Origin of the sequence: Kineococcus halophytocola (assembly GCF_041276425.1) — a bacterium.
Lineage (GTDB): Bacteria > Actinomycetota > Actinomycetes > Actinomycetales > Kineococcaceae > Kineococcus > Kineococcus halophytocola.
On record NZ_JBGFTU010000008.1, the window covers coordinates 114256 to 170383 of the forward strand.

Sequence of the window (56128 nt, forward strand, 5' to 3'; positions counted from 1 at the left end):
CCACGAACCCCAGGTCGGGCTTGTCGAACCCCATGCCCAGCGCGCTCGTCGCGACCAGCACCTTGACCCGGTCGTGGACGAGGTCGTCCTCGGCCTGCAACCGCTCGCCCGCCTCCGTCTGCCCCGTGTAGGGCACGGCCTCGATGCCGTGCGCGCGCAGGTGCGCGGCGACGTCGGTGGCCGCCGAGACCGTCAGGACGTAGACGATCCCCGACCCGGGCAGTTCCGGCAGGTGCTGCACCAGCCACGCGAGCCGGTGGGCGTGCGAGGGCATCCGCACGACGGCCAGCCGCAGCGACTCCCGGTCCAGGGAGCCCCGCAGCACCAGGACGTCCTCCAGCGTGCGCCGGCCCGTCACCGACAACTGCTCGGCGACGTCGGCCGTCACCCGCTCGTTCGCCGTCGCCGTCGTGGCCAGGACGGGGATGCCGTCGGGCAGGTCGGCCAGCAGCGTCCGGATGCGGCGGTAGTCCGGGCGGAAGTCGTGGCCCCAGTCCGAGACGCAGTGCGCCTCGTCCACCACGAGCAGCCCCGTCGTGGCGGCCAGCGGGGGCAGCACCTCGTCGCGGAACCCGGGGTTGTTGAGCCGTTCGGGGGAGACGAGCAGGACGTCGACCGCGCCCGCGCGCACCTCCTCGTACACCCGGCCCCAGTCGTCGGCGTTCGTCGAGTTCACCGTCACGGCCCGCACCCCGGCCCGCTCGGCTGCGGCGATCTGGTTGCGCATCAACGCCAGCAGCGGGGAGACGATCACCGTCGGCCCCGATCCCCGCGCGCGCAGCAGCGCCGTCGCCACGAAGTACACCGCCGACTTGCCCCACCCCGTCCGCTGCACGACCAGGGCCCGTCGCCGGTCGGCCACCAGCGCCTCGATCGCCGTCCACTGGTCCTCGCGCAGCGCGGCGGCCGGGTCCCCGACCAGACGGCGCAGGACCTCCTCGGCCTCGGCGCGCAGCTCGGCGCGGACGTCGCGGCCGGTGTCGGGGCCGGTGTCGAGGCCGGTGTCGGGGCCAGGAGCGGTGGTGGGTGCTTCGGCGGGCATGCCCCGGATGCTGCCACCGCCCTCGGACACGGCGGGACGGCAGACTCCCCGCTGTGGACGAGACGATCGCGGCCCGCCTGCGCACCGAGCGCACCCTCTGGTGCTGCACCCTGCGCCCCGACGGCTCCCCGCACCTGACCCCGGTCTGGTTCGTGCACGACGCCGGGACGTTCTGGATCGGGACGGCGGCGCACAGCGTCAAGGTGCGCAACGTCCGGGCCGACCCGCGCGTGAGCCTGGCCCTGCCCGACGGCGAGGCCCCCGTCGTGGCGGAGGGGGTCGCGCGCCTGCGCACGACCGGGTACCCCGACCCCGTCGTCGCCGCCTTCGCCGCGGGGTACGGCGGGTGGGACGTGCGGGACCCGCTCGGCGACGGCACCCCGGGGGCGCTGCTGGAGGTCGAGGTCCGGCGCTGGCTGATGGCCGGGGCAGCGCGCTGACCCGGCCGGCCCCGGCGTCCTCGGCGGGTTCGCGCCCGGGAGTGGTGCTTGACTGCCTCGGTGCGCTACGTCGTCATCGGAGCAGGAGCCATCGGCGGGACCCTGGGGGGCCGGCTGGGGCAGCACGGGCACGAGGTCGTCCTCGTGGCCCGCGGGGCGCACGCCGACCGGCTGCGGGACCGGGGGCTGCAGCTGCTGACCCCGGACGGGCCGGTCGAGCTGCACGCCCCGGTCGCCAACTCGCCCGCCGACGTGGAGCTGTCCGCCGACGACGTGCTCGTGCTGGCCGTGAAGGTGCAGGACGCGGCGGGTCTGCTGGCCGACTGGGCCGCCGCCCCCGTCGGGGACTCCACCGCCGGGCTGACCCTGCCCGTGGTCTGCGCGCAGAACGGCGTGGAGGGGGAGCGGCTGGCGCTGCGGTGGTTCCGCCGCGTGGTCGGGGCCTGCGTCTTCCTGCCGGCCAGCCACCTCGAACCCGGGGTGGTCGTCTCCGAGGGCACGCCCGTGTCCGGGGGGCTGGTCCTGGGCCGCTACCCGCACGGACGCGACGAGCTCGTGGAGCGCATCGCCGCCGACCTGGCCGCCTCCGGGTTCGCCACCGCCGTCAGCGACGACGTCATGGCGGCCAAGCGCGGCAAGCTGCTCGACAACAGCGGCAACGCCCTCGACGCGGTCTGCCGCCCGGGACCGGGGTGGGAGGAGCTGCGCGCGCGGGCCCGCGCCGAGGGCGAGGCCGTCCTGGCCGCGGCCGGGACGCCGGCGCTGGACCGGGAGCAGGCCCTCCCGCAGCTCGCCGAGCTCGGGTTCGGGACCGCCCCCGTCGCCGGGACCGAGCGCCCGGGGTCCTCCAGCTGGCAGAGCCTGCACCGCGGCGGGTCCATCGAGACCGACTGGCTCAACGGCGAGGTCGTCCACCTGGGCCGCCGGCACGGCGTCCCCACCCCGGTCAACGAGGTGCTGCAGCTGCTGGCCGCGACGTCGGTGCGCGAGGGGCTGGGACCGCGCGCGTTCGACGTGGCCGACGTCGGGGCGCACGTCGGGGCGCACGTTCGGGCGCACGTCGAGGGGCCCGCGGCGGTGGGCGCCGAGCGGGCCTGAGAAGCTGACCGCCATGCGCGTGGACCACGTCGGCTTCGCCGCGGGGCCGGAGGGCCTGGCCGAGACCGCCCGGTCCCTGGCGGCCCGCCTCGGCGTGCGGGTCGCCGAGGGCGGCCCGCACCCCCGTTTCGGCACGCGCAACGTCGTCCTGCCGCTGTCGGAGGGCACCTACGTCGAGGTCGTCGAGGTGCTCGACCACCCCGTCGCCGACAAGGCCCTGTTCGGCCGGGCCGTGCGCGAGCGCAGCCAGGCCGGTGGCGGGTGGTTCACCTGGAGCGTCCTCGTGGACGACCTGGAGAGCTACCGCGACCGGCTGGGCGAGCAGATCGAGGAGGGCGTGCGCCGCCGCCCCGACGGGGTGGAGCTGCGCTGGCGGCAGATCGGCGCCCCGGCCCTGAACACCGAACCGCAGCTGCCGCTGCTCATCGAGTGGGACGGGCCCGCCACGCAGCACCCCTCGGCGCTGTCGCTGGCCGGCGGCACCCGCCTCGCCGGGCTGACCATCGCCGGGCAGCACTCGCGCGTGCGCGACTGGCTGGGGTTGCCGCCGGAGTTCTGCTCCGACCGCGTCGAGTTCACTTGGCTCGACGTCGTGGGCGCCCGGCGGGCCACTGGTCTGCGCTCGGTGACGTTCGAGACCACGCGCGGCACCGTCGAGATCTGAGCGCACCCGCGGATGGACTGGCCCGACTGGCTCCCCTCGGTGACGGCCTCGGCCATCGCCCTGCTCGTCGTCGACCTCGTCGTGCGCGTGACGGCCGTCGCCGTCGTCCCCGTCAACCGGCGTCCGAGCTCGGCGCTGGCGTGGCTGCTGACCATCTTCTTCATCCCCTACGTCGGCGTCGTCGCCTTCCTGCTCATCGGCAACCCGAAGCTGCCGCGGGCCCGCCGGCGCAAACAGCGGGAGATCAACCGGCTCATCCTCGACTCCACCAAGGGCATGGACCTCGTCTCCAACGACCACCCCTGGCCGCCGTGGCTGGCCGGTGTCGTGGAGCTGAACCGCAACCTGGGGTCGATGCCGCTGGTCGGGGGGAACTCCGCGGTGCTGTGCGGGGAGTACGACGAGGCGATCCAGGCGATGGCCCGCAGCATCGACGGCGCCCGCGACTACGTGCACGTCGAGTTCTACATCATGACCAAGGACGCGACGAGCGAGCCGTTCTTCACCGCCCTCGAGCGCGCGGTCCAGCGCGGGGTGAAGGTCCGGCTCCTGCTGGACCACATCGGGTCCCTGCGCTACCCGGGGTACCGGCGGACCATCCGCTTCCTCGACGACATCGGCGTGGAGTGGCACCCGATGCTGCCCGTGCAGCTGCACAAGCTGAAGTACCAGCGCCCGGACCTGCGCAACCACCGCAAGCTGCTCGTGATCGACGGGGAGCTCGCGTGGCTGGGGTCGCAGAACGTGCTGGACCGCAGCTACAACAAGCGGGGGAACCTCAAGCGCGGCCTGCAGTGGCAGGACCTCATGGTCCGCCTGGAGGGGCCGGTCGTCTCCGGGGTCGAGGCCATGTTCATCACCGACTGGTACTCCGAGACCGACGAACTGCTGCAGGCCGAACGGCCCGAGGTGTCCCCGGTGGGGTCCCCGGGCCGGCTGGAGTGCCAGGTCGTGCCGAGCGGGCCGGGGTTCGACGGGGAGAACAACCTCAAGCTGTTCAACGCGCTGCTCTACTCCGCCCAGCGCCGCATCTCGATCACGAGCCCCTACTTCGTGCCGGACGAGTCCATGCTGTCGGCGATCACGACGGCCGCCGAGCGCGGGGTGGACGTCGAGCTGTTCGTCTCCGAGCTGGGCGACCAGGCCCTCGTGCACTACGCCGAGTGCTCCTACTACGAGAACCTGCTGCGGGCCGGGGTGCGCATCTTCCGCTACCCGGCGCCGTACGTCCTGCACGCCAAGCACATGACGGTCGACGAGGAGGTCGCCGTCATCGGTTCCTCCAACATGGACATGCGCTCGTTCATGCTCGACCTCGAACTCACCCTCATGGTGTGCGGGCGGGAGTTCTCCGACGACCTGCGCCGCGTCGAGGACACCTACCGCGCCAAGTGCACGGAACTGACGTTGCAGGAGTGGCTGGGCCGCTCCCGGTGGGACGTCATCAAGGAGAACGTCTCGCGGCTCACCTCCGCGCTGCAGTGACCCGGCGGACCCCCAGCGCGGCCAGCTCCAGGTCGGCCAGGGACCGCACGACCGCCGGTTCCCCCGCGAGCCAGGCGGTCGCCGGGTCGGGGGCCAGGTCCAGCAGGACCCGCCCGGGACGGCGCTGCAGGGCCCGCAGCGCCAGCACCCGCTCCCCGGCCGCGGTCTGCGCCAGGCGGTGCGCGTCCCGGGTCCGCGCCGCCCACCGCGACCGCTGCACGACCCGGACCCCCACGACGAGCACGACCGGCAGCAGCGCCGTCAGCAGGCCCAGGACGGTGGCCAGGTGCAGCACGGCGTCGCGCTGCTCCCCGGCGGCCCGGGCCAGGGAGGCGGCGCTGTCGGCCGAGCGGCCCAGCAACCCCGCCACCTCGTCCCCGACCAGCGGGGCCCGGCCCAGCGACCCGCCGGTCGAGCGCAGCCCCTCGGCCAGGTCCGTCGACCCGTCCGCGAACCGGCGCGCCGGTTCGGCCACCCCCGCCACCGCCGCGTGCACGACCCGCCCCGCCGCCACTGCGGCGACGACGACGAGGAGGCACCCGGCGTCGGCGAGGACCTGCCGGGTCCGGCGGGCGGGCAGGTCGGCGTAGAGGGGCACCGGACCAGTCTGGGCCAGCGGGGCCGGTGCGCGCGGCTCAGAAGGGGTAGGACCCCGGCCGGCGGCGCACCGTGATCCACCGGGTCTCGGTGAACGCCTCGACGTTGGCCTCCACCCCGCCGTGCCGCGAGCCCGTCCCGGACGACCCGACCCCGCCGAACGGGGCGTTCGCCTCGTCGTTCACGGTCTGGTCGTTGACGTGCACGATGCCCGTCGGGATGCGCTGGGCCAGCTCGTACCCGGCCATCGCGTCGGCCGTGACGATGCCCAGCGACAGGCCGTACTCGGTGTCGGTCGCGAGCTCCACGGCCTCGTCGTCGTCGCGGAACGGCACGACCGAGGCGACCGGGCCGAAGACCTCGTCGCAGTACGCGGCGGCGTCGCGCGGGGGGTTCGCCAGCACCGTCGGGCGGTAGAACAGCCCCTCGTACGTGCCACCCGCGCGCAGGTCGGCGCCCTTCGCGACGGCATCGGTGACGAGCCCGTGGACGCGGTCGCGCTGCGTCTCGTCGATGAGCGGGCCGAGGTGCACCTGCCCGGCCGCCGGGTCGCCCACGTGCATCGACTCGGCCTTGGCCGCGAGCTTGTCGACGTAGGACTCGTACAGCGACTCGTGCACGAGGTGGCGGCCCACGGTCATGCAGATCTGCCCCTGGTGCAGGAACGCGCCCCACGTCGCGAGGTTCACGGCCTCGTCCACGTCGGCGTCGTGCCGGACGAGGAACGCGGAGTTCCCGCCCAGTTCCAGGTGGGCGCGCTTGAGGTGCCGGCCGGCCAGCTCACCGACGCTGCGACCGGCGCGGGTGGAGCCGGTGAAGGCGATGACGCGCACGCGCGGGTCGGTGACCAGGGCCTGCCCGACGTCCCCGCCGCCGGGGACGAGCTGCAGCAGCCCCGGGGGCAGCCCGGCCTCCTCGAAGACGCGGACCATGCTCACGCCGCCGGTGACGACCGTGCGGGGGTCGGGCTTGAGCAGGACGGCGTTGCCGAGGGCCAGCGCGGGGGCGACGGCGCGGATGCCCAGGATGAGCGGCACGTTGAAGGGGGAGATGACGCCGACGACCCCGGCCGGGACGCGCTGGGCCAGCGACAACCGCGGTTCCTCGCTGGACAGGATCGACCCCGACGCCGCCGACGGCAGCGCCGACGCCTCGTAGCACTCCGCGGCCGTCACGTGCAGGGCGAACCCGGCCAGCGGCGGGACGGCGCCGACCTCGCGCACGTTCCAGCCGGAGATCTCCTCGGCGTGCTCCTCCCACAGCTGACCGGCGCGGCGCAGGACGGCGGCGCGGGCGGGGTGCGGGGTCGCGGCCCAGGCGCGCTGGGCCTTCGCGGCGCCCTCGGCGGCGCGGGCGACGTCGTCGGCGTCGGCCATCCCGACGTCGACGAGGGTCGTGCCGGTGGCGGGTTCGACGCTGGGGGTGCTGCCGCCGCCCCCGGGCACCCAGGCGCCGTCGACGTGGATGCGGCCGGCGAAGTCCTGCGGGTCCAGCAGTGTCACGAGTCCTCCTCGACAGGTGTGGACCCCCATCGTGCCCGACGGTCAGGGCCGCAGGACCGTGATCCCCGCGGTCGTCGCGGCACCCACCTCGGCCAGGGCGCGGGGCCCGGCCTCCAGCGGCAGGTCCCGCGTCACGAGCTGCGCCAGCGGGAAGCGGCCGGCCGCGACGAGCGCCAGCAGCCGCGGGTAGTCGTGGGCGGCCATGCCGTGGCTGCCGAGGACCTGCAGCTCGTGCGCGATGACGAGGTCCATCGGCACCGACGGCTTCCCCGCGGCGGCGGGCAGCAGCCCGACCTGCACGTGCCGCCCGCGCCGGCGCAGCGAGCGGACCGACCCCTCGCACGTCGCGGGCAGCCCGACGGCGTCGAGGGAGACGTGGGCGCCACCGTCGGTGAGTTCCCGGACCGCCTCGACGGCCCCGTCGGCGGCGACGGCGTGCTCGGCGCCGAACGCCAGCGCCAGGTCGCGGGCGGCGGGGGAGGGGTCGACGGCGACGACGCGCGCCCCGGCCGCCGCGGCGACGGCGACCGCCGACAGGCCCACCCCGCCCGCGCCGTGGACGGCGACGAACTCCCCGGCGCGCACGGCCCCCACGTCGGTGACGGCGCGGAACGCCGTCGCCACCCGGCAGCCCAGCGCGGCCGCGGAGGCGGCGGGGAAACCTTCGGGCAGCGCCACGAGGTTCACGTCGGCGTGGTCGAGCGCGACGAGGTCGGCGAAGGACCCCCAGCCGGTGAACCCCGGCTGGGTCTGGGACCGGCACACCTGCTGGGCGCCGGCGGCGCACTCCGGGCACGTCCCGCAGGCGGTGACGAACGGCGTCGTGACGCGGTCCCCGACGTGCCAGTTCCGCACGTCGTCCCCGACCGCGGCGACCGTCCCGGCCAGTTCGTGCCCGGGCACGTGCGGCAGGACGACGTCGTCGTCGTGGCCCTGCCAGGCGTGCCAGTCGCTGCGGCACACGCCCGTGGCCTCGACGGCGACGACGACCCCGTGCGGGGCCGGGGTCGGGTCGGGGACCTCGGCCAGGTGCGCGGGCGCGCCGAACTCGGTGACCAGGACGGCGCGCACGGCTCAGCCCTCGTCGAGGACAGACACCAGCGCGGACGCGTCACCCGTGTAGTCGGCCGGGGTCAGCAGCGACAACCGCGCCGCCTCGCCCTCGGGCAGCCCGAGACCGGCGACGAACTCCTGCAGCTTGGCCCGGTCGACCTTGCGGCCGCGGGTGAGTTCCTTGAGGCGCTCGTAGGGTTCGGGCAGCCCGTGCACGCGCATGACCGACTGCACGGCCTCGCCGAGGACCTCCCAGTTCTGGTCCAGGTCGGCCGCCAGGGCCGCGGGGACGGCGTCGAGACCGGCCAGCCCGCGCCGGGCGTTCTCGATCGCCAGCAGCGAGTGCCCGAACGCGACCCCGATGTTGCGCTGCATGGAGGAGTCGGTGAGGTCGCGCTGCATCCGCGACGTCGTCAGCGTCTCCTCCAGGACCCGGAACAACCCGCCGGAGACCTCCAGGTTCGCCTCGGCGTTCTCGAACCGGATGGGGTTCACCTTGTGCGGCATGGTGGAGGACCCCACCGTGCCCTGGCCGCGGACCTGGGCGAAGAACCCGTAGGAGATGTACGTCCACACGTCGGTGCAGAGGTTGTGCAGCACCCGGCCGAACCGGGAGACGTCGGCGTACAGCTCGGCCTGCCAGTCGTGGGACTCGATCTGCGTCGTCAGCGGGTTCCACGTCAGGCCCAGGCCGGTGACGAACTCGCGGGAGACCGCCGGCCAGTCGGTCGTGGGGACGGCCGCCCGGTGCGCGGCGTAGGTGCCGGTGGCACCGTTGAACTTGCCGAGGAACTCCGCCCCGGCGACGCGGGCGAGCTGGCGGCGCATCCGGTGGGCCAGGACGGCGAGTTCCTTGCCGAGCGTCGTCGGCGTCGCGGGCTGACCGTGGGTGCGCGAGAGCATCGGCACGTCGCGCAGGTCGTGGGCCATGCCGACGACGTCGTCGACCAGGCCGGTCGCGGCGGGCAGCCAGACCTGCTGCACGGCGTCGCGGACCATGAGCGCGTAGGACAGGTTGTTGATGTCCTCGCTGGTGCAGAACAGGTGGGTGAGTTCGGCGACGTCGGCCAGCGACGTGCCCTCCAGGCGGCGCTTGATCCAGTACTCGACGGCCTTGACGTCGTGGACGGTGACGCGCTCGATCTCACCGAGTTCGGCGACGGCCGCGGCGTCGAAGCGCAGGGGGAGTTCGCGCAGGAACGCGGTCTCCTCGTCCGTGAGCCGGCGGACGCCGGGGACGACGTCGTGGGTGCCGAGGAACACGAGCCACTCGACCTCGACGTGGACGCGCCGGCGGTTCAGCGCGGCCTCGGACAGGTGCGCGGCCAGCGGCGCGACGGAGCGGCGGTAGCGCCCGTCGAGGGGGCCCAGCGCGGGCTCGCCCAGGTCGGCGGCGGTGAGGGTGGTGGCGGCGTCCGGCTCGTTCGTCACGGGCCACATGGTCCCACGCCGCCACCACCGCTCCCGCTCCCGCGGTGCCTCAGGCCTCCTCGACCGAGGACTCCTTGTGCGCGGCCTCCTTGCCGGACTTCTCGCTCTCGACGATGACCTGCGGGTCGTCCTCGGAGGCCTTGCGGTGCTGGCCGTACAGCTCGAAGTCGTCGGTCTTCTTCTCCTTGACCTCCCCCTCGGTCGTGCCCTGGGGGGTGTTCCACTCGACGTGATCGCCCTTCTTCACCATGCGCTCAGCGTCGGGGTGGTTCCGGGGCCTCGCACGTCAAGGCGGCACGTCAGGGGAGGGGGTGGCGGCGCAGGACGGGTTCGCCCGCCCGCGCGGGATCGAGCGGGACCGGCGAGCGCAGGACCCCGGCGCCGAGGGCGATCCGGCCGCCCGTCGTCGGGGTGCAGCGCAGACCGCCGCGCCCGCGCAGTGCCCGGTGGGCCCCGGGCGCGGCGACGCGGTCCATCCACGCGCACGGGTTCGCCGGCCGGCCCCCGTGGAACGTCACGGACCCGGCGGCCGTCACCACCTCGAAGTCGTGGCCCCGCAACGGGTCCAGCTCGACCCCGCGGACGACGACGTTGCGCCGCGCCAGCAGCGGGTCGGGGACGGCGGCCAGCTCCAGGTCGCGGGCGACGGCCTCCCAGGCCTCCAGCGCCAGGAACGTCACCGCCGCGTCCATGTGCGCGGCCTTGCCGAAGAACCGGTCGCCGCGGATCCCCTGGCCCGCCACCACCTCGACCACGTCGGGGGTGTGGGTGGGCACGTCCGCCGCCCCCTCGCGGGGACGTCCGAAGTAGGCGTGCTCGGGGGAGACGAGCAGGTGCACCACCTCCAGCGGGTACTCGTGGGTCACAGGGCCAGCGTCTCGCGCGCGGCGCGGACCGCCTGCCCGCCGTACCCGCCGCCGAACAGGACGGTGTGCACCAGCAGGGGGTGCAACTGGTGCAGCGGGACGCGCCGGCGCCAGCCGGGCGGGGTCGCGGCGGCCTCGGTGTACGCGGCGAGCACCCGGTCCAGGTGCGGCAGCCCGAACAGCGCCAGCATCGCCAGGTCGGTCTCGGGGTGCCCGCCGTGCGCGGCGGGGTCGATGAGCACCGCCCCCTCGCGCGACCACAGGACGTTGCCCGACCACAGGTCACCGTGCAGCCGGGCCGGCGCGGCCGGTTCCCCGGGCAGGTCCCCGGCGACCAGGCGCTCGCAGACCGTCTCCAGGACCCCGGCGTCGGCCGCGGACAGGGCACCGGCGTCCCGGGCCGCGCGCAGGTAGGGGCGCAACCGCTGCTCGGCGTAGAAGGAACCCCACGACGGCGGTTCCGACGTCGTCATGGGCAGGGGCAGCGCGGCGATCCAGCCGTCCCCCTCCAGACCCGGCGGCGGCGCGCCGAACCGGTCCGCCCCCGCGGCGTGGGTCCGGGCCAGGGACCGGCCGAACTCCTCGGCGGCCTCGGCGCCGGGCCGCACCTCCTCCACGCGCTGCAGGACCAGCCCGTCGTCGCGGACCGCCAGGACCGGGCACACGGCCACCGCGTCCGCGGCGGCCAGCCACGCCAGGCCCGCCGCCTCGGCGTCCCGGGGCCCGGGCCGGTCGTGGCGCTTGAGGAAGGTCTCGCTCACCCTGCTCACACGGCCATCCTCGCCCCGGGGACGGGGGCCCGCAGCGGGCGCCCCGGTCTCCACAGGCTCCCGGGGCGCCCGCCCGTCCACACCCGGCCCCGCCGTCGCCGCGGCCGGCGGCCCGCCCGGCCTACGGTCACCCGGCGCCGATCACGACGCGCCCCCCACGGCAGGAGCAGAACATGGATCCCGGTCAGGCCCACGTCGACACCCTGGCCCGCCGCCTCGCCGCCGAGGCCGACGACGTCCGGGCCGGGCGGCGGCGGTTGCTCGCCTGCGGCGACGTCGCGTGGTCCGGTGCGGCCGCCGCGGGCTTCCGGACCCAGCTCGAGCACACCGGGGAGCGCGTCGACCGGCTGGCCCGGACCGTCGAGGACGCGGCGGGCAGCCTGCGGGCGCACTCCGCTGCGATGGCGGCGATGGCGGCGGCGGCGATGGCGGCGCCGGCGGGGGGCCCGGCGTGAGCGGCGGCATCACCGTCGACGCCGGGGTATCCGTCGACCCCGACCAGCTCGACGCGCTCGCCGCCCAGCTCGCCGGCGTGGCCGCCACCGTCGCCGCGGCCGGCGCCGTCGCCGTGCACACGGCCGCCGACCCCGTGCTCGCGCTGTCCGTCCCCCTCGCGCCGGTGACGGCCGCGCGGGCGGCCGGTGACCTCGCCCGGGTCGTCGCCGGTGGGGCGTCGGCCACCGCCGTCGCCGCGCAGGTCCTGGACCTGGCCGCCCGCCTGGAGGTGGTCTCGCTGCGCTACCGCGTCGGGGACGAGACCGCCGAGGCCGTCGTGGCGCTGGCCCGGCGGGCGGTGGCCGGCGCCGTCGTCGAGGCGGCCCCCGAACTGGCCGGGGTGGCCGGGGCCCTCGTGGCCGCCGACGTCCTGTTCCGGGTGCGCGAGGCCGGGTACCGCGTCCTCGTCGCGGCCGTCGCCCAGGCTGTGGAGGGCGACGTCGACCTGCCCGGGCTCGCCGGCACCGCGGCCGAGGAGGCGGGCAGGGTCGACGACCGCGTGCTGGGCGACCTGCGCGGGGCGGGCACGATGCTCGCCGCGCACCCCGAGGTCGTCCGCGAGCTGGCCGCCCTGACGCCGTACCTGGCGACGGCCGCCGGGGTGCCCGGGGTCGAGGACGTGCAGGACGTCGCCGCGCTCCTGACCTCCGCCGGTGCGGTGACCCCGCTGTTCCGCGAGACCGCCGTGCGGGTCACCCCGCAGACCGCCCCGCGCGCCGTCCCCTCCCGCCCCCCGCGCGGGCTGGCGGAGGTCCTGGACGGGGTGGCCCACCAGTCCACCGGGTACCGCCCGGCGGCCGGGTCGGTGGGCGGTCGCCTGGGCTCGGCCGGGAAGCCCTCACCCGGTGGCCTCCGGCTGGAGCGCGTCACCCACGCCGACGGGACGGTCGCGTGGATCGTCGAGATCCCCGGCACCCAGGACTGGACCCCGCTGCCCGGCAGCACCGGCACCCCGATGGACCTGACGACGAACCTGCGCGCCGTCGCCGGGCAGCCGACCGCGACCGGGACCGCCGTCGTGGCCGCCCTGCGGCAGGCGGGGGTCGGCCCGGACGAGCCGGTGCTGCTCGCCGGGCACAGCCAGGGCGGGCTGACGGCCGCCTCGCTCGCGGCCGACCCCGCCGTCGTCGCCGAGTTCCGGATCACGCACGTGCTGACCGCCGGGTCACCGACCGACGGCCTGCCCGCCGCCCCGGGGATCCGCACCGTGTCCCTGGAGCACACCGGCGACGTGGTCCCCGCCCTCGACGGCACGGACGCGGAGGGCTCGGCGGACCGGACGGTCGTGCGGCGGGACGTGTCCGACGAGGCCAAGGTGCGCAAGGACCCGCTGGCCGCCCACGGCTGGTCGGGGTACCTGCGGACGGCGGCCCTGGCCGACGCCTCCGACGACCCGGCGCTGCGTGCGTTCCGCGAGTCCGGCAGCGCCTTCTTCGACGCCCCCGGGGCGAGGGTGGACGCCTTCGACTTCACCGCGGAGCGGGTCCCGTGAGGGCGGAGAGGGGAGCTCCGTCGATGGACTTAGCCAGACTTAGTCCATATCCTGAAACAATGACCCGGACGGTGAACGTGCACGAGGCCAAGACCCACCTGTCCCGCCTCCTGGAGGCGGTCGAGCAGGGGGAGGACGTGGTGATCGCCCGTGCCGGGAAGCCGGTTGCGCGGCTGGTGCCGGCCCGCTCGCGAGCGCCACGGGTGCCGGGCGCGTGGAAGGGGCAGGTGGTCGTTCCCGACGACTTCGACGAGACACCGCAGGAGATCGTCGCCGCCTTCTACGGCGACCTCGAGCCTGAGCGCGAGGCGTCCGAGCACGAGACCTCGCTCCCGTGAGCCTCCTCCTCGACACGCACGTCCTGCTGTGGTGGCTGACCGACGACGCACACCTGCCCGAGCGCATGCGGACGGCGATCGCGAACACCGATGCCGACGTCCTCGTCTCGGCGGTTTCCGCGTGGGAGCTGTCGATCAAGAGCTCGGTGGGCAAGCTGAACCTGCCCGACGGACTGCCGGAACGCCTGCAGGAGGAAGGGTTCACCACGCTCACCATCACCGTCGAGGACGGTGTGGCGGCGGGAGCTCTCCCGCGCCACCACGCCGATCCGTTCGACCGGATGCTCATCGCGCAGGCCGCCCGCCGCGACCTCACCCTGCTCACCGTCGACCGCCGGTTCAGCGCCTACGACGTGCGGCTCCTGTGAGCCCTACGCCGAGGGCTTAGCCGCTGTCCGCACCTGGGGACCGGCGCTCGCGGTCGCCCGCACCGTCGCCCCCCACCGCTCGACGTACGCGGCCAGCGCCGGGGTGTCCGCGCCCCGGGCCTCCGCCTCGCGGTCGAGGAGGTACAGCCCCGGGGCGGGCACGGCCGCACCCAGCTCGGCGAGCACGGGTTTGAGCAGCAGGTCCGGGGCCATCGCGTGCGCCGGACCGGCCCCGAGCATGAGCGGCACGGCCGTGACCCCGCGCAGGCCCCCACCGCCGGCGAACTGGTCCAGGAACAGCTTGAGCAGCCCGGAGTAGGTGGCCTTGAAGGTCGGGGAGGCCACGACGAGCAGGTCGGCGGAGGCGACGTCGGCGACGGCCTGCTGCACGGTCGGATCGCCCCAGCCCAGCAGCCCCGGGCCCAGCGTCGTGACGTCGACGACCTGGTCGACGGGACCCTGCGCCAGCAGCCCGGCCGTCGTGACGGCCGCGGCCAGCGTCCGCGAGGCCGCCTTGGGGTTGCCGCAGACGACGACCGTCCTCAGCGCACCGGCGGGCCCGCTCACCCGGCCGGCCTGGGCGTCAGGGTGCGGAAGCCCGAGGAGTGCCACACGAGGGGTTCGGTGTCGGGGGCGGTGCCGGCGGCGTGGACCTGCAGCAGCACGACGTCGTGGTCCCCGGCGGGGAACTGCGAGTGGATGGAGGCCTCGATCCAGACCGGGGCGCCGTGGATGAAGTGGGCCCCGGAGTCGGTGGTGGTGGTCTCGATGCCGGCGAAGCGGTCGGCGGCCTTGGAGGCGAGCTGGCGGGCGGCCAGGTCGTGGGCCTCACCGAGCACCGAGACGCCGATGCGACCGCCGGCGTCGGCGGCGGTCTTGAGCTTGGGCCAGCTCGTGGAGGTGTGCTGGACGGCGAACAGCACCAGCGGGGGGTCCAGGGAGATGCCGACCTGGAAGGAGGAGGCGACCAGGACGACGGGTTCGGGCCCGTTCCCGGTGTCGACGACGGCGGACAGGGCCGCGACGCCGGTGGGGAACAGCGCGAACGTGGTGCGCAGCGCCATGGGGTCGGCGTCGACGGCGACGAGCTCGGGCGGGGTGGGGGTGTCGGTCACGGTCGGGCCTCCTGCCGGTGGGGACGTGGCGTCCGAGTCAACCGCACGGTGGCGCCACGCCTTCCGCGGACGTGACGGATGTCGCAGCGGGCCGATCCGTACGCTGGCGCGCATGACGACTCCCAGCACCCCCCTGGCCCCGCGGTTGCGGGCCAACATGGCCAAGGTCCCGGCGTACGTCGCGGGCAAGCCGGCCGTGGCCCGGGAGGGCCTGGAGGTCTTCAAGCTGTCCTCGAACGAGAACCCCTACCCGCCGCTGCCGAGCGTCCTGACCGCCATCACCCGCGCCGCCGCCACCGTCAACCGCTACCCCGACCCGGTGGCGACGCAGATGGTGGCGACCATCGCGCAGAAGTGGGGGGTGGAGCCGGAGAACCTCGCGGCGGCCACGGGCAGCGTGCGCCTGCTGGCCCAGCTCGCCGAGATCACCTGCGCCCCCGGCGACGAGGTCGTCTACGCCTGGCGGTCCTTCGAGGCGTACCCCATCACCGTCGCCATCTCCGACGCCGTGCCCGTCGAGGTGCCGCTGACGGCCGACGCCCGGCACGACCTGCCCGCGATGCTCGCCGCGATCACCGAGCGGACGCGGCTGGTCGTCCTGTGCTCGCCCAACAACCCCACCGGCCCGGCGCTGCGCCGCGGGGAGCTCGAGGACTTCCTGGCCCAGGTGCCCGGGGACGTCCTCGTCGTCCTCGACGAGGCCTACCGCGAGTTCGTCGAGGACCCCGAGGTGCCGGACGGCGTCGACGTCTTCCGCGCGCACCCGAACGTCGTCGTCCTGCGGACCTTCTCCAAGGCCTACGGCCTGGCCGGCCTGCGCGTGGGGGTCGCGGTGGCGCACCCGGAGGTCGCGGGCACCCTGCGCAAGGCGGCCACGCCCTTCGGGGTCTCGGCCATCGCCCAGGCCGCCGTCGTCGCCTCGCTGCAGACCGCCGCCGAGGCCGAGCTGCTGCACCGGGTGTCCGCCCTCGTCGCCCAGCGCCGCGTCCTCGTGGACGGCCTGCGCGCCCAGGGCTGGGACGTCCCCGACGCGCAGGGCAACTTCCTCTGGCTGCCGGTGGGCGAGGACGCCGTGCCGCTGGCGGAGGCGTTCGCGGCCGAGGGGCTGGTGGTGCGGGCGTTCGCGGGGGCGGGGATCCGCGTCACGGTGGCCGAGGAGGCGGGGAACGCGCGCTTCCTGGAGGTGGCGGGGGCGCTCAGGGCCGGCCGGTCGTGACCGCTCGCTCCCGGTAGCGGGCCGGGCTGACCCCGTACCGCCGCTTGAAGGCGGCGGACAGGCTGAAGGCCGACCCGTACCCGACGCGGGTGGCCACGGCTGACAGCGTGAGGTCCGGGTCGGCGAGGAGGTCCGCGGCCACGGCCAGCCGCCAGTCGGTGAGGTGGGCCATCGGGGAGGTGCCGGTGGCCGCGGTGAAGCGCCTGGTCAGCGCGGACCGCGACGACCCCGTCCGGCGAGCCAGCACGTCGAGCGTCCACGGGGCCTCGGGGGAGGACCGCAGGAGCCGCAGGGCCTCGCGCACGAGACCGTCGCGGGCGCCGGGCCCGACCGCGGACGGGTCGCCCGTGGTCCAGGCCCGCAGGGCCGCCAGCAGCAGCAGGTCCAGCAGGCGGTCCAGGACGAGGGACTGGGCGGGAGCCTGCACCGCCACCTCGCGGGCGAGCAGGCCCAGCAGGGCGGGATCGGGGTCGCGCACGACCACCGCCGGGGGCAGGCCCTCCAGCAGCAGCCGCCCGACGTGCCCGCGCCCGGCGTACGTGCCCACGAGCAGGCGGTCCCCACCCGACGGGTCGTTGCCCCACGTCCGCACGCCCGCTTCCCAGCTCTCGGCCAGGTCCTGCCCTGCGGCCCGGAGCACCGCTGCCCGGGGCCGATGACCGCCCCGGCGGCGGTCCCCGCGGCGTCGGCCAGGACGTAGGGCGCGGTGTCCCGCACGAGGAGCACGTCGCCGCGGGTCAGCGCGTGCACGCCCGTGACGGTCGTGGCGCAGGCCCCGCCGGTGAGGACGGCGACGACCGTCAGCGGTGCCTCGTCGGCGACCCGCACCGACCAGGGCGCGGACATGACCACCTGGAGCAGGAAGGCGTCGCGCGCCCGCGGGCCGTCGACGACGCTCAGCCACGCCTCCACCGGCTCACCGTAGCGAGGGCGCGGCCGGCAGCCGCGACGACGTCCACACGCCCGTCGCGGCGGTGCGCGCGGCGTAGTCGGAGAAGTCGCGCGGCGGGCGGCCCAGCGCGCGCTGGACCCCGTCGGTGACCGAGGCGTTGCGGCCGTCGAGGATCGTCGCGAAGAGGTCGGCGAAGTCGGCGGGCAGCCCCTCGCGCTGGAGCTCGGCCACGTACTCCTCGTGGCTGACCGGTTCGTAGCGGATCTCGCGGTCCGTCGCCGCGGACAGCTCCCGCGCCACCTCGGTGAAGGTCAGCAGACGCGGGCCGGACAGCTCGTAGACCTCGCCGTCGTGGCGGGGGTCCAGCAGCGCCGCCGTCGCCACGTCGGCGATGTCGTCGGCGTCCACGAAGGGTTCCCGGGCCTCCCCGGCGGGGATGGACAGGACCCCGGACGACACGGGCCCGAGGAAGAAGCTCTCGGAGAAGTTCTGGTCGAACCAGTTGCAGCGCACGACGGTCCAGGCGAGCCCGGACTCCTGCAGCGCGCGCTCGCTGGCCAGCGCGCCCTCCTCGCCGCGGCCGGAGAGCAGGACGGCCTTGCGCAGCCCGGCGGCGCGGGCGGTGGCCGAGAACCGGGCGTTGAACTCGGGGACGCCGGGGAAGGCGAGGTCGGGGTGGTAGGTGACGTAGGCGGCGCCGGCACCGGCGAGGGCGGCCTCCCAGGTGCTCGCGTCGTCCCAGTCGAAGCGGGGGGAGGTGGACCGGGACACGACGCGCACCTGCTCCCCGCGCCCGGTGAGGCGCCCGGCCACGCGCCGGCCGGTCTTGCCGTTCCCTCCGATGACGACGATCACGGTGTCCTCCAGGTGGGTGCGAGCGGTGTGCCGCCCCGTCCGGGGCGTGGTCCCAGTCCACCCGCGGGACCGGGCGGGGACCATGCGCCGACGACCCGACCGCATGCGCGTCCGGCCACCGCCGGAGCCGGGCCGGGACCGGTCCACCCGCGTGCCGGTTCACAACCTACGGTCCCGTAACGTACGCTCGCGTCACCTACGGAACCGTAGGTTGGTGTCGAACGTCCGAGCACCGGCACCCGACGACCCACGGAGGAACGCGCGTGACCGACACGGCGCTCGACCCGGTACGGGCCCCCCGGCAGGACGCCGGCCCCCGACAGCAGCAGATGGTCCAGCTCCTCGACGAGCACGGGGTGCGTCACCACGACCCCGAGCACGACCTCGACCTGACGCCCGCCGAGCTCCTGGGGCTCTACCGCGAGATGGTCCTCATGCGCCGCTTCGACAGCGAGGCCGAGGCGCTGCAGCGCAAGGGCCAGCTCGGCCTGTGGGCCGGCAGCCGCGGCCAGGAGGCCTCCCAGGTCGGGGCCGGTCGTGCGGCCCGCCGCCAGGACCAGCTCTTCCCCAGCTACCGCGACCACGGCGCGCTGCTCTCACGCGGGGTGGACCCGCTGCACATCCTCAGCATCTTCCGCGGCATCGACCACGGCGGCTGGGACCCGGTGGAGATGGGCGTGCACCCGTACACGCTCGTCATCGCCGCGCAGATGCTGCCCGCCGTCGGGTACGGCATGGGTGTGCAGCGCGACGGGGCCGTCGGCACGGGCGACCCCGACCGCGACACCGCGGTCATCGCCTTCTTCGGCGACGGCGCCACGTCCCAGGGGGAGGCCGCCGAGGCGCTCAGCTGGGCCTCGGTCTTCAACGCCCCGGTCGTCTTCTTCTGCCAGAACAACCAGTGGGCCATCTCCGAACCGGTCTCCCGGCAGTCGCCGGTGCCGCTGCACCGGCGGGCCGAGGGGGCCGGGATGCCCGGCGTCCTCGTCGACGGCAACGACGTCCTGGCCGTCCTGTCCGTCGTGCGCAGCGCGCTGGACCGGGCCCGCTCCGGGGGCGGCCCCACCTTCGTGGAGTCGTTCACCTTCCGGATGGGCGCGCACACCACGTCCGACGACCCGACCCGCTACCGCCTCGCCGCCGAGGTCGACGCCTGGCGCGAGAAGGACCCGATCGACCGGCTCCGGACGTACCTGAACGCCGAGGGCGTCCTGGACGAGGAGTTCGAGGCGCGCCTGGCCGCCGACAGCGAGGCCCTGGCCGAACGGCTGCGCGAGGGGGTCTCGGCCATGGCCGACCCCGACCCGGCCTCGATGTTCGAGCACGCCTACGCCGAACCCCACCCCCAGGTCACCGCCGAACGTGACGAGTTCCTCGCCGCCTGGGAGCAGCAGGACGCCGATGCCCACGCCGCAGCACACGCCGCAGCTCACGGAGGGACGCGCTGATGGAGACCATGGCGATCGGCCGCGCGATCAACGCCGGCCTGCGCGCGGCGATGGACCGCGACCCGCGGGTCCTGCTCATGGGCGAGGACATCGGCGCCCTCGGCGGGGTGTTCCGCGTCACCGACGGCCTGCAGAAGGACTTCGGCGAGGACCGCGTCATCGACACCCCGCTCGCCGAGGCCGGCATCGTCGGCAGCGCGATCGGGATGGCCCTGCGCGGGTACCGCCCCGTCTGCGAGATCCAGTTCAACGGGTTCGTGTACCCGGCGTTCAACCAGATCACGACCCAGCTCGCCAAGCTGCGCGCCCGTTCCCGCGGGCGGTTGTCGGTGCCCGTGGTGCTGCGCATCCCCAGCGGCGGGGGCATCGGGTCGGTCGAGCACCACTCCGAGAGCCCGGAGGTGCTGTTCGCCCACACCGCCGGGTTGCGGGTGGTCGCCCCGAGCACCCCGCACGACGCGTACTGGATGGTCCAGCAGGCCATCGCCTCGGCCGACCCGGTGCTGTTCCTGGAACCCGAGCGCCGCTACTGGCAGAAGGGCGAGGTCGACACCGGTCTCGGCCCGGGCCAGGTCACGCCGCTGCACCAGGCCCGCGTCCTGCGGCCCGGCACGGACGCGACCCTGGCCGCCTACGGCCCCACGACCCAGCTCGCCCTGGACGCCGCGGCGGCCGCCGCCCAGGACGGCACCGAGCTCGAGGTGATCGACCTGCGCTCGATCTCCCCGCTCGACGTCGACACGGTCGCGGCGTCGGTGCGCCGCACCGGCCGCCTCGTCACCGTCTCCGAGGCCCCCACGTTCCACGGCCCGATGGCCGAACTCGCCGCGCGCGTCCAGGAGTCGTGCTTCTACTCCCTGGAGGCCCCCGTCAAGCGCGTCGGCGGCTGGCACCTGCCCTACCCGGCCGCCCGGGTCGAGGAGCACTACCTGCCGTCGGTCGACCGCGTCCTGGACGCCGTCGAGCAGTCGCTGGCCGCCTGAGAAACCCCTACACCCCGAAGGACTCCGTTGAACCAGCGGTTCGCCCTGCCCGACGTCGGTGAAGGTCTCACCGAGGCCGAGATCGTCTCCTGGAAGGTCAGACCCGGCGACACCGTCGCCGTGAACGACGTCCTCGTCGAGATCGAGACGGCGAAGTCGCTCGTGGAACTGCCGAGCCCGTGGGCCGGCACGGTCGCCGAACTCCTCGCCGCCGAGGGCGACACCGTCGAGGTCGGCGCGGACATCGTCGTCGTCAGCGACGGTTCGGCGAGCCCGGAGCCCGCGCCCGCACCGGCGAACCCCGAACCCGCCCCCGCCGAGAGCGGGTCGGGGGCGACCCTCGTCGGGTACGGCACGCGGGAGAGCGCGCCCCGGCGCCGGCGCGGAACCCCCGCACCCGCGCCGGCCCCGGCCGCGGCCGCGCCGAGCGCACCGGCCGAGGTGCACGTCCTGGCCAAACCCCCCGTGCGCAAGCTCGCCCGCGACCTCGGGGTCGACCTCGCCGCGGCGACCCCGACGGGCCCGGGGGGCACGGTCAGCCGCGCCGACGTCCTCGCGCTCGTCCCCACCCCGCCCGCCGAACCCGAGCGGCGCTTCGTCGACCACGAGCGGGAACGGCACGTCCCCATCCGCGGGGTCCGCAAGGCCACGGCCGCGGCGATGGTGGAGAGCGCGTTCTCCGCCCCGCACGTCACGGTGTTCACGACCGTCGACGCCACCCGCACGATGAAGCTGGTGCAGCGGCTCAAGGCCGACCCGGAGTACGCCGGGATCCGCGTCTCGCCCCTGCTGCTGGTGGCCAAGGCGCTGCTCGTGGCGGCCCGCCGCAACCCCGACATCAACTCCACGTGGGACGAGGCCAACCAGGTCATCGTCGTGAAGAACTACGTGAACCTCGGCATCGCCGTCGCGACGCCGCGCGGGCTGCTCGTCCCCAACGTCAAGGACGCGGACGCCATGTCGCTCAAGGAGCTCGCCGTCCACCTCGGGGAACTGGCCGCGACGGCCCGGGAGGGGAAGGCGAAACCCCGCGACCTGGCCGAGGGCACCATCACGATCAGCAACGTCGGGACGTTCGGCATCGACACGGGAACGCCGATCCTCAACCCCGGGGAGGCGGCGATCCTGGCGGTCGGCAAGATCTCCCAGCGCCCCTGGGTGCACAAGGGCAAGGTCAAACCCCGCTACCTGGCCCAGCTCGGGTTGTCCTTCGACCACCGGATGCTGGACGGGGAGAGCGGTTCGCGCGCGCTGGCCGACATCGCCGCCGTCCTGGAGGACCCGGCCCGGGCGCTGACCTGGAGCTGACCCCTCGAGGCCGTCGTCCTGGCACCCTCCCGGGGGGCTTCCGGTGGGGGGCGCCGCAGCAGTACTGTGCGGCGCCTCGGGAAACGCTGAGGTTCCCTTGTCCGGAGGAGAACGCCATGGCGCACCGGCTCCGCACCGCAGCACTCGTCCTCGCCACCACGACCACCGCCGCCCTCGCCGTCACCGCCCCCGCCCACGCGGGAGCGCCACCGGGCGGTCCCGTCACCGTCGTCACCCAGGGGCTGGACGACCCGTTCGGGGTGGCCTCCGAGGGCGGGAAGTTCTACGTCGCCGAGAGCTCGTCCGGGGAGATCAGCGGTTTCGTCCCGGGCGGCGACCCCAGCGTCCGGCTCGCCGACTTCGCCGCCCCGGCCGGCGTCGACCGCCGGGCCGGGACGCTGTACGTCGTCACCGGGGAGTCCCAGGACCCCTCGGCCACCGGCGGGTCGACCCTGTGGTCCTCGCGGCGGGGTGAACCCCGCCGCGTCCTGGCCGACCTCCTGGCGTACGAACTCGCGAACAACCCCGACGGGCAGACCCAGTTCGGTCCCGACGGCGCCCCGCTGGACGCGCTGAGCAACCCGTTCGCCGTCCTCGCCGGACGGGGACCGGACCAGCGCGTCTTCGTCGCCGACGCCGGGGCGAACGACGTCCTGGCCGTGGACCCCTCGGGGGAGGTGAGCACGTTCTTCGTCCCGCCCGTCGTCACGACGGGGGCGTGCGAGGGCGTCCCCAACAACGACCCGGCGAGCACGGGCTGCGACCCGGTGCCGACCGGGTTGGCCTGGGGGCCGCAGGGCCACCTGTTCGTCTCGACGTTGTCGGGCGAGGCGCCGGGCGAGGGCCGGGTGTACGAGCTGGACCCGTGCGACGGGACGGTCCTGGGCGTGACGAGCGGGTTCACCGCCCCGACGGGGGTGGCCGTCGGCGACGACGGCACGGTCTACGTCTCCGAGCTCCTCGAAGGCGCTCCCGAGGGCGAGGGCCCGCCGCCGGCGGACTTCGACCCGACGACGGTCGGGCGGATCGTGGCGGTCGCCCCCGACGGTGAGCGGTCCGCGGCCCAGGTGACGATGCCGCTGGGGCTGCGGTTCACGGGTGGGCACCTGTACTCGACGGCGTTCAGCGTCGCGGGGTTGTTCCTCGGCCGGCCCGGGCTCGGTCAGGTCGTCCGCGTCGACGACGCGGCGTTCGAGCCGCTGTCCTGACCGCCGTGCGGGGGGTGGGCCCGGCCGGGCCCACCCCCCGTCGCCTCACAGCGGCCGGATGCCGTACGCGTCGGCGAGTTCCTGGATGCGCCGGGCCCGGCCCAGGCGCGGCAGGTCCGAGCCGTCGCGCACGACGCCGCCGCTGCGCTCGAAGTCGGCGATGAAGTCGCGCGCCCACGTGGCGTCGGAGACGTTCGGGCTCATGACCTCGTTGATGACGTAGGCCTGCTCGGCGTCCAGGCACAGCTTGCCCATCATCCCCATCGCGACGCCGACGCCGGAGGCCTCGCGCAGCTCGGGGTGCCCGCCACCGGTGGTCGGGCCGTCGATCGGGCCGGGCAGCTTGCCGATGGCGCTGGCCACGACGAGCTTGGTGCGCGGGTAGGCCATCGCCATGTCCTCCGCGCTGGCCCCGGTGTCGCGGCGGTAGTCCCCGGACCCGAAGGCGAGGCGGAACGTGCCCTGGGCGCAGGCGATCTCGCGGGCGGCCTCGATCCCGAGCGCGGACTCGCACAGCGCGACGACGGGCACGGCCCCGCCGAGGGCGTGCCAGGTGGCCTCGACCTGCTCGCCGGCCTCGGTCTTGGCCAGCATGACGCCCAGCAGGTTCGGGACCCCCTTGAGCGCGTCGACGTCGTCGCGCCAGTGCGGGGTCGTGACGTCGTTGATGCGGACGAAGGCCTGCCCCCCGGCGGCCAGCCACGCGATGGAGTCGGCGCGCGCGGAGTCCTTGTGGCTGGGGTCGACCGCGTCCTCGATGTCCAGCACGACCTGGTCGGCCCGCGAGCGCGCGGCCACGTCGAACAGGTCCGTGCGGGTCGCGTTCACGAGCAGCCACGTCCGCGCGTACTTGGGTTCGACGATGTGCACCTGGCGTCCGGCGGCTTCTGCGGTCATGGCACCCGACGGTAGCGCCGCCGCCCGCACGGCCCCGTCCCGGCGGCGCGGTGAGTGGGGAGTCTCACGTCACGCGCGGTCCAGCACCCGGCCCCGCGCGGCCACGAGGTCGGCCACGGCCCGGTCCACGTCGGTGGTGCGCAACCGCCCGCCCTCCACGACGACCCGGCCCTCGACGGTCGACAGCGCCAGCGGCGGGGTCGGCCCGACGACGAGGGCGACGACGGGGTCCTCGAGGTCGGCGTGCCCGAGGCCGGTGAGGTCCCACAGGGCCAGGTCGGCCCGCTTGCCGACCTCGATGGACCCGATCTCGTCGGCCCGGCCCAGGCACGTCGCCCCACCGGCCGTCGCGGCCCGCAGCGCGTCGCGGGCCGAGACCGCGGTCGGGCCGCCGACGGCGCGGGCCACGTAGAGCATCTGCCGCAGCTCGTCGGCCAGGCTGCCCTGCTCGCTGGAGGCGGCCCCGTCCACCCCGAGGCCGACGGGGACCCCGGCGGCGAGCAGGTCCCGGGTCCGGGCGATGCCGGCGCCGAGCCGGGCGTTGGAGCTGGGGCAGTGCGCGACCGACGTGCCGGTGCGGGCCAGGGTGGCGATGTCGGCGTCGGACAGGTGGACGCAGTGGGCCAGCCACACGTCCGGGCCGAGCCAGCCGAGGTCGTCCAGCACCTCCACGGGCCGGCGGCCGAAGGTCCGCGCGCAGTACTCCTCCTCGTCGGCGGTCTCGGCGAGGTGGGTGTGCCGGCGGATGCCGAGCTCGGCGGCCTGGGCGGCGGTCTGGCGCAGCAGGTCGGGGGAGACGGAGAACGGCGAGCAGGGGGCGGCGCCGACCCGCACCATCGCGCCCGGGGCGGGGTCGTGGAAGCGGGCGACGGCGTCGGCCGTCGCGGCCAGGACGGCGTCGACGGTCTCGACGACGGAGTCCGGCGGCAGCCCGCCGGCGGAGGCGCCGAGGTCCATGGAGCCGCGGGTGGGGGAGAAGCGCAGGCCGACGGTGCGGGCGGCCTCGACGGTGGCGGCGAGCTGGTCCCCGCCGTCGCGCGGGTGCAGGTAGTGGTGGTCGGTCGTCGTCGTGCAGCCGGTGAGGGCGAGCCGGGCCAGCCCGGCCCGGGCGGCGGCCTCGACGTCGGGGGCCTCCAGCCGCGCCCAGACGGGGTACAGCGTGGTCAGCCACTCGAACAGGCCCGCGTCGACGGCGAACCCGCGGGTGGCCCACTGGTAGAGGTGGTGGTGGGTGTTGACGAACCCCGGGGTCAGCAGGTGCCCGCGGCCGTCGACGACCCGGTCGGCGGTGGTGCCCGCGGGTGGGTCGCCCGCCCCGACGGCAGTGACGACACCGCCGTCCACGACGACGAAACCCCTCCGGTGCTCGGTGCCGGAGGGGTCGACGGTGGCCACGGCGGCCCCGGTGATCAGCAGGGTCGGCATGCGCCGATCCTGCCCGACCGGGACCGCCGGTGCGGCGGTGTGCTCAGCGGCGGCGCGGCGCGCGGTTCTCCGCACCGATCAGCCAGGCCTGCTTCTCCAGGCCGAGGATGAAGCCGTGCAGCAGGTCGGCGGTCGAGGGGTCCTCGGCGTCGATCGGGTCGTGCACGCGGCGGATGGTGTCGACGGTGCGGCGGGTCATCGCGACGATCGCCTCCACGGCGGCCTGCGTGTCGATCTCGTCGGCGCCGAAGTCGCCGATGGTCGTGGTGGCCGCGACGGTCGCCGGGCGGGCGTCGGGGACACCGCCGACGGCGCGCATGCGCTCGGCCGCGTCGTCGGCGTAGGTGCGGGCGGCGTCGATGAGCTCGTCGAGCTGCAGGTGCAGGTCGCGGAAGTTCGCGCCCACGATGTTCCAGTGGGCCTGCTTGCCCTGCAGGTGCAGCGCGGTGAGGTCGACGAGGACCTCCTGCAGGCCGGAGTTCAGGCGCGAGCTGGCGTCGAAGCCGGCGACGGCGGTCTGGGTCAGGCCGGCGGTGGTGATGTCGTCGATCGTGGTCACGGTGTCCTCCATGAGCGGGTGGCTGGTGCTGGTGGCGGGTCGGGTGGTCAGCGGGGGTCAGCGGGGGCGCAGTCGGTGCACAGGCCCCACCAGGTGACCTCGGCGTGGTCGAGGACCGGGAAACCCGGTGCGTCCACGGGGGTCAGGCAGGGGCTGGCGCCGACCGCGCACGGGACGTCGACGACGGTCCCGCACCCGCGGCAGACGAGGTGGTGGTGCTCGCCGGCCACCGCCGTCTCGTAGCGGGGGGCCGAACCCGTCGGCTGGATGCTGCGCAGGAGGCCCGTGCGGGTCAGGTCCTCCAGCACGTTGTACAGGCTCTGCCGGGACATGCGCTGGTCCGCCGTCCCGAGCAGTTCGGCCAGTCCCGCGGCGGTCACGTGCGGGTGGTCGGCCACGGCCTCCAGGACCGTGCGCCGCGGGGCCGTGCTGCGCAGTCCGGCCTCGCGCAGCACCGCCTCCGGGGAGGTGCGGTCGGTCGAGGTCATGGTCCGAGCGTACGCCTTCTTTGGACTGTGTCAAAAGAAGGTGAGCCTCGCTTTCGTTCGGTCAGCCTCACCGAATCCCCGCCCGATCCCCCGCCCGATGCCCTGCCGCACAACGCCGCAGGGCCCCGGAGCGGTGCTCCGGGGCCCTGCGGGGACGTGCGCGGTGTCAGTTCTGCGCGCCCAGTTCCTCGTGCGCCGTGGCGGCCTCGGCGGGACCGGTGGACCCGGCGTGGCGCCCGCGCGGGGTGGCCGCGTCCTCGCCGAGCGCGGCCTCGATGGAGGCCTCGTCGAGCCCGAGGTCGCGCAGGTTCTCCACGGCCGCGTCGAAGGCGGCCTCGCGGCGCTCGGCCTCCACGGCCAGCTCGGCCATCGCCTGCTGGGCGGCCTTGGCCTGCTGGACGCCGCTGCGGAGGCGTTCGGCCAGTTCCCCGGGGGCCATCGATCCGTTCACGGGCTCGACGGTAGCGAGGCCGGCGGCGACCGCGCCACCGCTGGTGGCCAGCGGTGCCCCGGCCGCCTGCGCGGGCGCGGCGGCCGCGGCGGTGGCGGTGCCGGCCGGGCTCTGGTCGGTGCCCTCGGGGGCCGGGCCCGCGGCGGCCGGGGCGCCGGAGCCCCTCAGGGGCAGCGCGGGCAGGAACAGCACCGTGATGAAACCGGTGACCATGACGAACGTCGCGACGAGGTAGATCGTGCTCGTGGACTCGGTGAACCCGACCTTGAACGGGTGGGCCAGGACGTCCGGGAGCTGGCCCAGGACGGAGGTGTCGTCGTTCGCCCGGGCCAGCGTGGCCTGCAGGTCCCCGCCCCAGTTCCGCAGCGCCTGGCCGAACTCCGGCGAACCGGACGCGGAGTCGTAGGCGCCGGAGACCTTCTGGCCCAGGGTGGAGAACAGGATCGAGAGGAACACCGCGGTGCCCAGCGTGCCGCCCATCTGGCGGAAGAACGTCACCGAGCTGGTGGCGACGCCCAGTTCGCTGCGGTCGGCGGCGTTCTGGACCGCCAGGATGACCGGCTGCATGTTGCCGCCCAGGCCCCAGCCCATGACCAGCATGGCGATCATCGTCTGCCAGATCGGGGTGTCGGCGTTCACCCGGGAGAACAGGAACAGGGCCAGGACCATGAGGCCGGTGCCGACGACGGGCAGCACCTTGTAGGTGCCGGTGCGGGCGATGAAGCGGCCGGAGAACATGCTGCTGGACATGATGCCGACGACGACCGGCAGCATCGCGAGCCCGCCCGTGGTCGGGCTGAGGCCCTTGACGACCTGCAGGTACTGGGGCAGGACGGCGAACACGCCGAACATCCCCATGCCCAGGATGAACGAGCCGAGGGACCCCACGACGAAGGTGCGCCCGCGGAACATGCGCAGCGGCAGCAGGGCCTCGTCGCCGTAGGCGCGCTCGGCGAGGACGAACCCGAGGAGGCCGACGGCGCCGATGACGTAGCAGGTGATCGATGTCGCGTCGCCCCAGCCCCACTCCCGGCCCTGCTCGGCCACGATGAGCAGCGGCACGAGGGTCGTGACGAGGGTCAGCGCGCCGGGCCAGTCGATCCGGTGGTGGCTGGAGCGCCTGGGCAGGTGCAGGTTCCTGGAGACGACGAGCAGGGCGAAGACGCCGATCGGGACGTTGAGCCAGAAGATCCAGCGCCAACCGGCCAGGCCGAGCAGGGAGTCCAGGCCGGCGAAGAACCCGCCGGCGACGGGACCCAGGACGCTGGAGGTGCCGAACACCATCATGAAGTAGGCCTGGTACCTGGCCCGTTCCCGCGGCGGGACGATGTCGCCGATGATCGTCAGGGCCAGCGACATGAGACCGCCGGCCCCCAGGCCCTGCAGGGCGCGGAACCCGGCGAGCTCGTACATCGAGGTCGAGATCCCGCACAGGGCCGAGCCCACGATGAAGATGCCGATGGCGGCGATGAAGAACTTCCGCCGCCCGTACATGTCGGACAACTTGCCGTACAGCGGCGTGGAGATCGTCGAGGTGATGAGGAAGGCGGTCGTCGCCCAGGCCTGGAGGGAGAACCCGTCCAGGTCGTCGGCGATCGTGCGGATGGCCGTGGAGACGATCGTCTGGTCCAGGGCGCCGAGGAACATCCCCAGCAGCAGGCCGGACAGGATGGCCATGATCTGGCGGTGGCTGAAGACCGGTGCCTCCGGTGCCGGCGCGGGACCGGCGGTCGTGCTGCTCATGCGTTCTCCCCAGGGGCGGTCGTGGTGGTCCGGAGGGTGTCGGTGCGGGCCCGTTCGAGCCCGTCGGCGAAGCGGGACAGCAGGGCGGTGAACGTCACCAGGTCCTCGTCGGTGAAGTCGTCCACGGCGCGGGCCAGGTGCTCGTGGCGGCGCTGCTTCATCTGGGCCACGACCTCGTGACCGGCCGCGGTGACGTCCAGCAGGCTGGCGCGGCGGTCGTCGGGGTCGGGCAGCCTGCGCAGCAGGTCGCGCCGGACGAGGTCGCCGGTCTGCCGGCTGGTGGTCGAGGGGTCCGTGCCGAGGCGTTCGGCCAGGGCGCTGACGCGCAGCGGCCCGTGGTCGGCCAGGACGTAGAGGACGACGTGCATGGCGCGCTCGACGTCGCTCTCGCCGCGGGCCACCTGGGCCTTGAAGGAGTGCAGGGCCCGGAGCTGGCGCCCGACCTGGTCGGCCACGGCGGAGACGAGCTGCCCGTCCCCGTCCTGCCCGCGACCCCGTGCCGGGGTGCCGGCCGGGTCGCCGACGGTGGTGCCTGGTGTCATGCGGGTGCTCCTGCGGGTGGGTCTGGAAGGTCTGGCGGCCGAACGGCCATCACGTGCTGTAACGGAGTGGGGTCGTCCGGCGAAGTACTCCCCGGGATGTCGGGCCGGTCGGCCCGATCCTTGAGTGCTACATGCAACGACATCGCAAGGTACCAGCCGCACACACGCATCGGGGGTCGACGGTGAGGACGGAGCGCGCGCCGTGGGCGTGCCGGACGGCGGGCTTCCCGTCCCCGGCGGCAGTGGTGCCGAGCAGACGGGCCGTGCCGCCCGGGGGGCCCTGCGCTACGGTGGGTAATAACCCTACGTATCGGGAGAGTCACTCAGTGTCGTTCACGGACTGGTCGTGCGAGACGACGCTGGCGCCTGTCCCGCTGTCCTCGCGGGCGGCCCGGCACGTCGTGGCCGACTGGTGCATCAGCGAGGGGGTCATCGGCGACGTCGTGGACACCCTCCTGCTGCTGACCGCCGAGGTCGTCACCAACGCCGTGCTGCACGGGCGCAGCGACGTCAGCCTGCGCATCGGCCGCGTCGGCTCCCGAGTCCGCGTCGCCGTCGGCGACGAGAACACCCGCCTGCCGATGCGCCGCGAGTCCGACCCCGAGGCCCTCAACGGCCGCGGCATCGCCCTGGTCGAGGCCCTGGCCGACGCCCACGGCGTCGACGTGGAGCCCCTGGGCAAGACCGTCTGGTTCGACGTGGCCACCGCCCTGGCCCCCGTCCGGTCCGCGCGCGCCTCGGCCTGACGGCTCCGCGCCCCGACCCGCTCCCGCGGCGACCTACCCTGGGGGAGTGGCCGCTCCTACCCGCACGGCCCGCAGCGCACCCGGCACGAGCGGCGTCCTGCTCACCACCTCGGCCGTCCTCCTCGCCGCGCTCGCGGTCCTGCTCACCGCCCTCGCCCTCGCCGGTGGGCTGACCCCCTCCGTCCTGGGGGACCCCGGCGCCCTCGTCCGCTACGGCCTGCCCGTGGCCCGCACGGTCCACGACCTGTCGGCCGCGCTGGCCGTCGGCGGGTTCGCCGTCGCCACCTTCCTGCTGCCGCACCCCGGTGAGGCCTGGAACCGGGCCGTCCGGGTGGCCGGCGTGGCCGGCGGGGTCTGGGCGGTGGCCGCGCTGGTCGTGCTCGTCCTGACCGCGATGGACGTCATCGGCGCCGCGCCCGGGGGGGCCGGCTTCGGGGCCCAGTTCGCGCAGTTCGCCCAGTCCATCGACCTCGGCCGCGCGCTCCTGGTGACGACCGTGCTCGCCGCGGTCGTCGCCACCGTCGGTGCGGCCGCGACGGCCCCCGCGGGGGCGGCCTGGGGTTTCGCGCTGTCCGTGCTCGCCCTCATGCCCCTGTCGCTGTCCGGGCACGCCTCGGGGTCGGCCTCCCACGAGACGGCCGTCAGCTCGCTGGCCATGCACCTCGTCGGCGTCACCGTGTGGGTGGGGGGGCTGGCCGCCGTCCTGCTCGTCGTGCCCCTGACCGGCCGCGGCGCCGGCAGCGCCAGGGGCCACCGCCCCGTCGACCTGACGACCCTGGCCACCCGCTACTCCACCGTCGCGCTGTGGTGCTTCGCCGCCGTGGCGCTGTCCGGCGTCCTGAACGCCTCCGTCCGCCTCGGCGGCTGGTCCGGGCTGGGGACCGCCTACGGGGCCCTCGTCCTCGGCAAGGTCCTCGCCCTCCTCGCCCTCGGCGCGTTCGGGGTCTGGCACCGCCGCCGGACGATCCCGCTGCTGGCGGCCCGGCCGGCGGCCTTCGTCCGCATCGCCGCCGGCGAGCTCGTGCTCATGGGCGCCGCGACGGGCCTGGGCGTGGCCCTGAGCCGCAGCCCCACGCCGGTGCCGGACGACGTCCCGGGGACCGGCCGCGCCGAGGCCCTGCTCGGCCAGCCGGTGCCGCCGCCGATCACCGTCGGGCGCTGGTTCACCCAGACGAGCCCGGACCTGCTGTGGCTGACCATCGGCGGGCTCGTGCTCGTCGGCTACCTGCTCGGCGTGCGGCGGTTGCGCGCGCGGGGGGACTCCTGGCCGGTGGGCCGCACGATCTGGTGGGTGCTCGGGTGCGTGGCGCTGCTGTTCGTCACCAGCGGCGGCCCCGCCGCCTACGGCCGGATCACCTTCAGCGCGCACATGCTCCAGCACATGCTGCTGACGATGGCGGTGCCGCCGATGCTGGTCCTGGGCGCCCCCGTCACCCTCGCCCTGCGCGTCCTGCCGGCCCGGCGGGACCACTCGCGCGGCGCGCGGGAGTGGCTGCTGCAGGTCGTGCACTCGCGCTACCTCGCGGTCGTCGGGCACCCGCTCGTGGCGGCCGTCCTGTTCGCCGGCTCGCTCATCGTCTTCTACTACTCACCGCTGTTCGAGCTCGCGCTGCGCACCCACGTCGGGCACGAGCTGATGATGTTCCACTTCCTGGGCACCGGGTACCTGTTCTCCTCGGCGCTCATCGGGGTGGACCCCGGCGGCCAGCGGCCGGCCTACCCGCTGCGGCTCATCCTGCTGCTGGCGACGATGGGCTTCCACGCCTTCTTCGGCGTGGCGCTCATGCAGGGCACGACCCTGCTGGCCCCCGACTGGTTCTCCCAGATGACCCCGGACGCGGACCTGCTGGCGAACCAGCAGGAGGGCGGGGACATCGCCTGGGGCATCGGGGAGATCCCCACGCTCGTGCTCGTCCTGGGCGTCGCGATCGGCTGGTCGCGCTCGGACGACCGGGAGAACAAGCGCCGCGACCGCAAGGCCTCCCGCGACGGCGACGCCGACCTCGCCGAGTACAACGCGATGCTGCAGCGGCTGGCCGACCGGGAGGGCCCCCGGTCCTGACCGGGGGCCGCGGCGGGATCAGGCCAGCCGCACCTGCAGGGCGCCGTCGTCGATCGTCTTGGTGAACGGGCAGATCGTCAGGGCCTGCGCCAGCACGGCCTCGGCGTCACCACCGGCGTCCGGCAGGGTCACGCTGAGGTCGTAGCGCGCCGAGTAGCCGGCGCCCTCGCCGGAGGACAGCGTGGTGCGCGCCTCCACGCTCGCCCCCTCGGTGCTGCCGCCCGCGCTCGTCGCGGCGATGCGCAGCGACTCCAGCAGGCACGAGCCCAGGGCCGCTGCCATGAGCTGCTCGGGGTTGGTGCCCTCGCCCGAGCCCTGCAGGGCGGTCGGTTCGTGCACCTCCAGGGTCAGGGCGCCGTCGTCGGAACGGGCGGCTCCCTCGGTCGCGGTCACGGTGCCGGTGTACAGGTCCTCAGCCATGCCCCGACGCTAGGCACGGATCGCGCCGGCCGCGCGACGGACCCCGGCGTGATCGGGGTCACGGGCCTGCCCGATGATGGGGACTCGCCCACCACCGTCGCGAAAGGACCGCGCGCTCATGGCCGAGCCCACCGACCGTCCCACGAGCCGCGAGCCCATCGACTTCACCGTCGAGACGCTCGGTCCGTGCACCGTCGACTCGCCCCTGTCGCCGCGGCTGCAGGCGCGCCGCACCACCCACCACTACATCGACGAGACCGACCGCGTCCTGTTCGACGACACGCTGTCCAAGGTCTCCCGCCGCGACGGCGACCTGGAGGACCTGCCGAGCCTGGAGCCCACCGGCCCGCGCAAGAAGATCTTCTTCGACCCCTCCAAGACGCGCGTCGGCATCGTCACGTGCGGCGGGCTGTGCCCCGGGATCAACAACGTCATCCGCGGGCTGGTCTCGGAGCTGACGACCCACTACGGGGTCCGGCGCATCCACGGCTTCAAGAACGGCTACCAGGGTTTCATCCCCAGCTACGGCCACGACGTCATCGACCTCACCCCGCAGGTCGTGGAGAACATCGACGGCGAGGGCGGCACGATCCTGGGGACCTCCCGGGGTCAGCAGGACCCGGTGGAGGTCGTGGACTGCCTCGAACGCATGGGCATCTCGATCCTGTTCGTCGTCGGCGGCGACGGGACGATGCGCGGGGCGCAGCGGATCTCCGCCGAGATCAAGGCGCGCGACCTCAAGATCGCCGTCGTCGGCATCCCGAAGACGATCGACAACGACATCCCGTTCATCGACCAGAGCTTCGGGTTCCAGTCCGCGTTCAGCGAGGCCTCCCGGTCCATCCGGTCGGCCAAGGTCGAGGCGCGCACGGCGCCGAACGGCGTCAGCGTCGTCAAGCTCATGGGCCGGCACTCGGGGTTCATCGCGTGCTACGCCGCCCTGGCCCAGAACGACGCCGACTTCGTCCTCATCCCCGAGGTGCCGTTCACCCTGGAGGGTCCCGGCGGTTTCCTGGAGCGGCTGCGGGAGAAGGTCGCCAGCCAGGGGCACGCGCTCGTCGTGGCCGCCGAGGGCGCCGGGCAGGAGTTGTTCGACCCCGCCGACGCCGCCGCCGCGCTCAAGGACGCCTCGGGCAACAAGCGGCTGCAGGACGTCGGACGGTTGCTGCGGCAGGCGATCACGGACGACTTCGCCGCGCACGACCTTGAGCTGAACATGCGCTACATCGACCCCAGCTACGTCATCCGCAGCGTCCCGGCGAACCCGTACGACGCGGTGTACTGCATCCGGCTGGCCCACGCGGCGGTGCACGCGGCGATGGCCGGGCGGACGAACATGGTCGTGGGTCGCTGGCGCCGGCGGTTCGTGCACATCCCGATCGCCCTGGCCGTCTCGGCCCGCAACCAGGTCGACCCGCACGGGGACCTGTGGTGGTCGGTGCTGGAGGCGACGGGCCAGCCGTGGTCGTTCGGGGAGTTCTCCGCCGAGCAGGTCACGGCGTTCGGCGGGCAGTGAGTGCGCTCCCGGTGACGTTCCGCTGAGCTTCCGGCGGCCGACACCAGGAGTTCACAGACTCCGCACAGGCTGGGGGGCACCCCGACCGAGAGGTGCACTCCCGTGCGAGAGCCCGTCCGTCCCCCCGCCCGCCCCTCCACCAGTCCCCGGCGTCGCGCCGTGGCGCTCGGCGCCGGTGTCCTCCTGGGCGCCGGCGCCCTGACCCAGGCCTCCAGCTCCGCGGCCCCCGAGGCCACCGCGTCCCCCGCCCCCACCGACCGCCCCGCCTACGTCGGCGCCGTCGAGGTCGTCCGCGACGCGGGGGCCACCACCCGTTCCTCCGGGGAGCAGGTGCTGCGCGGCAAGGTGTTCGAGGACGCCGACCGCGACGGCCGCAGCTCCGGGGACTCCGGCGTCGAGGGCGTCTCGGTCTCCAACGGCCGCGAGGTCGTCGTCACCGACGCCGACGGGAACTACGAACTGCCCGTCCGCGACGGCATGACCGCCTTCGTCACCCAGCCCGCCGGCTGGCAGGTCCCCGTCGACACCGACGGCGTCGCGCAGTTCTCCTACCACCACCTGCCCGCCGGTTCCCCGGACCTGCGCTTCGGCGGGCTGGAACCGACCGGCCCGCTGCCCTCGGCGGTGAACTTCCCCATCGTGCGCGGCGGCGAGGCCGCCCAGGACGACGCCACCCGCTGCGCGGTCCTGGCCGACGTCCAGACCTACAGCGGCCGCGAACTCGGGTTCGCCCGCGACGGGCTGCTCGCCGACCTGCTGCAGGAGAAGGACGTCGCCGAGTGCGGTGCCCTCATGCTCGGTGACGTGGCCGGTGACGACCTCGGCCTGTACCCGCGCATCAAGGAGGTCCTCGGGGCCTCCGGGCTGCCGCTGCGGTTCGTCCCCGGCAACCACGACCTCGACCTCGACGCCACCGACGCCGCCCACTCCTTCGACACGTTCAAGCGCGAACTCGGGCCGACGACGTACAGCTACGACGTGGCCGACATCCACTACGTCGTCCTGAACAACGTCAAGTACCCGTGCACGCCGGAGGACGACGCCGACGGGACGCGCCCGCACTGCGCCGACCCGGAGAACTCCCCGACCTACTCCGGGCAGCTCGGCGACGACCAGGTGCAGTGGCTGGCCAACGACCTCGCCACCGTGCCGCAGGACAAGCTCGTCGTCCTCGCCTCGCACATCCCGATGGTCTCCTTCGCCGACCAGACCTCCACCAAGCACCAGACGAAGGAGGTCCGCGAGGTCTACGAGCTGCTCGAGGGCCGCCCGGCGCTGTCGGTCTCCGGTCACACCCACTCCACCGAGCGCATGAACACCGGTGACAGCTACGCCGGCTGGAAGACCGCCGTCGGGGTCGACGCCCTGCCCTTCCCGCACGTCGTCGCGGGTGCGCCCAGCGGTGACTGGTACTCCGGCGACCTCGGCGTCGACGGCCGTCCGATGGCGCTGCAGCGCGACGGCGCCCGTCCGGGGTACCTGGTCCTCGACGTGGAGGGGTCGGAGTACGTCGACAGCTTCCGCGCGATCGGCGAGCCCGTCGAGAAGCAGATGGCCGTCTCGCTGAACTCCCCGCGCTGGCGGGACTGGTACACGACGATCACCGAGTGGGCCGCCACCCGCGAGGGCTGGGAGCAGGCGCCCCCGGTCAACGTCAACGACCTGGGCGACCCCGGTCTGGTGACGACGGCCGACGTCGCCGCCGACACGTTCCTCACGACGAACGTCTGGTACGGCTCGACCGACACCGAGGTCTCCGTCGCGATCGACGGCGGGCAGGCCCAGGCCGCGACCCGCACCCAGCAGGCCACGGGGGAGGCGGCGAAGACCGGTGCGCTGTACGCCGACCCGGCCGCCGCGACCCGTCAGCTCCAGGTCGCCCGCTTCGGGTTCGCCTCGACCTCCGGTGACGAGGCGGCCCAGGGGTTCGAGCTGTACGCGGGCAGCGACTACGGCCCCGGCCCCGCCCAGCCCGGCAACAACGTCGCCGACCGCGCGACCCACCTCTGGCAGTTCCGCCTCCCCAGCGGGCTGTCCGAGGGCGTGCACCGCGCCGACGTGACCGCCACCGACTCCTTCGGCCGCCAGTCCACCGAGACGTACGTGTTCGAGGTGCGGGCCGAGCTGCCGCAGCAGGGGTTCCGCTCGGACGTGTTCGCGCAGGACTGACCCTCAGCTCGCCCTCCGGGGGTTGGCCCTCGTTGCCTCCCCGGGGCCGGTCATCGGCCCCGGGGAGGCAATGGGGGCACCCCTGTCACCGCGGGCGGGGAGGCTCACTTCGCCTCCGACCACCGCCGCACCACCGCCACGTCGGCGACGAACCGCACCCCCGACCCCGACGCCCACCGCGTCGCCGTCTGCTGCAGCGCGACCCGCAGCAGCTCGGCGGCGCGGTGGGCGTCGGGTCCGGGCACGTGCAGCAGCAGTTCGTCGTGCAGGCACAGCACGATCCGCCCGCCCGTCCCGGCCAGCCCGGCCCGCACCGTCGCGGCCCAGGCCTTGAACAGTTCCGCCGCCGCGCCCTGGACGACGGCGTTGCGGGCGAACCGGCCGCGGGCGGCGGTGGCGGCGCCGGGGTCGGCGGGGGCGAGGTCGGAGATCCGCACCAGCCGGCCGCCGTAGGTCCGCACGTCGCGGCCCTGGCGGCCGGCCTCCTCGGCGGCCCGCAGGTACGCCAGGGCCCGCGGGTAGGCACGTTCCATGCGCCGCAACGCCTCCCCGGCCGCGCCGGACGTCTGCCCGTACATGGCCGCGAGGACGGCGACCTTCGCGGTGGGCCGGTCCGCGCCGAGCGCGGCGGCGACGGGGGCGTAGAGATCCTCCTCACGGGTCGCGGCGACGAGGCCGGGGTCGCCGGAGACGGCCGCGAGGACGCGGGGTTCGACCTGGCCGAGGTCGGCGCGGACGAGGACGTGCCCGGGCTCGGCGGCCACCGCGGGCCGCAGCTCCGCGGGCAGGTTGTGCAACCCCGCCTGGGCCGTCATCCGGCCCGCGGCGGCGTCGGCCGCCGACCAGGCCCCGCGCAACCTCCCGTCGGCACCGACGTGCTCGTTGAGCCAGGGGTACCCGTACGTCGTGGCGAGGCGTTCGGCCTTGCGCCACACCAGGAGCGCGGCGACGGCGGGGTGCGCCTCGCGCAGCCGTTCCAGCCGGTGCGCGCGGGTGTCGGGCAGGTCGAACCCCAGCCCGCGCAGCGCGGTGAGGACGTGGGCGGGGTTGCGCAGGTCGACGCTCGCACCGCCCGGTCCGAGGTGGCGGCGCACGAGGTCGTCGCGGGCCGTGCGGGCCAGGCGTTCGGCGGCCTCGTCGGCCGGACGCGGCCCGACGGCGGCGCCCACGATCGCCTCCGCCGTCGACCGGTCCAGCGGCAACCCCGTGCGGGACAGCTCGACCGCGAGCGCCGCGGCCGCGGACTCGGCGTACCCCGTCTGCACGGGCAGGGGCGGCCCCGCGGGTTCGGCCCGCCGGTCGGGCAGGGCGGCCAGGCGGGCGGTCTGCGCGGCGGCGACGTCGAGGGCCAGGGCCGCCCACCGGCCGGCGCGCTCGAGGCGTTCGGCCGGGTCGGGGTCGTCGGTGTCGAACACGCGGCCGTCGGCCCACGCCGGGGCCAGCGTCCCGTCGGCCAGCACCGGCGTGCCCGCGTCCGCGGCGCCGTCGAGGTCCAGCAGCCCGGTGCCGTGGGCGGCGGCCGGCCGGCGCGAGGGCGGGGGCGGGGCGGGCAGTCCCCGCGCGGCGGCCCACACCGCGCCCGGGTCCTCGCGGGTCCCGCCGTCGAGGACACGGTGCACGGCGGCGAGGTCGTGGCAGCGGGCGAGCTGGACCGGTCCGGCCGGTCCGGCCGGTCCGGCCGGTCCGAGCGCGGACGCGGCCGACCACCACGTCCAGCGCGGGGTGAACTCGGCCTCCAGCGCGGTCAGCAGCGCCGCCGGGTCCGCGGTCGGCACGCCCCAGGACCGTCCGGGGACGGCCAGCCCGAGGCCGCCGGGCACGACGGCCAGGCCGAGGCGGGGCACGCCGCCCAGCGCCCGGAGCCGGTCGGTGACGTGCACCGGCCCAGTCTGGCCCAGGGCCCGGGCACCACCGCCCGGGCACCGCCGCGTCGCCGCCGGGTGGGCGTTGCGCCGAACGGGCGACGTTCGTCCACACTGGCCGTCCGGCGGTCGAGACCTCCAGTGGCAGAGCGGTGCACCAGGCCGTCGGGACGACGAACCAGGGAGCACGGACCGATGACCGCGGTGATGCGTCGGACGGGTGTGGGGGTCCGCCTCGCGGTGGCCTTCGGGTGGTGCTGGTCCTGCTGGGCCTGACGGGCGCGGCGGCCCTGCACGGCGGACGCGCGCAGACCCGGTCCGCGGAGCACGCCGCCGACCTGGCCGTCCTGACGGCCTACGTCGCGGAGCAGAAGTACTACGACGCCAACGTCTCCGGCTGGCAGGCCGCCTACGCGTGGGACACCTACCGCCTCGGGGCGGCCGCGGCGGTGGCGCCCGAGGCGAGGAACCGGGCCCGGTTCCTCGCCGACAAGGCCGAGCTCCTCGCCGCCCCCGACGCGGCGCCGGTCGAGCTCATGACGGACGGGGAGAAGGCCGTCAACGCGGAGATCACCGGGAAGTGGGCGGACTACTTCGCCTCCGACGACCGCGCCGTCGCGCAGTACGGCGCCGGGGACCTGGCCGGTGCGGAGAACACCATCCAGCAGGAGAGCTGGGCCGTCTACGCCGACATCCTCGCCCGGACCCAGGAGCTCACCGACTCGGTGGGGCAGCGGGCCGCCGAGGTCCGGGCCGAGGGCCTGGCCGCCGCCACCCGCAGCCGGACCCTCGTCCTGGCCGCCGTGGCCACCGCCGTCGCCCTCGCCGTCCTGCTGCTGGTGGCCCTGACCCGCAGCATCGTCGTGCCGTTGCGCCGCACCGTCTCCGACCTCGGTCGCGTCGCCGACGGCGACCTCACGGTCCAGCCGGTCGTCGACGGCCGCGACGAGTTCCGGCAGATGGCGCAGGCGCTGGCCGCCGCGGTGGACTCCACCCGGCGCACCGTGGCCGGGGTGGTCGAGCAGGCCCGGGCCGTGGCCGGTCAGGCCGACGACCTCTCCACCCGCGCGGCCTCGCTGTCGGCCGCGAACGCCCGCACGGGCGAGGAGACCGAACGCGCCGCCGCCTCGGCCGGGTCGGTCTCCGGGGAGGTCGCCACCCTGGCCGCCGGGGCGGAGGAACTGGGGGCCTCCATCGCCGAGATCTCCTCGGGCATGACCTCCTCGGCGTCGGTGGCCCGCGAGGCCGTCGAGGTGGCCGAGGCCACCCGCACCGCCGTCGCCGGGCTGGGCGAGGCCACCCGCGACATCGCCACGGTCGTCAAGACGATCACGTCCATCGCCGAGCAGACCAACCTGCTGGCCCTGAACGCGACCATCGAGGCCGCCCGGGCCGGGGAGGCGGGTCGCGGGTTCGCCGTGGTCGCCGGTGAGGTCAAGGAGCTGGCGCAGGAGACCGGGGCCGCGACCGAGGACATCGCCGGGAAGGTCGCGGCGATCCAGCGCGGCAGCGGGGAGGCGGCCGCCGCCATCGCCCGCATCGCCGAGGTCATCGGGCGCATCGACGACTACCAGGCCTCCATCTCCGCGGCCGTCGAGGAGCAGACCGTGACCACCGCCGACCTGGCGCGGACCGTGGCCGGGGCGGCCGCCGGGGCCGGGGACATCTCGACGATGCTCGCCGACGTCGCCGCCTCCGGTGCCGAGGACCGGGTGAGCCTGGAGGTCGTCACGGGTTCGGTGGAGTCGTTGCGCCACAGCGCGTCCCGGCTGCAGGAGACGGTCGGCGCCTTCCGGCTCTGAACGGCGTCCGGGCCGCGGCGCCGGTGGGGTTCCGGCGCGCCCGGGGTCGGTGGCAGAGTGCCGCCATGCGTGCGGCCACCGGTGACCACGACCCCGGCTCGACGTGGGCGGAGGTCGACGAGTACCTCGTCCAGACGGTGCTGCCGGAGGACGAGGTGCTCGAACTCGTCGTCGACGAGAACCAGGCCGCCGGCCTGCCGCCGATCGACGTCTCCCCGTTGCAGGGGGCGCTGCTGTCGATGCTCGTGCGGATGACCGGGGCCCGCCGGGTCCTGGAACTGGGGACCCTGGGCGGGTTCAGCACGATCCACCTGGCGCGGGCCCTGCCCCCGGGTGGGCGGGTCGTGACGTGCGAGCACGAACCCCGCCACGCCGAGGTCGCCCGCCGCAACCTCGACCGGGCGGGGTTCACCGACGTCGTGGACGTGCGCGTCGGCGCCGCCCTCGACACGCTGCCGCAGATCGAGGCGGAGGGGGGTGAGCCGTTCGACCTGGTCTTCATCGACGCGGACAAGCCGAACAACCCGCGCTACCTGGAGTGGGCCCTGCGGTTGACGCGGCCGGGCAGCCTCATCGTGGGGGACAACGTCGTGCGGGGCGGCCGGGTCGTCGAGGAGGGCGCCACCGACCCCACCACCACGGGGACCCGCGACTTCCTCACCGCGCTGGGGGAGGACCCGCGCCTGGAGGTCACCGCGCTGCAGACCGTCGGTTCCAAGGGCTGGGACGGTTTCGCCCTCGCCCTCGTGCGCTGACGTCGGGGCTCAGGAGGGCGACAGCCCCGGCGCGATCTCCGCGAGGTGGGCCGCGACGGCCGCCTCGAGGCGCTCCGAGGGGGCGATCGCGAAGAACTCCTCGTCGAGCCGGTCCCACAGGGCCTCGTCGGCGGCGGACAGCTCCTCGTACCCGGTGGGCCGGAACCGCAGGAACTCGGCACGCGCCCGCAGGACGAGGTCCGCGACGTCGTCCAGGCCGAGCCGGCGCAGGCCCGCGGCCGCGTCGTCGACGGAGTCCAGGCGTCGGCTGAAGAAGAGGTTCTCCACGCCCCCGCCCACCAGCCCGCCGTTCTCGGCGATGCCGTGCAGGGCCAGCACCGCCCCCAGGGACCGCAGCCCCGGGGTGGCGGTACCGTCGGCGAGCTCGTACGCCGTGATCGCCGGGACGTTCAGCGCGTCGAGCAGCGGGGTGCGCATGCTGGCTTCAGTCGCCCTCGGAGTACCCGTGCAGGTCGAGCTCGGTGCCGTGCACCTGGACGTCGCGCCCGTCCGGGTCGGTGACGTGCAGGACGCGGCCGTCGATCCGCGCGGGGAAACCCGCCTCCTGCAGCCGCGCGGCGACGGTCTCCAGCGGTTCGGTCGTGGCGAACGCCAGGTCGGTCGTGCCCGCCTCGTGCGGTGTCGCGGCGGTCCCGGTGTCGTGCAGGCCGACCTCGCCGCCGCCGGCCGCCTCCAGGCTGACCCAGGACCCCTCCGGCGAGCTCGACGTGCTCGTCAGGCCGAGGGCGACGAGGAAGCGGCGCATGGCGGCGACGTCGCCGGTGAAGCGGACGGGAGTGACCTTCACGGGTTCCACCTTCGGTCGGGGCGTGCTGCCGGTGTCGGACGATCATGCCCGGCCCGGCCCCGGAGCGCCCGTCGCGCCGAGGGCCCCGCCCGGGGTTAGCGTGCCCGCGACCGCGAAACACCACCCACCCCGGGAGGACCACGTGCCCGTGTCCGCGAGCGGAACCATCGACCTCGGCGGCAAGACCGTCCACCGGCTCGGTTACGGAGCCATGCGCATCACCGGTGAGGGCGTCTGGGGCCCGCCGAAGGACCACGACGAGGCCGTGCGCGTCCTGCGCCGCGCCGTCGAGCTGGGCGTCACGTTCATCGACACCGCCGACTCCTACGGCCCGTTCGTCTCCGAGGACCTCATCCGCGAGGCCCTGCACGACGCGGGCGGGAAGGGGACCGGGTACGGCGACGTCGTCGTCGCCACCAAGGGCGGGCTGACCCGGCACGGCCCGGACGTGTGGCCGCCGCTGGGCCGCCCGGAGTACCTGCGCCAGTGCATCCTCATGTCCCTGCGCCGCCTCGGCGTGGAGCGCATCGACCTGTGGCAGTTGCACCGCATCGACGCGAAGACCCCGCGGGAGGAGCAGTTCGGCGTCGTCAAGGAGTTCGTCGACGAGGGCCTGGCGCTGCAGGTCGGCCTGTCCGAGGTCGACGTCGACGACGTCAAGGAGGCGCAGGCGGCCGGGCTGAGCATCGCCTCGGTGCAGAACCGCTACAACCTCGGCGACCGGCGGGCCGAGGACCTGCTGACGTACTGCGAGGAGCAGGGCATCGCCTTCATCCCGTGGGCTCCCGTCGACGCCGGCAGCCTGGCCCGCCCCGGCGGGCCGCTCGACGAGATCGCCAAGGGCCACGACGCGTCGACGTCGCAGCTCGCCCTCGCCTGGCTGCTGCGCCGCTCACCCGTCATCGTGCCCATCCCGGGCACCTCGACCGTCGCGCACCTGGAGGAGAACCTCGCCGCGGCCGACGTCGAGCTCAGCGACGAGGAGTTCTCCACCCTGGAGGCCGCGGGCCGCTGACCCGTCCCCGCACCCCGGCGCGGGGCTCGGCGACGTTCAGGCGTCCAGGAGCCCCGCGTCGTGGGCCACGATCGCGACCTGCACGCGGTTGTGGGCCTCCAGCTTGGTGAGCAGCCGCGAGACGTGGGTCTTCACGGTCGCCTCGCTCATGAACAGCTCCTTGCCGATCTCGGCGTTCGACAACCCCCGCCCGACCGCGCCGAGCACCTCGCGCTCGCGGTCGGTCAGCAGCCGCAGCCGTTCGGCGGCCTCCCGCCGGCGCGGGTTCACGGTGTCGGCGGCGTAGTGCCCGACGAGCCGGCGGGTCACGGTGGGCGAGAGCATCGCCTCCCCGGCGGCGACGACGCGGACGGCCGCGACCAGTTCGCGCGGCGGGGTGTCCTTGAGCAGGAACCCCGTGGCCCCGGCCTGCAGCGCCTGGAACACGTACTCGTCGAGGTCGAACGTCGTCAGCATGACCACGCTGGGCGCCTGCGGGCGCTCGCTGATGGCCTTGGCCGCGGTGAGCCCGTCCATGACCGGCATCCGCACGTCCATGAGGACGATGTCGGGCCGGTGCGCGGCGACCCCCTCGAGCGCCTGGGCCCCGTTCTCGGCCTCCCCGACGACCTCGACGTCCTCGGCGCTGGACAGGATCATCCGCAGCCCGGCGCGCACCAGGGCGTCGTCGTCCACCAGCAGGACCCTCGTCGGCCTGCCCTGCTGCTCGTCCACGTTCACGTCGGCGTCCGCCTCCACCTCAGCCGTTCCCCTCGCCCGCACCGGACCCGGCCGGGGCGCGCACGATCCTCGCATCCGGCGGGGTCCACGCGGCGGAGGCACCGGTGCGGGGCCGGCCGTCGGGAGCCGGCCACGGCAACCGCGCCCGCACCGCGAAACCCCCGCCCGGTTCGGGACCGGACGTGATCGTGCCGTCGGCCAGGCCCACGCGCTCGGACAGCCCGACCAGCCCCGACCCCGCGCCGGGCAGCCCCGCCGAGGCCCCGTGGGGGCGGGCGTTCACGACCGAGACGAGCATCTCCAGCCCGGTCCGGCCCGAGACGGTGACGACCGTCCGCGCCGACGGGGCGTGCTTGTGCACGTTCGTCAGCGCCTCCTGCACGACCCGGTAGACCGTCCGCCCGAGTTCGGCGGGGACGTCGGCGTGGACGGGCACGTCGGTCCGGAACTCCGCGGCGACCCCGGCCTCGCGCGTGGACTCCACGAGCCGGCGCACGTCGACGAGCGTCGGCTGGGGGGTGAGCTCGGCGGCCGTGGTCGCCGCCGACCCGGTGCCCGGTGCCCGCAGCACCCCGAGCACGCGGCGCAGGTCCTCCAGCGCCGTCCGGGCCGTCTCGCGGATCGTCGCCGCGGTCGCCTCGACCTGCTCGGCGCCCACGTCCGGGCGGACCTCCAGGCCCCCCGCGTGCAGCGCGACGAGGGAGATCCGGTGGGCCAGGACGTCGTGCATCTCCCGGGCGATGCGGGTCCGCTCGGCCAGCCGGGCCTGCTCGGCCCGCAGGGCCTGCTCGTGCTCGGCCCGTTCGGCGCGTTCGCGCAGGGACGTCACGAGGTCGCGGCGGGCCCCGACGAACGCCCCGACGAACACGCACAGCGAGACCCCCACGACGGCGACGGTCAGGGCCCAGGCCGGCCCGTCCGTGGTCGTGCGCAGCGAGGCCAGCGTGATGACGACCCCGGCCACCCCCGCGAGCAGGACGAGCAGGCGGTCGCGCCGGCGCACGGCGAGGGTGAGGAGGGCGAAGTGCAGCGCCCCGTCGAAGGCGATCGTCCCGGCCACGGCCAGGGACAGCACGCACACCAGGACGGGGTGCCCGCGCCGCCACCACAGGGCCAGGCAGTTCACCACGACGACGGCGCAGGCGAGCACCTCCGGCCCCCGGGCCCCGGTGATCCACGACAGACCGTCCGCGAACAGCGGGGGGCCACCGGGCTGGGTGTCCACCGGGCCCACGACGACCGCGTGGAACCACGCCACCGCCAGCGCCAGGGCCAGCAGGACGGCGACGACGTCACGGGCCCTCGGGGCGTACCGCCAGCGCGTCACCCACGGGTCGGTGGGCGGAGCGACGGGGTGCGCGAGCTGACTCACCGCCTCAGGGTAGGGAGACGGGTGAGCCTCCGGCGTCCTCCGATCGTCCCTGCGCTCCTCCCGCGTCCGTCGCACCCCGTCACCCCGCGTGCCACCACCGTGTCCGCCCGTCCCAGAGGAACCTCCCGTGAACCCTCCCGAAGCCCGCTCCACCATCGCCTTCCTCGGCCTGGGCCGGATGGGCCGCGTGCTCGCCGGCCACCTGGTCGAGGCCGGCCACCACGTCCGCGTCTGGAACCGCACCCCCGGCCGCGACGGGGACCTCCTGGCCGCCGGGGCCACCTCCGCGAGCTCCCCGGCGCAGGCGCTGGAGGGGGCCGACGTCCTCGTCACCGCCCTGTTCGGCCCGCCCGCCGTCCGCGAGGTCGTCCTCGACGGCCTGTCCCCGGCGGCCGGGACGCTGTGGATCGACGTCACGACGATCTCACCCGCCGACGCCGACGAGCACGCCCGCTGGGCCGCCGAGCGTGGCGTCGACCACGTCCACTCCCCGGTCGTCGGCTCGTTGGGACCGGCCGCCGACCGCTCCCTCGGCGTCCTGGCCGGCGGCCCGGCGGCCGAGCGCGCGGTGCCGTTCGTCTCCCTGTGGGCCGACCCCGACCGGCTGCAGGTGCTGCCCGAGGCGTCCGCCGCCGCGACGGGCAAGCTCGTCGCGAACCTGGCGCTCGCGGTCTCCTTCCAGGGGCTCGTCGAGGCCGTCCGGCTCGGCGCGTCCGGCGGCCTGGACGTCGAGCAGGTGCTGACGACGCTCAAGGGCACCGGCCTGGGGCCCATCGCCGCGATGAAGGGGCAGAACGTGCGCACGGGGCAGTTCGGGGACACCCAGTTCTCCACCGACCTGCTCCTGAAGGACGCCGGTCTGATGGTCGACACCTCCCGCTTCCCGCTGCCCGCGCTGACGGTCGCCGCGCAGGGGCTGCTGGCCGCCCAGCGCGCCGGTCACGGCGACGACGACTTCTCCGTCGTGGCCCGCGACGAACCCCGCTGAGCCCGCAGCGGACCTGCCGCGTGGACGGGGCACCCGCGGAGAGCGGGTAGACTCCTCTCCGCTGGTTCCGGGAACGGGACAGCGCTGGGGCCCCGTTGTGTAGCGGCCCAGCACGCCGCCCTCTCACGGCGGTAGCGCGGGTTCGAATCCCGTCGGGGCTACCGAGGAAGGCCCCCGGCCCACCTGGACCGGGGGCCTTCTCGCGTCCCGGGTCCCTCCGCCGTGCAACTCCGTCCGCCGTGCAACGCACCGGCCGCCCACCGCGTCTGCTGCTCGGAGGTCGCAGGGGGCGGCCCGGGGGAGGGGAGGACGACGTGAGCGAGCACCGGAGGGGAGCCGACCCGGCCGACGACGACCTGGTCCGGGCGCTGCGGCGCGCGGGCTCGGCCGACGTCGGGGTCGACGTGACCGCTCTCGTCGCGGGGGCGCGGGGGCGCGCCCGCACCCTCCGCCGGCGCCGGCAGGGGGTGGCCGGCGTCGTCGCCGTCCTCGCCCTCGGGCTGCCGCTCGGGGTGTCCTGGTGGGGCCAGGACCCGACCGCGGTGCGGCCCGTCACCCCCGCCACGACGCCCCCGGCGACGGCCGTCCCCAACGAGGCCCTGCTGACCACGGGGGACGTCGACGCGGTGGTCCCCGGCCTGGAACTGCTGGGGCAGACCGTCTCCGTGAACTCCGGGTTCTGCCAGGACGACGCCTACGACGGGACGGACACGGTCGTCGACAGCCGCGCGGCGGGCTGGGGCGGCTCGCCCACCGCGCGCCCGGGCCCGGCCGAGGAGGCCTCGCTGCGCGTGCTGCTGTTCCGCGGGTCGGCCGCGCAGGACTGGATGGCCGCCACCGAGCAGGACGCGCAGGACTGCACGACGACGCAGCTGGAGGGGGCGTCCTGGACGTCGGCCCCCGCGGCCGTCGGCGCCGAGCAGGTCGTCGCCGGGTACCGCCCGGCCACCCTGGGCGACGACCCGGCGTGGGAGGCGATCGTCGTGGCGCGCTCGGGCCGGCTCGTCGTGAAGGTGACGACCACGACGTACCAGCCCGACGGGCGGGCCACCCTCGACCAGGCCGCGGCCCTGGCCTCCCGCCAGCTCGACCTCGCCGCCGACCTCGCCGGGGCCGGGGGTGCAGCGCGGTGACGGCGTCCCGGCCCACGACCCGCGTCCCCGAGGGGACGGGGGTCCTCACCTTCGAGGACTTCGTCGCCGCCCGCGGCCCGGCGCTCGTCCGCCTGGCCCGCGGGCTGCTGCGCGACCCGCACGCGGCCGAGGACGTCGTGCAGGACGTGCTGGCCAAGGCCCTGCTGGCGTGGGGTCGGGTGAGCGCGGCCGAGGACCCCGTCGCCTACGTCAACCGCATGGTCGTCAACGCCTCCACCTCCTTCTGGCGCCGCGCCGCCCGGCGCGAACGGCCCACGGGGGACCTGCCCGAGACCGCGGCCGCCGACCGCACCGGCCAGCTCGCCGACCGCGACGAGCTGCTCACCGCGCTGCGCCGGCTGCCGGTGAAGCAGCGCACCGTCCTGGTCCTGCGCCACTTCGAGGACTGCTCCGACGAGCAGATCGCCGACCTGCTCGACGTCACGACGGGGACCGTGCGCAGCAACGCCCACCGCGGGCTCGCGGCGCTGCGCGAGCGCCTGGCACCGCCGCCCCCGAACTGAGGTCAAGTTCCCGGGACCACCTGCCGAAACACGGGGAGGAGCAACGCTTCCAGAACCAGTCACCCGTGGGAGAGCCAGTGTTCGGACGTCACAAGGTCGCCGTCGGCCACACCGCCACGGGGCCGATGCCGCGCGACGTGGAGGCGCTGGAAGGCGTCCTCGCCGCCCTCGACGTGGGCATCACGACCGAGCTGGACGCCCAGCTCGCGTGCGTCCGGGCCCTCGCCCAGGCCCTGGACCTCAGCTACGGCGCGGTCTGGCTGCCCGGCCCCGACGGCCGCTTCCGCATCGCCGCCGAGGTCGGGCCGCTGGCCTCCGCGCTCGCCTCCACCCGCGACGTGGCCGTCGGCGCCGGCGACGGGTGCGGGGGCAAGGCCATCACCTCCCGCGAACCCGTGCAGTGCGACGACTCCGCGGAGGCCATGGCCTGCCAGCGCTGGCGCGACGCCCGCGCCGCCGGCGCCCACAGCGGCGGCCAGCTGCCCGTCGTGGAGGACGGCCGCGTCGTCGCCGTCCAGGAGTACTACTCCCGCAACGAGCTGCCCTTCTTCGGCGGCCGCGCCGAGAAGTGGTCGGCCATCACCCGCGTCGCCGCCCACGCCCGCCGGCGCGCGCTGGACACCGCCGCGCTGCAGGAGACCCTCAACGACCGCGCGGCCGTGACGACCGTCGTGACGAAGGTCGGCGGTGCCCCGAACCAGGACGAGGCCCTGCGCACCGCGCTGGAGACGGTGCGCGAGGCGTTCGGCTGGGCCTACGGGTCCTACTGGGCGCTGGACGAGGAGAGCGCCACCCTGAAGTTCGCCGTCGAGTCCGGCTCGGCGGGGGAGGAGTTCCGCCGCGTCACCCTCGCCGCCAGCTTCGCCGAGGGCGTCGGGCTGTCCGGGCGCGCCTGGCGCCAGCGCGACCTCGTCTACGTCCGCGACCTCGCCGAGATGACCGACTGCGTCCGCGCCCCCGCGGCCCAGCGCGCCGGGGTGAAGTCGGGCGTCTGCTTCCCGGTCACGTCCGAGGGGCGCGTGGTGGGGACGATGGACTTCTTCGCCACCGACGTCATCGAGCTGTCCGAGTCGCGGGCCTCCTCCCTGCGCAACGTGCAGCAGCTCGTCTCCCAGCGCCTGGACGTGCTGCGCCGCAGCGAGCACGACGCCGCGCGCTCGCGGGAACTGCTCGACACGGTCTCGCGCCTGCGGGACGCGGTGAACGACGCCGGCCGCGTCGCGGACGCCGCCGTCGGGCAGGCCTCGACGATGACGGTCGAGGTCGACGCGCTCACGCAGGCCTCGGCCGCGGTCGGGGAGGTCATCAAGATCATCTCCGGGATCGCCGACCAGACGAACCTGCTCGCCCTCAACGCGACCATCGAGGCGGCCCGCGCCGGTGAGCTCGGCCGGGGTTTCGCCGTCGTGGCCAGCGAGGTCAAGGACCTGGCGCGCGAGACCGCCGACGCCACCCAGCGCGTCGCGCAGCAGGTCGCGGGCATCCAGGCGTCGAGCTCGGCCGTCTCCGGCGGCATCAACGAGACCGCCGCGATCATCCGCGAGCTCGACGTCGTGCAGGCGCGGATCTCCGAGGTCATCGACGAGCAGGTCGCGATGGCGACCGCCTCCGAGCGCCCGTTCCCGCGGCGCTGACCCCCGAACCCGCCGCACCGTCGTCCGCCTGAGCGGACGGCGGTGCGGCGGCCCCACCCCCTGCGCACACCGACCGTCGTCCCGACCCCCGGCCGCGACGGGTCAGCGGCGCGTCCTGGTCCGCGAGGGGCGGGCCAGGACCCGCGCCCGGTGCCGCTGGTGCAGGAACTGGGTGATCAGCGCGACGACGACGAGCACGCCGACGGCGCCGACGACGACGGCCACGTACGGGAACGCCACGTCCGTCCCTCCTCCGGTCGGTGGTCGATCGAACTCACGAACTCAGGTCTCCACCGTCGGCAGGGACCGTCCGCGGTCGCAACCCCGCACCGGGCGCCGGCGCGAAGCGTTGCCGGAACGTGATGCGCACGTCCCCGGCCCGCGATCGGAGCCCGTGCGTCGGCACCCCGGTTCTCCTGTCGGATGTCGGACGGGCCGGACGGGGACGGGCCGTGGGCCCCGCCCTTCTCACAGGGTGAGAACGGTGCTGGACCCGGTGCCGCAGGGGTGTGTTGGCTGCGGGACACGGCAAGACCCATTCGTCGAGGAGGACTGGAATGAGTTCGGACGCACGTGTCGCGGTGGTCACCGGAGCGGCTCGCGGGATCGGGCGCGGGATCGCCGAACGCCTCGGGCGCGACGGCCTGCACGTCGTGGTCGCCGACCTGCCCGTCATGAAGAGCGGCGTCGACGAGACGGTGCAGGCCATCGCCGACGCCGGGGGCACCGCCACCGGCGCCGAGGTCGACGTCACCAGCGAGGAGTCGAACGAGCTGCTGGTGCGCGCGGCCGTCGAGGCCGGGGGCCGCCTCGACGTGTTCGTCGCCAACGCCGGGATCGCCCAGGTCCAGGAACTGCTGGAGTACGACACGGCCGACTTCGAGAAGATCTTCGACGTGAACGTCAAGGGCGTGTTCTTCGGGTACCGCGCCGCGGCGAAGCAGTTCATCGCCCAGGGCGGCGGTGGGAAGATCATCGGTGCGGCCTCGATCGTCGCGTTCCGCCCGTTCGCGATGCTCGGGCCGTACTCGGCGACGAAGTGGGCCGTCCGCGGGCTCACCCAGGCCGCCGCGATGGAGTGGGCCGAGCACGGCATCACCGTGAACGCCTACGGTCCCGGCATCGTCGGCACCGCGATGTGGGACCTCATCGACGAGAAGCTCGCCGCCAAGAACGGTCAGCAGAAGGGCGAGGCGCTGGCCGAGAACGCCCGCTCGATCCTGCTGGGGCGGGTCTCGGTCCCCGACGACGTCGCGAAGATGGTGAGTTTCCTCGCCTCCCCGGACTCCGACTACGTCACGGGCCAGACGATGCTCGTCGACGGCGGGATCCAGTTCTCCTGAGCGGCCCGGGGATCAGCCGGTGCGCAGCCACCGGCTGATCCGGTTCGCGCTCTCGCGCAACGCGCTCTCCAGCTCGGCGCCCCGGCGCGGGTCCACCCGGTCGTCCTCGGTGCTGATGGCGACCGCCCCCACCACCGACCCCGCGGGGTCGTGCACGGCGACGGCCGCGCACGCCGCGCCGGGCACGAACTCCTGGCGTTCCCAGGCCACGCCGCGCCGGGACACCTCGGCCAGGTGGGCCTCCAGCGCGGCCCGGTCGGTGATCGTCGTCGGTGTCAGCGCCGGTGTCCCGTGGGCGTCGAGGTACTCGGCGGCGTCCTGCGCGGACATCCCGGCCAGCAGGATCTTGCCGAAGGCCGTGGCGTGCGCGGCTTCGTGGAACCCGAAGTTCATGGGCGTCAGCCGCGGGTGCGCGGGGGAGTCCGCCACGTGCGCGACGACGACGTCGGCCCCCCGGTACACCGCGAAGTAGGCCGCGGCGCACACCGACTCGTGCAGCCGGCAGATCTCCTGGCGCACCGGGGGAGGGACCCCGACCTGCCGGTGCAGGCTCACCCCGCGGCGGTCCAGCTTGTACCCGAGCTCGAACCGCTTGTCCGCCTTGAGGTGGACGAGGTAGTCGCAGTCGACGAGGACCTGCAGCAGCCGGTACGTCGTCGGCAGCGGGAACCCCAGGGCCTGCGACACCTCCCGGGCCGTGGCCCCGCCGCGCTCGGCCACGACCTCCAGCACCGCGAGGGTCTTCTCGACCGTGGCGACCCCGGACTCCCGGCGCCGCCGGCCCACCCGGACCGGGCCGGTGTCCGTCCCTGCGGCGTCGTCGGGCACGCCCGCAGTCTGGCGCACCCGTCCCCGCCCGTCCGCGCCGGGGGCGGGGCCGCGCGGGTTGCCCTACTGGCGGTAGTGCTCGACCTCCTCGACGGGCCGGGCCGTCGCCTCCTGCGGGTCCTGCCCGGCCGCGCGGCGCGCCTGGCGCTGGCGCAGCAGGTCCCAGCACTGGTCGAGCGCCTCCTCGGCGGCCCGCAGCTGCGCGTGCTCCTCCTCGGCGCTCAGCTCGCCCTTCTGCAGGGACTCGCGCAGGCGGTGCTCGGTGGCGACCAGGTCGTCGATCCGCTGACGGATGTCGTGCTCGTCCATGTCCGGATCCTCCCGCGACGCGGGTCGGCCCGCGAGCGCGGCGCGGGTCCGGGTGTCCTGACGCGCCGCGGGCCCGGGACTACTAGCATTCCCGCGTGATCCCCACCGAACAGCAGGTCGACGAGGACGTCGAAGCCGTGCTCGCGGGTTCGCGGGCCGTCGTGGGCATCAGCGTGCGCTCGCTCGCCGAGGCCATGGAATCGCTCACGTTGCAGCAGTACCGCGTGCTCGTGCTCATCCGTTCGCGCGGGCCCCTGCGCAGCGGGGCGCTGGCCGCCGCGATCGGCGTCCACCCCTCCACGTTCACGCGGGCCGTGGACCGGCTCGTCGCGGGCGGGTGGGTGACGCGCGAGGACAACCCGGACACGCGCCGGGAGGTGCTCGTCGCCCCGACCGAGCAGGCCCGCGACCTCGTCGACCAGGTCCTGGCCCGCCGCCGCACGGCGTTCGAGGACGTCCTGGGGCGCATGGACGACGACGGCCGCGCCGCGGTGCGCGAGGGGTTCGCCCGCTTCGCCGAGGCGGCCGGGGACACCGACATGCCCGAGGCGACGACCCTGGGCTACGAGAGCTGACGTTCGCGCAGGTCGATCTCGCGGTGGGCCTTCGTCTGCCGCCGCGTGTGGTGGCGCCGGCACAGCACCTCGTAGGCCACCGTTCCCACGGGGCCGACGTCGAGGGTCCCCTCGGCGCGGGTGAGGTCCCCCACGACGACCTGCTCACCGGCGAGGACCATCTCCCCGTCGACGGTGCGGGCGTTGTGGGTGGCCCGCCGCCCGCACCAGCACAGCGCCTCCACCTGCGGCACCTGGACGCGGTCGGCGAGCTCGATGAAGCGTGCCGACCCGGGGAACAGGCGGGTCCGGAAGTCGGCCGTGATGCCGAACGCGAAGACGTCGACGTCGAGGTCGTCGACGACCCGGGCGAGCTGCTCGACCTGCTCGGGGTCGTAGAACTGCGCCTCGTCGCACACGAGGTAGTCGAGGGGGTCGGCCGCGTGCCGGCGGCTCACCTCGACCCACAGGTCGGTGCCGGCCCCGACCTCCAGGGCGGCCCGGGCCAGGCCGATGCGGCTGGAGATGACGGCCGCCCCGGCGCGGTCGAAGCGGGTGAACAGCAGGCCCCGTCGCCCCTGCACCCGGTGGTTGTGGTCGGTCTGCAGCGCGAGCGTCGACTTCCCGCAGTCCATCGTCCCGGAGAAGAACACCAGTTCAGCCACGGGCGTCGATCATGCCGCACCGCACGGGCCCCCCGGCCTCAGGCGTCGCCGGCGGTGAGGGCCTGCGCCTCGGCGGGGGAGCGCGGGGCCGGGTCGTCGTGCACGAGGACGAGGTGGCGGCGGCCGGCCAGCAGCACGGCCAGGCCGAGCAGCACGCCGAGGGCCCCGAGCGCGAAGGGGGACCAGTCGGTGTAGACCTCCCCGAGCTCCCCGGCGGCCCAGGCGGCGATGGCCCCGCCGATGAACCGCACGAAGGAGTACGCCGCCGAGGCGGTGGACCGCTGGGCGGGGGAGACCTCCATGACGAGTTCGGTGACGATGGTGTTGTTCACCCCCAGGAACACCCCGGCGACGACGGTCCCGGCGACCAGGACGGTCCGGACGTCGACGAACACGGCCTCGACGGCCAGGACGAGGGCGAACAGCGCGAGCATCGTCGCCACGACGGGGACCGACCCGAACCGCCGCTGCAGCCGCGGGGCCAGGACCACCGAGGCGATGGCGAGGCAGACGCCCCAGCCGAAGAACACGAACCCCAGCCCGATCGGGGAGGAGATCCCCAGCGCGAAGGGCGTGTAGGCCAGCAGGGTGAAGAACCCGACGTTGTAGAGGAAGGCCATGGCCGCGACGGTCGCGAGCCCGCGGTGGCGCAGCGCGCGGACGGGGTCGGAGATCCTCGTCGCGACGGCGGGTTTCGGGGTGGCCGGCAGCAGCGTGGCGATCGCGACGAACGCGACGGCCATGAGCACGGCGGTGCCGAAGAACGGTCCGCGCCAGGAGACCTCGCCGAGCAGGCCGCCGACGAGGGGGCCGGTGGCGATGCCGAGGCCGAGCGCGGCCTCGTACAGGATGATCGCGTGGGACATCCCGCCGCTGGCGGCGCCGACGATGGTGGCCAGGGCGGTCGCGATGAACAGCGCGTTGCCCAGGCCCCAGCCGGCGCGGAACCCGACGATCTGCCCGATGGTCGAGGACGACCCGGCCAGGGCGGCGAAGACGACGATGAGGGCGAGCCCGGCCATGAGGGTCTTCTTGGCCCCGAACCGGCTGGAGATCCAGCCGGTGAGCAGCATGGCCAGGCCGGTGATCCCCAGGTAGGACGTGAACAGCAGCAGGGTCTGGGACCTGGTGGCGCCGAGTTCCCCGGCGATGGCGGGCAGGATCGGGTCGACCAGCCCGATGCCCATGAACGAGACGACGGCGGCGAAGGCGACGGCCCACACGGCGATCGGTTGCTTCAGCAGACCGGGGCGTGCCTCCGTCCCGGGGGTCGCGGTGTCCGGGGGGGTGTCAGTCGGCACGGGACGTCCTTCCTGGGGGGAGTTCGGTGGTGATGTCCTCGAGCAGGCCGGTCAGTCGTTCGAGGTCGCCGGGCGCGGCCGGCAGGTGCTGCAGGGCGCGGGCCAGGGGGGCGCGCAGGGCGCGCCGGTCGGCCAGCAGGGCCTGGTGGCCCTCCGCGGTGAGCGTGACGAGGACGGCGCGGGCGTCGGCCGGGTCGGGTCCGCGGGTGACGAACCCGGCTCCGGCCAGCCGGGACAGGAGCCCGGTCATGCTCGGCTGGGCGCAGCCCTCCAGCTCGGCGAGCCGGCTGACCCGCAGCGGTCCGTCGCGGTGCAGGGTGGACAGGACCCGGGTCTGGGTGAGGGACAGCCGGGTGCCGTCGGTGGCGGCGGCCGCCGCGCGGGTCAGGGCCGAGCAGCTGAGGAGCAGCCGTTCGGCCAGGTCCTCATCAAGTTGCATAGGGACACTATATGACGGTGGTCGTGGTGGGGCAACGTGACAGCGGGCACGCAGCGTGGTGAGCTGAGTCCGTGAGTGACGAAGGAGTGGCGGGACCGAGCGAGGAGTCCGACGAGGACCGCCGACGCCGGGTCGACCGCCGGACGACGATCGACCTGACCCGCGCCGAACGCGGCGAGCCCGAGCGCCGGCGCCTGCCCGGCGTCGACCGCCGCGACAACCCCGACTCCCAGGACCGCTGACCCCGCGCGCCCCTCCCGCCGCTGCGCTGGATCGGCCCCCGTTGCCTCCACGGGGCCGGTCATCGACCCCGTGGAGGCAACGGGGACCACCCCGCGCAGCGGCCCGGGCCGGCGCCTCAGGACAGGGCGCTGAACGCCTCCACGTCCCGGATCTGCCCGGAGACGATGATCACGTCGTCGGCCTCCAGCACCGTGTCGGGCGTGGCGTAGGTGAACCCCGCACCGGGGCGGTGGTGGGCCACGACCGTCACCTTGTAGGTGCTGCGCAGCTTCGCCTGACCCAGGCTGCGCCCGACGATGGGGCTCGGCGGCATCGTCTTGACCATCGCGTAGCCGTCGTCGAACTCGATGTAGTCCAGCATCCGCCCCCGGACGAGGTGGGCGACGCGCAGGCCCATCTCGTGCTCGGGGCGGATCACCTTGTGCGCCCCGAGCTGGGTGAGGATCCGGGCGTGGGAGTCGCTGATCGCCTTGGCCCACACGTTGCGGATGCCGAACTGCAGCAGCGTCGAGACGGTGAGGATGCTCGCCTCGAGGTTGGTGCCGATGCCGACGACGGCGCGATCGAACTCGTGCACGGACAGCTGCCGCAACGCCTCCTCCTTGGTGGAGTCGGCGACGACGGCGTGCGTGAGGGACCCGGCGAGCTCGTCGACGAGACCGGGGTCGTTGTCGATGCCCAGGACGTCGACCTGACCGTCCTCCATGAGCTCCAGGGCCAGGCTGCGGCCGAAGCGGCCGAGGCCGATCACGACGACCGACCGGGGACTGGCCAGAGCCGAGCGCTTGCTACCCAATGATCGGCCTTCCTTCGGGGTACTCGTACAGGCGGGTGCGTTCGCGCAGCGCCAGGGCGGCGCCGAGCGTGATCGGCCCGATGCGGCCGAGGAACATGAGCAGGGCCAGGATGACCTGCCCGGACTCCGGCAGCTGCACCAGCAGCCCGGAGCTGAGCCCGACGGTGGCGAAGGCCGAGATGACCTCGAAGACCACCGCGTCCAGCGGGGCCCGGGTCATCTCCACGAGGACGAGCGTGGCCAGCACGATGACGCCCAGGGAGGCCAGCGCCACGGTCAGGGCCTGGCGCACGACGCGGTCGGCCACGGTCCGGTGGAACAGGGTGACGGTCGGTTCGCCGCGGAACTCGGCGTACACGGCGACGGCGAGCAGCGCGAACGTCGTCACCTTGATGCCCCCGGCGGTGGAGGCCGACCCGCCGCCGATGAACATGAGCACGTCCATGACCAGCCACGACCCGCCGTTCATGGCCGAGACGTCGACGGAGTTGAAGCCCGAGCTGCGGGTGGCCGAGGACTGGAACAGGCCCGCCAGGGGACGGGCCCACCAGTCCAGGCCCGCCAGGGTGGCCGGGTTGCGCCACTCGTTGACGGTGAGGAACACGGCCCCGAACAGCAGCAGCGGGACGGTCGTGGCGAGCGTGAGCTTGGTGTGCAGCGACCACCGCTTGGGGAAGCGGAACTGCTTGCGCAGCTCCAGCAGGACGGGGAACCCCAGGCCGCCGGTGACCGAGGCCGCGATCACCGGCAGGCACATCCACGGGTCGGCGACGAAGTCGGTCATGCTGTCCGGCCGCAGCACGAACCCGGCGTTGTTGAAGGAGGAGATGGCCAGGAAGGTGCCCTCCCACGTCGCCTGGCCCGGGCTGCGGTCGTACCCCAGGAGCAGGCGCGAGGTCAGCAGCACCGCCACCACGACCTCGACGACGAGGGAGACCCGCACGACGCCGAGCAGGACCGAGCGCACGTCCCCGAGGTTCAGCCCGCGCGACTCCGTGGCCGTCAGCACCCGCGAGCGCAGCCCGAGCCGCCGGGAGGCGAAGACGCCCAGCAGCGAGGCCGACGTCATGATCCCGAAGCCGCCGATCTGGGCCAGGGCGAGGATGACGACGAGCCCGAACGTCGACCAGTGCGCCCGCGTGTCGACGACGACGTGCCCGGTCACGCACAGGGCGCTGACGGCGGTGAACAGGGCCTCGACGAGGCTGGCCGAGCCGGGGCCGCGGCGGGCGACGGGCAGCCAGAGCAGCGCGGTGCCGAGGGCGACCGCGAGGGCGAAGCCGAGGGCGACGACCTGGGCCGGGTGCCGCAGCACGCGCTGGCGACGACGGGCCGCGGGGGCGTCCACCACCT

At 74.9% G+C, this 56128-nt stretch carries 58 protein-coding genes, 1 tRNA gene and 1 pseudogene (1 of these 60 cut by a window edge); 28 read left to right on the forward strand and 32 right to left on the reverse strand.

Going from position 1 to position 56128, the window contains the following annotated elements; translation table 11 throughout:
* On the reverse strand, nt 1-1042 hold the start of the coding sequence (locus tag AB2L27_RS08700) for a RecQ family ATP-dependent DNA helicase (protein WP_370441085.1). 1142 nt of this gene lie to the left of the window's left edge; only the first 1042 of its 2184 coding nucleotides appear in the window; it begins with the start codon at nt 1040-1042; the stop codon falls past the left edge of the window.
* A gap of 53 nt (nt 1043-1095) precedes the next feature.
* Between AB2L27_RS08700 and AB2L27_RS08705 the strand changes: the two genes are divergently transcribed.
* From AB2L27_RS08705 to cls, 4 genes are read left to right on the forward strand one after another with little or no spacing between them, the layout of a single operon-like run.
* The gene (locus AB2L27_RS08705; RefSeq protein WP_370441086.1) at nt 1096-1482 is read left to right on the forward strand and encodes a pyridoxamine 5'-phosphate oxidase family protein; all 387 of its coding nucleotides are present in this window, start codon (nt 1096-1098) and stop codon (nt 1480-1482) included.
* Between the two features lie 48 nt (nt 1483-1530).
* Entirely contained in the window at nt 1531-2580 is a 1050-nt protein-coding gene (locus tag AB2L27_RS08710; protein WP_370441087.1) for a ketopantoate reductase family protein, read from the forward strand.
* 13 nt (nt 2581-2593) lie between these two features.
* Complete coding sequence (locus AB2L27_RS08715; RefSeq protein ID WP_370441088.1) at nt 2594-3244, forward strand: VOC family protein; 651 nt, start codon at nt 2594-2596, stop codon at nt 3242-3244.
* Between the two features lie 12 nt (nt 3245-3256).
* Nucleotides 3257-4729 (forward strand): cardiolipin synthase, encoded by a 1473-nt coding sequence (cls, locus tag AB2L27_RS08720; protein WP_370441089.1) that lies wholly within the window; start codon nt 3257-3259, stop codon nt 4727-4729.
* Here cls and AB2L27_RS08725 read toward each other — a convergent pair.
* Genes AB2L27_RS08725 through AB2L27_RS08755 form a run of 7 tightly spaced genes read right to left on the reverse strand, consistent with a single transcriptional unit; the run spans nt 4710 to nt 11002 of the window.
* Nucleotides 4710-5327, reverse strand: a complete 618-nt coding sequence (locus AB2L27_RS08725) for a hypothetical protein (RefSeq protein ID WP_370441090.1) — start codon at nt 5325-5327, stop codon at nt 4710-4712. The two genes, cls and AB2L27_RS08725, sit on opposite strands and share 20 nt — an antisense overlap.
* 37 nt (nt 5328-5364) lie before the next feature.
* Nucleotides 5365-6828 carry an aldehyde dehydrogenase family protein gene (locus AB2L27_RS08730; RefSeq protein ID WP_370441091.1) on the reverse strand — a complete coding sequence of 488 codons (1464 nt, stop codon included), beginning with the start codon at nt 6826-6828 and terminating at the stop codon, nt 5365-5367.
* Between the two features lie 42 nt (nt 6829-6870).
* A complete protein-coding gene (locus AB2L27_RS08735) occupies nt 6871-7899 on the reverse strand; it encodes a zinc-binding dehydrogenase (RefSeq protein ID WP_370441092.1) in 1029 nt (342 codons plus the stop codon).
* 3 nt (nt 7900-7902) lie between these two features.
* Complete coding sequence (gene purB, locus AB2L27_RS08740; protein WP_370441093.1) at nt 7903-9321, reverse strand: adenylosuccinate lyase; 1419 nt, start codon at nt 9319-9321, stop codon at nt 7903-7905.
* Nucleotides 9322-9361: 40 nt separating this feature from the next.
* Entirely contained in the window at nt 9362-9562 is a 201-nt protein-coding gene (locus tag AB2L27_RS08745) for a hypervirulence associated TUDOR domain-containing protein (protein WP_370441094.1), read from the reverse strand.
* 49 nt (nt 9563-9611) lie between these two features.
* The gene (locus AB2L27_RS08750; RefSeq protein WP_370441095.1) at nt 9612-10178 is read right to left on the reverse strand and encodes a molybdenum cofactor biosysynthesis protein; all 567 of its coding nucleotides are present in this window, start codon (nt 10176-10178) and stop codon (nt 9612-9614) included.
* Complete coding sequence (locus tag AB2L27_RS08755; protein WP_416211204.1) at nt 10175-11002, reverse strand: fructosamine kinase family protein; 828 nt, start codon at nt 11000-11002, stop codon at nt 10175-10177. Before AB2L27_RS08755 ends, AB2L27_RS08750 begins: the two co-directional genes overlap by 4 nt.
* Nucleotides 11003-11121: 119 nt before the next feature.
* Between AB2L27_RS08755 and AB2L27_RS08760 the strand changes: the two genes are divergently transcribed.
* From AB2L27_RS08760 to AB2L27_RS08775, 4 genes are all read left to right on the forward strand, one after another.
* Complete coding sequence (locus AB2L27_RS08760) at nt 11122-11403, forward strand: hypothetical protein (protein WP_370441097.1); 282 nt, start codon at nt 11122-11124, stop codon at nt 11401-11403.
* Nucleotides 11400-12935 (forward strand): alpha/beta hydrolase family protein, encoded by a 1536-nt coding sequence (locus AB2L27_RS08765; protein ID WP_370441098.1) that lies wholly within the window; start codon nt 11400-11402, stop codon nt 12933-12935. The genes AB2L27_RS08760 and AB2L27_RS08765 overlap by 4 nt, the downstream gene beginning before the upstream one ends.
* A gap of 71 nt (nt 12936-13006) precedes the next feature.
* Nucleotides 13007-13273 (forward strand): type II toxin-antitoxin system Phd/YefM family antitoxin, encoded by a 267-nt coding sequence (locus AB2L27_RS08770; protein WP_370441099.1) that lies wholly within the window; start codon nt 13007-13009, stop codon nt 13271-13273.
* Complete coding sequence (locus AB2L27_RS08775) at nt 13270-13641, forward strand: type II toxin-antitoxin system VapC family toxin (RefSeq protein WP_370441100.1); 372 nt, start codon at nt 13270-13272, stop codon at nt 13639-13641. The genes AB2L27_RS08770 and AB2L27_RS08775 overlap by 4 nt, the downstream gene beginning before the upstream one ends.
* A 3-nt stretch (nt 13642-13644) precedes the next feature.
* On the opposite strand, the gene AB2L27_RS08780 is transcribed toward AB2L27_RS08775, so the two are convergent.
* Both AB2L27_RS08780 and AB2L27_RS08785 read right to left on the reverse strand, forming a co-directional pair.
* Nucleotides 13645-14187 (reverse strand): NADPH-dependent FMN reductase, encoded by a 543-nt coding sequence (locus AB2L27_RS08780; protein WP_370441164.1) that lies wholly within the window; start codon nt 14185-14187, stop codon nt 13645-13647.
* Nucleotides 14188-14204: 17 nt separating this feature from the next.
* Nucleotides 14205-14705, reverse strand: coding sequence for a flavin reductase family protein (locus AB2L27_RS08785; RefSeq protein WP_370441165.1), 501 nt, complete (start codon nt 14703-14705; stop codon nt 14205-14207).
* A 163-nt stretch (nt 14706-14868) separates the two neighbouring features.
* Here AB2L27_RS08785 and hisC point away from each other — a divergent pair, with 163 nt between their 5' ends.
* Nucleotides 14869-15972, forward strand: a complete 1104-nt coding sequence (gene hisC / locus AB2L27_RS08790; protein ID WP_370441101.1) for a histidinol-phosphate transaminase — start codon at nt 14869-14871, stop codon at nt 15970-15972.
* Here hisC and AB2L27_RS08795 read toward each other — a convergent pair.
* A pseudogene (locus AB2L27_RS08795) lies at nt 15953-16884 on the reverse strand (cupin domain-containing protein). The gene hisC and the pseudogene AB2L27_RS08795 overlap by 20 nt on opposite strands.
* A gap of 4 nt (nt 16885-16888) precedes the next feature.
* Entirely contained in the window at nt 16889-17719 is an 831-nt protein-coding gene (locus tag AB2L27_RS08805; protein WP_370441103.1) for a Rossmann-fold NAD(P)-binding domain-containing protein, read from the reverse strand.
* Nucleotides 17720-17982: 263 nt separating this feature from the next.
* On the opposite strand from AB2L27_RS08805, the gene pdhA reads away from it, so the two are divergent.
* From pdhA to AB2L27_RS08825, 4 genes are all read left to right on the forward strand, one after another.
* The gene (gene pdhA / locus AB2L27_RS08810; RefSeq protein WP_370441104.1) at nt 17983-19167 is read left to right on the forward strand and encodes a pyruvate dehydrogenase (acetyl-transferring) E1 component subunit alpha; all 1185 of its coding nucleotides are present in this window, start codon (nt 17983-17985) and stop codon (nt 19165-19167) included.
* On the forward strand, nt 19167-20150 hold the full coding sequence (locus AB2L27_RS08815; protein ID WP_370441105.1) for an alpha-ketoacid dehydrogenase subunit beta: 984 nt from the start codon (nt 19167-19169) through the stop codon (nt 20148-20150). The genes pdhA and AB2L27_RS08815 overlap by 1 nt, the downstream gene beginning before the upstream one ends.
* A gap of 27 nt (nt 20151-20177) precedes the next feature.
* On the forward strand, nt 20178-21458 hold the full coding sequence (locus AB2L27_RS08820; RefSeq protein WP_370441106.1) for a dihydrolipoamide acetyltransferase family protein: 1281 nt from the start codon (nt 20178-20180) through the stop codon (nt 21456-21458).
* Between the two features lie 116 nt (nt 21459-21574).
* Nucleotides 21575-22666, forward strand: coding sequence for a ScyD/ScyE family protein (locus tag AB2L27_RS08825; RefSeq protein ID WP_370441107.1), 1092 nt, complete (start codon nt 21575-21577; stop codon nt 22664-22666).
* 45 nt (nt 22667-22711) lie between these two features.
* Here the strand turns inward: AB2L27_RS08825 and AB2L27_RS08830 are convergent, their stop codons facing one another.
* The 6 genes from AB2L27_RS08830 to AB2L27_RS08855 all read right to left on the reverse strand — a co-directional run bounded on the left by AB2L27_RS08830 (nt 22712) and on the right by AB2L27_RS08855 (nt 28771).
* Entirely contained in the window at nt 22712-23563 is an 852-nt protein-coding gene (locus AB2L27_RS08830; RefSeq protein ID WP_370441108.1) for an HpcH/HpaI aldolase/citrate lyase family protein, read from the reverse strand.
* Nucleotides 23564-23632: 69 nt separating this feature from the next.
* On the reverse strand, nt 23633-24976 hold the full coding sequence (locus tag AB2L27_RS08835; RefSeq protein WP_370441166.1) for an 8-oxoguanine deaminase: 1344 nt from the start codon (nt 24974-24976) through the stop codon (nt 23633-23635).
* A gap of 55 nt (nt 24977-25031) precedes the next feature.
* Complete coding sequence (locus tag AB2L27_RS08840) at nt 25032-25559, reverse strand: Dps family protein (protein WP_370441109.1); 528 nt, start codon at nt 25557-25559, stop codon at nt 25032-25034.
* A gap of 35 nt (nt 25560-25594) precedes the next feature.
* Complete coding sequence (locus AB2L27_RS08845) at nt 25595-26035, reverse strand: Fur family transcriptional regulator (RefSeq protein WP_370441110.1); 441 nt, start codon at nt 26033-26035, stop codon at nt 25595-25597.
* Nucleotides 26036-26201: 166 nt separating this feature from the next.
* Nucleotides 26202-28229 carry an MDR family MFS transporter gene (locus tag AB2L27_RS08850; protein ID WP_370441111.1) on the reverse strand — a complete coding sequence of 676 codons (2028 nt, stop codon included), beginning with the start codon at nt 28227-28229 and terminating at the stop codon, nt 26202-26204.
* Nucleotides 28226-28771, reverse strand: coding sequence for a MarR family winged helix-turn-helix transcriptional regulator (locus tag AB2L27_RS08855; protein ID WP_370441112.1), 546 nt, complete (start codon nt 28769-28771; stop codon nt 28226-28228). Before AB2L27_RS08855 ends, AB2L27_RS08850 begins: the two co-directional genes overlap by 4 nt.
* Before the next feature lie 326 nt (nt 28772-29097).
* Here AB2L27_RS08855 and AB2L27_RS08860 point away from each other — a divergent pair, with 326 nt between their 5' ends.
* Both AB2L27_RS08860 and AB2L27_RS08865 read left to right on the forward strand, forming a co-directional pair.
* Entirely contained in the window at nt 29098-29517 is a 420-nt protein-coding gene (locus AB2L27_RS08860) for an ATP-binding protein (RefSeq protein WP_370441113.1), read from the forward strand.
* A 46-nt stretch (nt 29518-29563) separates the two neighbouring features.
* On the forward strand, nt 29564-31579 hold the full coding sequence (locus AB2L27_RS08865; protein WP_370441114.1) for a bifunctional copper resistance protein CopD/cytochrome c oxidase assembly protein: 2016 nt from the start codon (nt 29564-29566) through the stop codon (nt 31577-31579).
* A gap of 18 nt (nt 31580-31597) precedes the next feature.
* Here AB2L27_RS08865 and AB2L27_RS08870 read toward each other — a convergent pair whose 3' ends face one another.
* Entirely contained in the window at nt 31598-31999 is a 402-nt protein-coding gene (locus AB2L27_RS08870) for an OsmC family protein (RefSeq protein ID WP_370441115.1), read from the reverse strand.
* Nucleotides 32000-32117: 118 nt separating this feature from the next.
* Here AB2L27_RS08870 and AB2L27_RS08875 point away from each other — a divergent pair, with 118 nt between their 5' ends.
* Together AB2L27_RS08875 and AB2L27_RS08880 are read left to right on the forward strand one after the other, a co-directional pair.
* A complete protein-coding gene (locus tag AB2L27_RS08875) occupies nt 32118-33515 on the forward strand; it encodes an ATP-dependent 6-phosphofructokinase (RefSeq protein WP_370441116.1) in 1398 nt (465 codons plus the stop codon).
* A 102-nt stretch (nt 33516-33617) separates the two neighbouring features.
* On the forward strand, nt 33618-35684 hold the full coding sequence (locus AB2L27_RS08880) for a calcineurin-like phosphoesterase C-terminal domain-containing protein (protein WP_370441117.1): 2067 nt from the start codon (nt 33618-33620) through the stop codon (nt 35682-35684).
* 104 nt (nt 35685-35788) lie between these two features.
* Here the strand turns inward: AB2L27_RS08880 and AB2L27_RS08885 are convergent, their stop codons facing one another.
* Entirely contained in the window at nt 35789-37564 is a 1776-nt protein-coding gene (locus AB2L27_RS08885; RefSeq protein WP_370441118.1) for a DNA polymerase, read from the reverse strand.
* 236 nt (nt 37565-37800) lie between these two features.
* On the opposite strand from AB2L27_RS08885, the gene AB2L27_RS08890 reads away from it, so the two are divergent.
* Nucleotides 37801-39348, forward strand: a complete 1548-nt coding sequence (locus tag AB2L27_RS08890; RefSeq protein ID WP_370441119.1) for a methyl-accepting chemotaxis protein — start codon at nt 37801-37803, stop codon at nt 39346-39348.
* A gap of 65 nt (nt 39349-39413) precedes the next feature.
* The gene (locus AB2L27_RS08895) at nt 39414-40103 is read left to right on the forward strand and encodes an O-methyltransferase (RefSeq protein WP_370441120.1); all 690 of its coding nucleotides are present in this window, start codon (nt 39414-39416) and stop codon (nt 40101-40103) included.
* Nucleotides 40104-40112: 9 nt separating this feature from the next.
* Here the strand turns inward: AB2L27_RS08895 and AB2L27_RS08900 are convergent, their stop codons facing one another.
* Nucleotides 40113-40541 carry a DMP19 family protein gene (locus AB2L27_RS08900; protein WP_370441121.1) on the reverse strand — a complete coding sequence of 143 codons (429 nt, stop codon included), beginning with the start codon at nt 40539-40541 and terminating at the stop codon, nt 40113-40115.
* Between the two features lie 7 nt (nt 40542-40548).
* Nucleotides 40549-40911, reverse strand: coding sequence for a VOC family protein (locus AB2L27_RS08905; RefSeq protein WP_370441122.1), 363 nt, complete (start codon nt 40909-40911; stop codon nt 40549-40551).
* A 142-nt stretch (nt 40912-41053) separates the two neighbouring features.
* Between AB2L27_RS08905 and AB2L27_RS08910 the strand changes: the two genes are divergently transcribed.
* Entirely contained in the window at nt 41054-41926 is an 873-nt protein-coding gene (locus AB2L27_RS08910) for an aldo/keto reductase (RefSeq protein ID WP_370441123.1), read from the forward strand.
* A 36-nt stretch (nt 41927-41962) separates the two neighbouring features.
* Here AB2L27_RS08910 and AB2L27_RS08915 read toward each other — a convergent pair whose 3' ends face one another.
* Nucleotides 41963-42646: a response regulator gene (locus AB2L27_RS08915; protein WP_370441124.1), complete on the reverse strand. Its 684-nt coding sequence runs from the start codon at nt 42644-42646 to the stop codon at nt 41963-41965.
* A gap of 19 nt (nt 42647-42665) precedes the next feature.
* Nucleotides 42666-44018, reverse strand: coding sequence for a sensor histidine kinase (locus tag AB2L27_RS08920; RefSeq protein ID WP_370441125.1), 1353 nt, complete (start codon nt 44016-44018; stop codon nt 42666-42668).
* A 127-nt stretch (nt 44019-44145) separates the two neighbouring features.
* On the opposite strand from AB2L27_RS08920, the gene AB2L27_RS08925 reads away from it, so the two are divergent.
* The 5 genes from AB2L27_RS08925 to AB2L27_RS08945 all read left to right on the forward strand — a co-directional run bounded on the left by AB2L27_RS08925 (nt 44146) and on the right by AB2L27_RS08945 (nt 48297).
* Entirely contained in the window at nt 44146-45006 is an 861-nt protein-coding gene (locus AB2L27_RS08925) for an NAD(P)-dependent oxidoreductase (protein ID WP_370441126.1), read from the forward strand.
* 88 nt (nt 45007-45094) lie between these two features.
* A tRNA-Glu gene (locus AB2L27_RS08930) sits at nt 45095-45167 on the forward strand.
* A gap of 153 nt (nt 45168-45320) precedes the next feature.
* Nucleotides 45321-46139 carry a hypothetical protein gene (locus tag AB2L27_RS08935; protein ID WP_370441127.1) on the forward strand — a complete coding sequence of 273 codons (819 nt, stop codon included), beginning with the start codon at nt 45321-45323 and terminating at the stop codon, nt 46137-46139.
* Nucleotides 46136-46663, forward strand: a complete 528-nt coding sequence (locus tag AB2L27_RS08940) for a SigE family RNA polymerase sigma factor (protein WP_370441128.1) — start codon at nt 46136-46138, stop codon at nt 46661-46663. Before AB2L27_RS08935 ends, AB2L27_RS08940 begins: the two co-directional genes overlap by 4 nt.
* Nucleotides 46664-46788: 125 nt before the next feature.
* Nucleotides 46789-48297 (forward strand): GAF domain-containing protein, encoded by a 1509-nt coding sequence (locus tag AB2L27_RS08945; RefSeq protein WP_370441167.1) that lies wholly within the window; start codon nt 46789-46791, stop codon nt 48295-48297.
* 102 nt (nt 48298-48399) lie between these two features.
* On the opposite strand, the gene AB2L27_RS08950 is transcribed toward AB2L27_RS08945, so the two are convergent.
* A complete protein-coding gene (locus tag AB2L27_RS08950) occupies nt 48400-48537 on the reverse strand; it encodes a hypothetical protein (protein WP_370441129.1) in 138 nt (45 codons plus the stop codon).
* Nucleotides 48538-48854: 317 nt separating this feature from the next.
* Here AB2L27_RS08950 and AB2L27_RS08955 point away from each other — a divergent pair, with 317 nt between their 5' ends.
* Nucleotides 48855-49640 carry an acetoin reductase gene (locus AB2L27_RS08955; RefSeq protein ID WP_370441130.1) on the forward strand — a complete coding sequence of 262 codons (786 nt, stop codon included), beginning with the start codon at nt 48855-48857 and terminating at the stop codon, nt 49638-49640.
* 12 nt (nt 49641-49652) lie between these two features.
* On the opposite strand, the gene AB2L27_RS08960 is transcribed toward AB2L27_RS08955, so the two are convergent.
* The gene (locus AB2L27_RS08960; RefSeq protein WP_370441131.1) at nt 49653-50468 is read right to left on the reverse strand and encodes an IclR family transcriptional regulator; all 816 of its coding nucleotides are present in this window, start codon (nt 50466-50468) and stop codon (nt 49653-49655) included.
* Between the two features lie 63 nt (nt 50469-50531).
* On the reverse strand, nt 50532-50777 hold the full coding sequence (locus AB2L27_RS08965; RefSeq protein ID WP_370441132.1) for a DUF2630 family protein: 246 nt from the start codon (nt 50775-50777) through the stop codon (nt 50532-50534).
* A 95-nt stretch (nt 50778-50872) separates the two neighbouring features.
* Between AB2L27_RS08965 and AB2L27_RS08970 the strand changes: the two genes are divergently transcribed.
* Complete coding sequence (locus AB2L27_RS08970; RefSeq protein WP_370441133.1) at nt 50873-51352, forward strand: MarR family winged helix-turn-helix transcriptional regulator; 480 nt, start codon at nt 50873-50875, stop codon at nt 51350-51352.
* On the opposite strand, the gene AB2L27_RS08975 is transcribed toward AB2L27_RS08970, so the two are convergent.
* Genes AB2L27_RS08975 through AB2L27_RS08985 form a run of 3 tightly spaced genes read right to left on the reverse strand, consistent with a single transcriptional unit; the run spans nt 51340 to nt 53736 of the window.
* Complete coding sequence (locus tag AB2L27_RS08975; protein WP_370441134.1) at nt 51340-51996, reverse strand: thymidine kinase; 657 nt, start codon at nt 51994-51996, stop codon at nt 51340-51342. The two genes, AB2L27_RS08970 and AB2L27_RS08975, sit on opposite strands and share 13 nt — an antisense overlap.
* Nucleotides 51997-52034: 38 nt before the next feature.
* On the reverse strand, nt 52035-53297 hold the full coding sequence (locus AB2L27_RS08980; RefSeq protein WP_370441135.1) for an MFS transporter: 1263 nt from the start codon (nt 53295-53297) through the stop codon (nt 52035-52037).
* Complete coding sequence (locus AB2L27_RS08985; protein WP_370441136.1) at nt 53287-53736, reverse strand: MarR family winged helix-turn-helix transcriptional regulator; 450 nt, start codon at nt 53734-53736, stop codon at nt 53287-53289. The genes AB2L27_RS08980 and AB2L27_RS08985 overlap by 11 nt, the downstream gene beginning before the upstream one ends.
* Nucleotides 53737-53807: 71 nt before the next feature.
* Here AB2L27_RS08985 and AB2L27_RS08990 point away from each other — a divergent pair, with 71 nt between their 5' ends.
* Nucleotides 53808-53978, forward strand: a complete 171-nt coding sequence (locus tag AB2L27_RS08990) for a hypothetical protein (protein WP_370441137.1) — start codon at nt 53808-53810, stop codon at nt 53976-53978.
* 116 nt (nt 53979-54094) lie between these two features.
* Here the strand turns inward: AB2L27_RS08990 and AB2L27_RS08995 are convergent, their stop codons facing one another.
* A complete protein-coding gene (locus tag AB2L27_RS08995; RefSeq protein WP_370441138.1) occupies nt 54095-54730 on the reverse strand; it encodes a potassium channel family protein in 636 nt (211 codons plus the stop codon).
* Between the two features lie 37 nt (nt 54731-54767).
* Entirely contained in the window at nt 54768-56123 is a 1356-nt protein-coding gene (locus AB2L27_RS09000; RefSeq protein WP_370441139.1) for a TrkH family potassium uptake protein, read from the reverse strand.
* Between the last annotated feature and the right edge of the window lie 5 nt (nt 56124-56128).

What these genes read in the sequence shown, in the direction of transcription:
- AB2L27_RS08715 (WP_370441088.1), top strand. Translation starts at nt 2,594, where the DNA reads ATGCGCGTGGACCACGTCGGCTTCGCCGCGGGGCCGGAGGGCCTGGCC.
- AB2L27_RS08870 (WP_370441115.1), bottom strand. Translation starts at nt 31,999, where the DNA reads ATGGCTGAGGACCTGTACACCGGCACCGTGACCGCGACCGAGGGAGCC.
- AB2L27_RS08955 (WP_370441130.1), top strand. Translation starts at nt 48,855, where the DNA reads ATGAGTTCGGACGCACGTGTCGCGGTGGTCACCGGAGCGGCTCGCGGG.
- AB2L27_RS08760 (WP_370441097.1), top strand. Translation starts at nt 11,122, where the DNA reads ATGGATCCCGGTCAGGCCCACGTCGACACCCTGGCCCGCCGCCTCGCC.
- AB2L27_RS08830 (WP_370441108.1), bottom strand. Translation starts at nt 23,563, where the DNA reads ATGACCGCAGAAGCCGCCGGACGCCAGGTGCACATCGTCGAACCCAAG.
- AB2L27_RS08815 (WP_370441105.1), top strand. Translation starts at nt 19,167, where the DNA reads ATGGAGACCATGGCGATCGGCCGCGCGATCAACGCCGGCCTGCGCGCG.
- AB2L27_RS08855 (WP_370441112.1), bottom strand. Translation starts at nt 28,771, where the DNA reads ATGACACCAGGCACCACCGTCGGCGACCCGGCCGGCACCCCGGCACGG.
- AB2L27_RS08845 (WP_370441110.1), bottom strand. Translation starts at nt 26,035, where the DNA reads ATGACCTCGACCGACCGCACCTCCCCGGAGGCGGTGCTGCGCGAGGCC.
- AB2L27_RS08850 (WP_370441111.1), bottom strand. Translation starts at nt 28,229, where the DNA reads ATGAGCAGCACGACCGCCGGTCCCGCGCCGGCACCGGAGGCACCGGTC.
- cls (WP_370441089.1), top strand. Translation starts at nt 3,257, where the DNA reads ATGGACTGGCCCGACTGGCTCCCCTCGGTGACGGCCTCGGCCATCGCC.
- purB (WP_370441093.1), bottom strand. Translation starts at nt 9,321, where the DNA reads ATGTGGCCCGTGACGAACGAGCCGGACGCCGCCACCACCCTCACCGCC.
- AB2L27_RS08840 (WP_370441109.1), bottom strand. Translation starts at nt 25,559, where the DNA reads ATGGAGGACACCGTGACCACGATCGACGACATCACCACCGCCGGCCTG.
- AB2L27_RS08900 (WP_370441121.1), bottom strand. Translation starts at nt 40,541, where the DNA reads ATGCGCACCCCGCTGCTCGACGCGCTGAACGTCCCGGCGATCACGGCG.
- AB2L27_RS08745 (WP_370441094.1), bottom strand. Translation starts at nt 9,562, where the DNA reads ATGGTGAAGAAGGGCGATCACGTCGAGTGGAACACCCCCCAGGGCACG.
- AB2L27_RS08985 (WP_370441136.1), bottom strand. Translation starts at nt 53,736, where the DNA reads ATGCAACTTGATGAGGACCTGGCCGAACGGCTGCTCCTCAGCTGCTCG.
- AB2L27_RS08875 (WP_370441116.1), top strand. Translation starts at nt 32,118, where the DNA reads ATGGCCGAGCCCACCGACCGTCCCACGAGCCGCGAGCCCATCGACTTC.
- AB2L27_RS08895 (WP_370441120.1), top strand. Translation starts at nt 39,414, where the DNA reads ATGCGTGCGGCCACCGGTGACCACGACCCCGGCTCGACGTGGGCGGAG.
- AB2L27_RS08945 (WP_370441167.1), top strand. Translation starts at nt 46,789, where the DNA reads ATGCCGCGCGACGTGGAGGCGCTGGAAGGCGTCCTCGCCGCCCTCGAC.
- AB2L27_RS08965 (WP_370441132.1), bottom strand. Translation starts at nt 50,777, where the DNA reads ATGGACGAGCACGACATCCGTCAGCGGATCGACGACCTGGTCGCCACC.
- AB2L27_RS08785 (WP_370441165.1), bottom strand. Translation starts at nt 14,705, where the DNA reads ATGGCGCTGCGCACCACGTTCGCGCTGTTCCCCACCGGCGTCGCGGCC.
- hisC (WP_370441101.1), top strand. Translation starts at nt 14,869, where the DNA reads ATGACGACTCCCAGCACCCCCCTGGCCCCGCGGTTGCGGGCCAACATG.
- AB2L27_RS08825 (WP_370441107.1), top strand. Translation starts at nt 21,575, where the DNA reads ATGGCGCACCGGCTCCGCACCGCAGCACTCGTCCTCGCCACCACGACC.